The 56,862-nt window shown below is 68.7% G+C and carries 51 protein-coding genes and 2 tRNA genes (1 of these 53 only partly in view); 17 read left to right on the top strand and 36 right to left on the bottom strand.

All coding sequences use genetic code 11. The features are described from left to right. From NC7_RS27185 to NC7_RS27165, 5 genes are all read right to left on the bottom strand, one after another. Positions 1-198, bottom strand: partial view of a hypothetical protein gene (locus tag NC7_RS27185; protein ID WP_084458826.1) — the beginning only. 333 nt of this gene lie to the left of the window's left edge; 198 of the gene's 531 nt are visible here — the first part of the coding sequence; it begins with the start codon at positions 196-198; its stop codon lies beyond the left edge, outside the window. 196 nt (positions 199-394) lie between these two features. Beyond that, entirely contained in the window at positions 395-676 is a 282-nt protein-coding gene (locus NC7_RS27180; protein ID WP_067988491.1) for an acylphosphatase, read from the bottom strand. A gap of 15 nt (positions 677-691) precedes the next feature. Beyond that, entirely contained in the window at positions 692-1,138 is a 447-nt protein-coding gene (locus NC7_RS27175) for an OsmC family protein (RefSeq protein WP_067636773.1), read from the bottom strand. Positions 1,139-1,316: 178 nt separating this feature from the next. Continuing rightward, positions 1,317-1,988 carry a response regulator gene (locus NC7_RS27170; RefSeq protein ID WP_067988487.1) on the bottom strand — a complete coding sequence of 224 codons (672 nt, stop codon included), beginning with the start codon at positions 1,986-1,988 and terminating at the stop codon, positions 1,317-1,319. 112 nt (positions 1,989-2,100) lie between these two features. Continuing rightward, entirely contained in the window at positions 2,101-4,644 is a 2,544-nt protein-coding gene (locus tag NC7_RS27165; protein WP_067988484.1) for a DUF4118 domain-containing protein, read from the bottom strand. A 100-nt stretch (positions 4,645-4,744) separates the two neighbouring features. Between NC7_RS27165 and NC7_RS29395 the strand changes: the two genes are divergently transcribed. Genes NC7_RS29395 through NC7_RS27145 form a run of 5 tightly spaced genes read left to right on the top strand, consistent with a single transcriptional unit; the run spans position 4,745 to position 9,635 of the window. After that, positions 4,745-4,873 (top strand): hypothetical protein, encoded by a 129-nt coding sequence (locus NC7_RS29395; RefSeq protein ID WP_255285069.1) that lies wholly within the window; start codon positions 4,745-4,747, stop codon positions 4,871-4,873. Further along, positions 4,870-4,956, top strand: a complete 87-nt coding sequence (locus NC7_RS30615) for a potassium-transporting ATPase subunit F (protein WP_067449014.1) — start codon at positions 4,870-4,872, stop codon at positions 4,954-4,956. Before NC7_RS29395 ends, NC7_RS30615 begins: the two co-directional genes overlap by 4 nt. Next, positions 4,957-6,627: a potassium-transporting ATPase subunit KdpA gene (gene kdpA, locus NC7_RS27155; protein ID WP_067988479.1), complete on the top strand. Its 1,671-nt coding sequence runs from the start codon at positions 4,957-4,959 to the stop codon at positions 6,625-6,627. Position 6,628: 1 nt separating this feature from the next. Further along, complete coding sequence (kdpB, locus tag NC7_RS27150; protein ID WP_067988476.1) at positions 6,629-8,764, top strand: potassium-transporting ATPase subunit KdpB; 2,136 nt, start codon at positions 6,629-6,631, stop codon at positions 8,762-8,764. 1 nt (position 8,765) lies between these two features. Then, positions 8,766-9,635, top strand: coding sequence for a potassium-transporting ATPase subunit C (locus tag NC7_RS27145; protein ID WP_067988473.1), 870 nt, complete (start codon positions 8,766-8,768; stop codon positions 9,633-9,635). A gap of 46 nt (positions 9,636-9,681) precedes the next feature. Here the strand turns inward: NC7_RS27145 and NC7_RS27140 are convergent, their stop codons facing one another. The 10 genes from NC7_RS27140 to NC7_RS27095 form a co-directional block, all read right to left on the bottom strand. Beyond that, the gene (locus tag NC7_RS27140; protein WP_067988470.1) at positions 9,682-11,820 is read right to left on the bottom strand and encodes an amylo-alpha-1,6-glucosidase; all 2,139 of its coding nucleotides are present in this window, start codon (positions 11,818-11,820) and stop codon (positions 9,682-9,684) included. Continuing rightward, positions 11,817-12,980 carry a glycosyltransferase family 4 protein gene (locus NC7_RS27135; protein ID WP_067988467.1) on the bottom strand — a complete coding sequence of 388 codons (1,164 nt, stop codon included), beginning with the start codon at positions 12,978-12,980 and terminating at the stop codon, positions 11,817-11,819. The genes NC7_RS27140 and NC7_RS27135 overlap by 4 nt, the downstream gene beginning before the upstream one ends. A 372-nt stretch (positions 12,981-13,352) precedes the next feature. Further along, positions 13,353-14,885 carry a substrate-binding domain-containing protein gene (locus NC7_RS27130; protein WP_067988464.1) on the bottom strand — a complete coding sequence of 511 codons (1,533 nt, stop codon included), beginning with the start codon at positions 14,883-14,885 and terminating at the stop codon, positions 13,353-13,355. A gap of 89 nt (positions 14,886-14,974) precedes the next feature. Beyond that, entirely contained in the window at positions 14,975-16,003 is a 1,029-nt protein-coding gene (locus NC7_RS27125) for a PHP domain-containing protein (protein ID WP_067988461.1), read from the bottom strand. Positions 16,004-16,005: 2 nt separating this feature from the next. Beyond that, positions 16,006-16,587: a dihydrofolate reductase family protein gene (locus tag NC7_RS27120; RefSeq protein ID WP_067988556.1), complete on the bottom strand. Its 582-nt coding sequence runs from the start codon at positions 16,585-16,587 to the stop codon at positions 16,006-16,008. A gap of 60 nt (positions 16,588-16,647) precedes the next feature. After that, complete coding sequence (gene mutM, locus NC7_RS27115; RefSeq protein ID WP_067988457.1) at positions 16,648-17,541, bottom strand: bifunctional DNA-formamidopyrimidine glycosylase/DNA-(apurinic or apyrimidinic site) lyase; 894 nt, start codon at positions 17,539-17,541, stop codon at positions 16,648-16,650. A gap of 1 nt (position 17,542) precedes the next feature. Further along, the gene (rnc, locus tag NC7_RS27110; RefSeq protein ID WP_236573759.1) at positions 17,543-18,262 is read right to left on the bottom strand and encodes a ribonuclease III; all 720 of its coding nucleotides are present in this window, start codon (positions 18,260-18,262) and stop codon (positions 17,543-17,545) included. A gap of 22 nt (positions 18,263-18,284) precedes the next feature. Further along, complete coding sequence (gene rpmF, locus NC7_RS27105) at positions 18,285-18,467, bottom strand: 50S ribosomal protein L32 (RefSeq protein WP_067988453.1); 183 nt, start codon at positions 18,465-18,467, stop codon at positions 18,285-18,287. Positions 18,468-18,469: 2 nt separating this feature from the next. Further along, positions 18,470-19,156, bottom strand: a complete 687-nt coding sequence (locus tag NC7_RS27100; RefSeq protein ID WP_067988450.1) for a YceD family protein — start codon at positions 19,154-19,156, stop codon at positions 18,470-18,472. A 76-nt stretch (positions 19,157-19,232) separates the two neighbouring features. Beyond that, a complete protein-coding gene (locus NC7_RS27095; protein ID WP_067988447.1) occupies positions 19,233-20,006 on the bottom strand; it encodes a DivIVA domain-containing protein in 774 nt (257 codons plus the stop codon). 206 nt (positions 20,007-20,212) lie between these two features. Here NC7_RS27095 and NC7_RS27090 point away from each other — a divergent pair, with 206 nt between their 5' ends. Beyond that, entirely contained in the window at positions 20,213-20,728 is a 516-nt protein-coding gene (locus tag NC7_RS27090) for a GtrA family protein (RefSeq protein WP_067988443.1), read from the top strand. Between the two features lie 122 nt (positions 20,729-20,850). On the opposite strand, the gene coaD is transcribed toward NC7_RS27090, so the two are convergent. Genes coaD through NC7_RS27075 form a run of 3 tightly spaced genes read right to left on the bottom strand, consistent with a single transcriptional unit; the run spans position 20,851 to position 25,301 of the window. Continuing rightward, entirely contained in the window at positions 20,851-21,339 is a 489-nt protein-coding gene (gene coaD, locus NC7_RS27085) for a pantetheine-phosphate adenylyltransferase (RefSeq protein ID WP_067988439.1), read from the bottom strand. A gap of 3 nt (positions 21,340-21,342) precedes the next feature. Beyond that, positions 21,343-21,906, bottom strand: a complete 564-nt coding sequence (gene rsmD, locus NC7_RS27080; protein WP_067988436.1) for a 16S rRNA (guanine(966)-N(2))-methyltransferase RsmD — start codon at positions 21,904-21,906, stop codon at positions 21,343-21,345. Next, a complete protein-coding gene (locus NC7_RS27075) occupies positions 21,903-25,301 on the bottom strand; it encodes a pyruvate carboxylase (RefSeq protein WP_067988435.1) in 3,399 nt (1,132 codons plus the stop codon). The genes rsmD and NC7_RS27075 overlap by 4 nt, the downstream gene beginning before the upstream one ends. A 272-nt stretch (positions 25,302-25,573) precedes the next feature. Between NC7_RS27075 and NC7_RS27070 the strand changes: the two genes are divergently transcribed. Then, entirely contained in the window at positions 25,574-26,998 is a 1,425-nt protein-coding gene (locus NC7_RS27070; protein ID WP_084458823.1) for a short-chain fatty acyl-CoA regulator family protein, read from the top strand. Between the two features lie 54 nt (positions 26,999-27,052). Here NC7_RS27070 and recG read toward each other — a convergent pair whose 3' ends face one another. Further along, complete coding sequence (gene recG / locus NC7_RS27065; RefSeq protein WP_067988428.1) at positions 27,053-29,314, bottom strand: ATP-dependent DNA helicase RecG; 2,262 nt, start codon at positions 29,312-29,314, stop codon at positions 27,053-27,055. Between the two features lie 3 nt (positions 29,315-29,317). Beyond that, entirely contained in the window at positions 29,318-31,669 is a 2,352-nt protein-coding gene (locus NC7_RS30660) for a DAK2 domain-containing protein (protein WP_236573760.1), read from the bottom strand. Between the two features lie 251 nt (positions 31,670-31,920). Between NC7_RS30660 and rpmB the strand changes: the two genes are divergently transcribed. The 3 genes from rpmB (at position 31,921) to NC7_RS27045 (ending at position 33,451) form a co-directional block, all read left to right on the top strand. After that, positions 31,921-32,112, top strand: coding sequence for a 50S ribosomal protein L28 (rpmB, locus tag NC7_RS27055; protein ID WP_011210730.1), 192 nt, complete (start codon positions 31,921-31,923; stop codon positions 32,110-32,112). A gap of 81 nt (positions 32,113-32,193) precedes the next feature. Beyond that, positions 32,194-32,685, top strand: coding sequence for a GNAT family N-acetyltransferase (locus tag NC7_RS27050; protein WP_067988425.1), 492 nt, complete (start codon positions 32,194-32,196; stop codon positions 32,683-32,685). Further along, complete coding sequence (locus NC7_RS27045) at positions 32,678-33,451, top strand: enoyl-CoA hydratase/isomerase family protein (protein WP_067988550.1); 774 nt, start codon at positions 32,678-32,680, stop codon at positions 33,449-33,451. The genes NC7_RS27050 and NC7_RS27045 overlap by 8 nt, the downstream gene beginning before the upstream one ends. Position 33,452: 1 nt before the next feature. On the opposite strand, the gene NC7_RS27040 is transcribed toward NC7_RS27045, so the two are convergent. From NC7_RS27040 to NC7_RS27030, 3 genes are read right to left on the bottom strand one after another with little or no spacing between them, the layout of a single operon-like run. Then, entirely contained in the window at positions 33,453-33,704 is a 252-nt protein-coding gene (locus NC7_RS27040) for a hypothetical protein (RefSeq protein WP_067988548.1), read from the bottom strand. Between the two features lie 49 nt (positions 33,705-33,753). Then, a complete protein-coding gene (locus tag NC7_RS27035; protein WP_067493352.1) occupies positions 33,754-34,437 on the bottom strand; it encodes a uracil-DNA glycosylase in 684 nt (227 codons plus the stop codon). Between the two features lie 11 nt (positions 34,438-34,448). Then, positions 34,449-35,426: a thiamine-phosphate kinase gene (locus NC7_RS27030; RefSeq protein WP_236573761.1), complete on the bottom strand. Its 978-nt coding sequence runs from the start codon at positions 35,424-35,426 to the stop codon at positions 34,449-34,451. A gap of 147 nt (positions 35,427-35,573) precedes the next feature. Here NC7_RS27030 and NC7_RS27025 point away from each other — a divergent pair, with 147 nt between their 5' ends. Beyond that, positions 35,574-36,218, top strand: a complete 645-nt coding sequence (locus tag NC7_RS27025) for a DUF3515 domain-containing protein (protein ID WP_067988423.1) — start codon at positions 35,574-35,576, stop codon at positions 36,216-36,218. Positions 36,219-36,351: 133 nt separating this feature from the next. Here the strand turns inward: NC7_RS27025 and NC7_RS27020 are convergent, their stop codons facing one another. The 3 genes from NC7_RS27020 to NC7_RS27010 are packed head-to-tail and all read right to left on the bottom strand — an operon-like array spanning position 36,352 to position 39,775. Continuing rightward, positions 36,352-37,446, bottom strand: coding sequence for a D-alanine--D-alanine ligase family protein (locus NC7_RS27020; protein ID WP_067988541.1), 1,095 nt, complete (start codon positions 37,444-37,446; stop codon positions 36,352-36,354). 44 nt (positions 37,447-37,490) lie between these two features. Beyond that, a complete protein-coding gene (locus NC7_RS27015) occupies positions 37,491-38,486 on the bottom strand; it encodes an NAD(P)H-dependent glycerol-3-phosphate dehydrogenase (protein ID WP_067988420.1) in 996 nt (331 codons plus the stop codon). Positions 38,487-38,527: 41 nt separating this feature from the next. After that, positions 38,528-39,775 carry an IS110 family RNA-guided transposase gene (locus NC7_RS27010; RefSeq protein ID WP_067988418.1) on the bottom strand — a complete coding sequence of 416 codons (1,248 nt, stop codon included), beginning with the start codon at positions 39,773-39,775 and terminating at the stop codon, positions 38,528-38,530. Between the two features lie 555 nt (positions 39,776-40,330). Here NC7_RS27010 and cofC point away from each other — a divergent pair. Genes cofC through NC7_RS26995 form a run of 3 tightly spaced genes read left to right on the top strand, consistent with a single transcriptional unit; the run spans position 40,331 to position 44,181 of the window. Further along, positions 40,331-41,002, top strand: a complete 672-nt coding sequence (cofC, locus tag NC7_RS27005; RefSeq protein ID WP_067988415.1) for a 2-phospho-L-lactate guanylyltransferase — start codon at positions 40,331-40,333, stop codon at positions 41,000-41,002. Positions 41,003-41,062: 60 nt separating this feature from the next. After that, a complete protein-coding gene (locus tag NC7_RS27000) occupies positions 41,063-43,231 on the top strand; it encodes an RNA degradosome polyphosphate kinase (protein WP_067988413.1) in 2,169 nt (722 codons plus the stop codon). 29 nt (positions 43,232-43,260) lie between these two features. Then, complete coding sequence (locus NC7_RS26995) at positions 43,261-44,181, top strand: NUDIX hydrolase (RefSeq protein WP_067988539.1); 921 nt, start codon at positions 43,261-43,263, stop codon at positions 44,179-44,181. A 118-nt stretch (positions 44,182-44,299) separates the two neighbouring features. On the opposite strand, the gene NC7_RS26990 is transcribed toward NC7_RS26995, so the two are convergent. The 3 genes from NC7_RS26990 to leuC form a co-directional block, all read right to left on the bottom strand. Further along, the gene (locus NC7_RS26990) at positions 44,300-44,968 is read right to left on the bottom strand and encodes an HU family DNA-binding protein (RefSeq protein WP_067988410.1); all 669 of its coding nucleotides are present in this window, start codon (positions 44,966-44,968) and stop codon (positions 44,300-44,302) included. 156 nt (positions 44,969-45,124) lie between these two features. Further along, a complete protein-coding gene (gene leuD, locus NC7_RS26985; protein WP_067988408.1) occupies positions 45,125-45,733 on the bottom strand; it encodes a 3-isopropylmalate dehydratase small subunit in 609 nt (202 codons plus the stop codon). Positions 45,734-45,770: 37 nt separating this feature from the next. Then, positions 45,771-47,195: a 3-isopropylmalate dehydratase large subunit gene (gene leuC / locus NC7_RS26980; RefSeq protein WP_067988406.1), complete on the bottom strand. Its 1,425-nt coding sequence runs from the start codon at positions 47,193-47,195 to the stop codon at positions 45,771-45,773. Positions 47,196-47,258: 63 nt separating this feature from the next. On the opposite strand from leuC, the gene NC7_RS26975 reads away from it, so the two are divergent. Then, entirely contained in the window at positions 47,259-47,960 is a 702-nt protein-coding gene (locus NC7_RS26975) for an IclR family transcriptional regulator (protein ID WP_067988404.1), read from the top strand. A gap of 45 nt (positions 47,961-48,005) precedes the next feature. On the opposite strand, the gene NC7_RS26970 is transcribed toward NC7_RS26975, so the two are convergent. The 4 genes from NC7_RS26970 to NC7_RS26955 form a co-directional block, all read right to left on the bottom strand. Then, positions 48,006-48,078, bottom strand: a tRNA-Glu gene (locus tag NC7_RS26970). A 28-nt stretch (positions 48,079-48,106) separates the two neighbouring features. Next, positions 48,107-48,178, bottom strand: a tRNA-Gln gene (locus NC7_RS26965). Positions 48,179-48,366: 188 nt separating this feature from the next. Next, the gene (gene gltX, locus NC7_RS26960; RefSeq protein WP_067988401.1) at positions 48,367-49,842 is read right to left on the bottom strand and encodes a glutamate--tRNA ligase; all 1,476 of its coding nucleotides are present in this window, start codon (positions 49,840-49,842) and stop codon (positions 48,367-48,369) included. 28 nt (positions 49,843-49,870) lie between these two features. After that, entirely contained in the window at positions 49,871-50,644 is a 774-nt protein-coding gene (locus tag NC7_RS26955; RefSeq protein ID WP_067988398.1) for a fumarylacetoacetate hydrolase family protein, read from the bottom strand. A gap of 345 nt (positions 50,645-50,989) precedes the next feature. On the opposite strand from NC7_RS26955, the gene NC7_RS26950 reads away from it, so the two are divergent. Further along, positions 50,990-52,123: an MFS transporter gene (locus tag NC7_RS26950; protein WP_084458828.1), complete on the top strand. Its 1,134-nt coding sequence runs from the start codon at positions 50,990-50,992 to the stop codon at positions 52,121-52,123. 48 nt (positions 52,124-52,171) lie between these two features. Here NC7_RS26950 and NC7_RS26945 read toward each other — a convergent pair whose 3' ends face one another. Then, positions 52,172-52,531: an ArsR/SmtB family transcription factor gene (locus NC7_RS26945; RefSeq protein WP_067493327.1), complete on the bottom strand. Its 360-nt coding sequence runs from the start codon at positions 52,529-52,531 to the stop codon at positions 52,172-52,174. 99 nt (positions 52,532-52,630) lie between these two features. Here NC7_RS26945 and NC7_RS26940 point away from each other — a divergent pair, with 99 nt between their 5' ends. After that, on the top strand, positions 52,631-54,601 hold the full coding sequence (locus NC7_RS26940) for a heavy metal translocating P-type ATPase (protein WP_067988536.1): 1,971 nt from the start codon (positions 52,631-52,633) through the stop codon (positions 54,599-54,601). 145 nt (positions 54,602-54,746) lie between these two features. On the opposite strand, the gene NC7_RS26935 is transcribed toward NC7_RS26940, so the two are convergent. Beyond that, positions 54,747-55,355, bottom strand: coding sequence for a Uma2 family endonuclease (locus NC7_RS26935; RefSeq protein ID WP_084458821.1), 609 nt, complete (start codon positions 55,353-55,355; stop codon positions 54,747-54,749). A gap of 181 nt (positions 55,356-55,536) precedes the next feature. Further along, positions 55,537-56,544: a 3-isopropylmalate dehydrogenase gene (locus NC7_RS26930; protein ID WP_067988393.1), complete on the bottom strand. Its 1,008-nt coding sequence runs from the start codon at positions 56,542-56,544 to the stop codon at positions 55,537-55,539. Positions 56,545-56,862 lie beyond the last annotated feature (318 nt).

Below are 56,862 nucleotides of genomic sequence, written 5' to 3'. Positions count from 1 at the left end.
ACCGCCGACGAGGGCGGCGACACCCACCACGGCGACACCGCCGATCATCACGCGTTTCCTGGTGCGGCGCTTGGTTTCCTCGGCTTCGGCGGCGGCGCGTTCGGCCTGCGCGGCCTGTTTGCGCGCCTTGTCGCGCGCGCGTGCCTCGGCGACCGTCGGCGGGCGCGGCTGGGTGACACCCGGTTCCTGCCTGGCCATCCGGCCCTGGCGTGGTTCCGGTGGTTGCTGGGGTGGCGGTGGCCAGGTGGGCGGTGGCTGTTCCTCGGATCGGTCCGGTGTCCAGCCCGCGCCGGGGTCCGGCGGTGTCCAGGGCGAGGATCCGCCCGGTTGCTCCGGCTGGTCGGGCGGACCAGGGTTGTGTGTGCTCACTGCCGCCTAACCCCCGAAGTCACTTCTACCGCTCCTCGAATCCCGTCATGTCGCCGCGCGCGGGCTCCCAGCTTTCCACAACCAGATCGACCCGACCAGGCGCCTTGCCGGACCGTAGCAGGTCCAGCAACTTCTCGCCCGGGGTTCGTCGGCCCTCGGCCACCACGTGGACCCGCCCGTCGGCGTGGTTGCGCGCGTACCCGGTGAGGCCGAGTTCCAGTGCGCGTGAACGCGTCCACCACCGGAATCCCACGCCCTGCACGTTCCCGTGGACCCAGGCGGACAGGCGGACAGGTGCTTCGGTCACAGCGCTCCTCGCTGGTCAGGCATCGATGTCGAAGTTCAAGGTCACCTTGGTGCCCGCCTTGAGTGTGCGACCGACGGTGCACACCTTGTCGACGGCGCGCTGCACGGTGACCAGCAGGCGTTCACGGGCCTCTTCGTCGAGTTCGGACAGGTCGAGTTCGAACACCTCGTCGAGCTGCGGGTACAGCTCGTTCTCGCGGTCGGCGTCGCCGGAGACCCGGATGGTGGCGTCGAAGTCGTCACCGAGCCGACGCGACAGCGGCAGGTCGGAACTGAGCCCGGTGCACGCGGCCAGGGCGATCTTCAGCAGCTCACCGGGGGTGAAGGCGCCCGGCACACCCTGCGAGGCGATCAGCACCTCGGCGCCACGGTTGCTACGTCCGGTGTAGGCACGCGTACCGGTCCGCTCGACCCACAGTTCGACGGGTGCGGTGGTCACGGGTGCGTTCTGCTCAACTGCCATGTACCTGATCCTGCCAGCCGGCCCCGCCCCCGGAAACTCAGGCTGGTCCGCCGCCCCGAACCTCAGGCCAGACTCAGGTGCACTGCGGCTCGCGTCGGCGGCCAGACGACGTAGTGGGGTCACGGTGGCCCGTTCCCGGCGAGTCACCCATGTGCTCACGAAATCACTGGGCGCGCTGTCATTCGTGGAAGCGGTAGCCCATGCCCGGCTCGGTGAGCAGGTGACGCGGGTGGGCCGGGTCGTCCTCGAGTTTGCGGCGCAACTGGGCGAGGTAGACGCGCAGGTAGTGCGTTTCGGTGGCATACGCCGGACCCCACACCTCGCGCAGAAGTTCCTTGCGGCCCACGAGTTTTCCGCGATGGCGGACCAGCATCTCGAGCATCCCCCATTCGGTGGGGGTCAGGTGGACGGGTGTGTCGTTCTTGGTGACCTGTTTGGCGGCCAGGTCGACGGTGAACGAATCGGTGACCACCACCGGTTCGGCCCCGTCGCCCGCCCCCGCACCGCGTCGGACCGCCGCCCGCAGTCTGGCCAGCAGTTCGTCCATCCCGAACGGCTTGGTGACGTAGTCGTCGGCGCCCGCGTCGAGTGCCTCCACCTTGTCGGCCGAATCGGTGCGTGCCGACAACACGATCACCGGCACCGAAGTCCACCCGCGCAGCCCGGCCAGTACCTCGATCCCGTCCAGATCGGGCAGGCCGAGATCCAGGACGACCACGTGCGGCTGCTTCTCGGCGGCGATGCGCAAGGCGGCGGCGCCGTTGCCCGCGGTGAACACCTCGTACCCGCGCACCGACAGGTTGATCCGCAACGCGCGCACGATCTGCGGTTCGTCGTCGACCACGAGCACGCGGACAGCGGACTGGTTCGCTTCAAGCTCACCGACCGGCCGAGTGCACGCGTCACGACGGCCACTGTTGCCCGACCGCGACACGCCCGGCCCCGATGCGTTGCTCATGTGCTCACTTTCCTCGCGCGTCGCAAGCGGTGTTCGGCGGCGCACCCGAACCGGCCTCGGCGCTCGGACCAGCAGACAGGTCGAGCAGCACTGTCAGCCCACCGCCTGGGGTCGGTTCGGCGTGGACCGTACCGCCCATCGCCTCGATGAAGCCGCGCACCACCGACAGCCCGAGCCCGACGCCGGTCGTGTTGTCGCGGTCGCCCAATCGCTGGAACGGTTCGAACAGGTGGTCCTCCGTTCCCTCGGGCACACCCGGTCCGGTGTCGACGACCGCGACGACGACCCGGTCACCGACGCGGTCGGCGCTCACACGCACGGGGGTGTCTCGTCCGGCGTGGCGCAGCGCGTTGTCGAGCAGGTTCGCCAGGACTCGTTCGAGCAGCCCGCTGTCGGCCGACACCGAGATCTCACCGACCGCCACCGTCACCCGGTTCATCGCCGCGCGCCGCAGCCCTCTCGTACCCATCCCCACGCCGACCAGCGCCCGGTGCACCGCCTCGTCCAGATACACCTGCCGCGTCCGAGGGGTGACCACCCCGACCGCCAGGCGGGACGAATCGAGAAGGTTGCCCACGAGGGCGGTGAGCTGGTCGACGGACTCCTCGATGGCCTCGAGCAGTTCGCCGGTGTCCTCGGGCGAGAACTCCACGTCGTCGCTACGCAGACTCGACACCGCCGCCTTGGCCCCGGCCAGCGGTGTGCGCAGGTCGTGGCTCACCGCCGACAGCAACGCGCGACGCAGCCGGTCGGCTTCCAGGAGCGCGGCCGCTGCCCCCGCCTCTTCGGTGAGGCGCTGCTGACGCACCAAGCCGACGGCCTGGTTCGCCACCGCGTTGAGCACGGGCCGCTCCCCCGGGTCGAGCGGATGTCCGGCCAGCAACAGCAGGCTGGTGCCGTCGCCCGCTTCGATCGCGGTCTGTGCGTCGGCGACCCGATGCGGCGGGTCGGCTCCCACCGAGGCGATCACGTCGTCACCGCAGCGCAGGCACACCGCGCGTTGCCCGTACACCTCGCGGACCTGTTCGAGCAGCCGCGGCAGATCGGCGCCGCGCAGCACCGCCCCGGCGAACAGGGTGAGCAGCTCGGCCTGGCGAGATGCCTTGCGCGCTTGCCTGGTTCGCTTCGCCGCGAGGTCGACGAGCGCCGCCACCGCCACCGCCACGATCAACAGCACGACCACGGTGACGAAGTTGTCCGGTTCGGCGACGGTGAGGCTGTAGCGGGGGGCGGTGAAGAACCAGTTCAGCAGCAGTCCCGACAGCAGAGCCGAGGCGATCGCGGGCAGCACCCCACCGAGCAAGGCGACCGCGACGACCCCGACGAAGAACATCGCGCTGAGCCCGCCGAGTTGCAGATGCCGGTCGAGCACCGCCCAGCAGAGCACGCTCACCAGCGTCGGCACGAGCAGGGCCGCCACCCAGGCGAGCAGGGGTTGCCGTGTCCGCAGCGGATTGCGCCGCACCCCGCGGTTGGCTTCTTCGTGGGTCACCATGTGCACGTCGATCGTGCCCGAACGCTGGACCACGCTCGACCCGATGCCCTCGTCGAGTATCCGCGCCCAGCGCGAGCGTCGCGAGGTGCCGAGCACCAGCTGCGTGGCGTCGACCTCGCGCGCGAATTCCAGCAGCGCGGTCGGCACGTCGTCGCCGGTGACGGTGTGCAGCGACGCACCGAGCGCGGCGGCGAGTTCACGCAGCCGGGCCAGCCGCTGGGCGGACACCCCGGCCAGCCCGTCGCCCCGAACCACGTGCACCACGACGAGTTCCGCGCTGGACTTCGACGCGATCCGTCCGGCGCGCCGAACCACGGTCTCCGATTCGGGACCACCGGTCACCGCGACGACCACGCGTTCGCGCGCCTCCCACAGCTCGGTGATGTCGTGGTCGGCGCGGTACTTCGCCAGCGCCGCGTCGACCTGATCGGCCAACCACAGCAGCGCGAGTTCACGCAGGGCCGTGAGGTTTCCGGGCCGGAAGTAGTTGCGCAGCGCCGCGTCGACCTTGTCGGCGGCGTAGACGTTGCCGTGGGAAAGTCTGCGTCGCAACGCTTCCGGGGTGAGGTCGACCAGTTCCACCTGATCCGCGCCGCGCACAACCGCGTCGGGCACCGTCTCACGCTGTTCGATGCCGGTGATCCGGGCGACCACGTCGTTGAGGCTCTCGAGGTGCTGGACGTTCACCGTGGAGATGACGTCGATCCCCGCCTCGAGAATCTGCTCCACGTCCTGCCAGCGCTTGTCGTGCGCACTACCCGGTGCGTTGGTGTGGGCGAGCTCGTCGACGAGCACCACGGCGGGCTCGCGCGCGAGCACCGCCTCGACATCGAGCTCGGGCAGTTCGGTGCCCCGGTAGCGCACCGGCCTGAGCGGAATCCGCTCGATCCCGTCGAGCAACGCGGCGGTCTTCGCCCGACCGTGGGTCTCCACCACCCCGGCGACCACGTCGCGGCCACGCTCGAGCCGCCGGTGTGCCTCACCGAGCATGGCGTAGGTCTTGCCGACGCCGGGCGCGGCACCCAGGTAGATGCGTAGTCGACCGCGTTTCACAGGTTCATCATGGCGTGCCGCACCGTCAACAACCCGCAAAGGCGGCGCCCGCGGCCGCTAAGGATTCGTAAGGAACGCTCGCGGCGCCCATCCGAGGGCCTTGACTCGGCGAAGCGGCCCACGGTGGGGCGCGAGGAGGTCGGATATGTCTGTGGTGGTGTTCACGGTGCTCACGGTGGCGATCTTCGCCCTGCTGGGCCTGATCCAGCGCGCGGTGGAGAAGCTGTGATCGCGAATCTGGTCGGCCTGGCGCTCGCCGCGGGTGTGGCCGTGTTCATGGTGGCGGCCCTGCTCTTCCCCGAGAGGTTCTAGGTGACCACGACAACAGCGGGGATCGCGTTCCTCGCGGCCCTTGTCCTCGCGCTGGCCCTGGCGCATGTTCCGCTGGGTGACTACATGTACCGGGTGTACAGCGGCGAGCGGCATTCCCGGGCCGAGCGGTTGATCTATCGGGCGATCGGCGCGCATCCCGAGGTCGAGCAGACCTGGCCGGTGTATGCGCGCAGCGTGCTGGCCTTCTCCGCCGTCGGCGTGCTCGGCTTGTTCTTCTTCCAGCTGGTCCAGGGCGCGTTGCCGCTGCACCTGACCGATCCGGGCACCGAGATGACCCCGGCGCTGGCGTGGAACACGGCGGTCAGTTTCGTCACCAACACCAACTGGCAGAACTATTCCGGCGAATCGACCCAGGGGCACCTGGTGCAGATGGCCGGGCTGACCGTGCAGAACTTCGTGTCGGCGGCGGTGGGGATGGCGGTCGCCGTCGCACTGGTGCGAGGTTTCGCGCGCCGCCGCACCGGTGAGCTCGGCAATTTCTGGGTCGATCTGGTGCGCGGCACCGTGCGGATCCTGCTGCCGCTCGCGATCGTCGTCGCGATCGTGCTGGTGGCGGGCGGGGTGATCCAGAACTTCCACCTGCACGACCAGGTCGCGCGGACACTCGGCGGCGCCGGGCAAACGATCACCGGCGGTCCGGTCGCGAGCCAGGAGGCGATCAAGGAACTCGGCACCAACGGTGGCGGTTTCTACAACGCCAATGCCGCGCACCCGTTCGAGAACCCCACCTCGTGGACGAACTTCGTGGAGATCTTCGCGCTGATGCTGATCGCCTTCTCGCTGCCGCGCACCTTCGGGCGCATGGTCGGCAGCACGAAGCAGGGTTACGCGATCGTCGCCGTGATGGGAACCATCGCGCTGGTGAGTGTTTCGTTGCTCGGCATGTTCCAGCTGCGACACCACGGAACCGTGCCGACCGCGGTCGGCGCTTCGATGGAAGGGGTGGAAACCCGCTTCGGCGTGGCCGATTCGGCCGTGTTCGCCGGTGCGACGACCCTCACCTCCACCGGCGCGGTGAATTCCTTCCACGACTCCTACACCAGCCTCGGTGGCCTGGTGACCATGGTGAACATGCAGCTGGGCGAGGTCGCGCCCGGCGGTGTGGGTTCCGGGTTGTACGGCATGCTGATCCTTGCCGTCGTCACGGTGTTCGTCGCGGGACTGATGGTCGGGCGCACACCGGAATACCTCGGCAAGAAGATCACGCCCCGCGAAATCAAGCTCGCCGCCGCGTATTTCCTGGTGAGCCCGCTGATCGTGCTGGTCGGTACGTCGGTCTCGACGGCCCTGCCGGGGCCACGCGACAGCATGCTCAACAGCGGGCCGCACGGCTTGTCCGAAGTGTTGTACGCCTTCACCTCCGCCGCCAACAACAACGGTTCGGCCTTCGCCGGGCTGTCCGGCAACACCACCTGGTTCAACACCGTGCTGGGGCTGGCCATGCTGTTGGGCCGATTCGTGCCGATCATCCTCGTGCTCGCGCTGGCCGGGTCGCTGGCCGCGCAGGGGCACACGCCCGCCTCGGTGGGCACTCTGCCCACCCACCGCCCGCAGTTCGTCGGCCTGGTGATCGGGGTGACGGTGGTCCTGGTGGCACTCACCTTCCTGCCCGCCCTCGCGCTCGGGCCGCTCGCCGAAGGAATTCACTGACATGACCGTTCCCACCCTCGCTTCCCCGGCCGCGCCGCGCACCGAACCGAGCACCGGCGGGGTCCTCGACCCGACGCTGTTGCGCACGGCGCTGCCGGAGGCGATCCGCAAACTCGACCCGCGCACGCTGTGGAAGAACCCGGTCATGCTGATCGTGGAGATCGGCGCGACGTGGTCGACCGTGCTGGCGATCACCGAACCGTCGGTGTTCGCCTGGGCGATCGTCGCCTGGTTGTGGCTCACCGTGCTCTTCGCGAATCTGGCCGAAGCGGTCGCCGAGGGACGCGGCAAGGCCCAGGCGGCGAGCCTGCGACAAGCCAAGACCGACACCGTCGCTCGTCGGCTCACCGACTGGGTACCCGGCGCTCCGATCGTCGAGCACCCGGTCGCCGCACCCGAACTGCGTCGTGGCGACTTCGTGGTGGTGGAGGCGGGTCAGGTGATCCCCGGCGACGGCGACGTGGTCGAGGGCATCGCCTCGGTGGACGAATCCGCGATCACCGGCGAATCCGCCCCGGTGATCCGCGAATCCGGTGGCGACCGTTCGGCGGTCACCGGCGGCACCACCGTGCTCTCGGACCGCATCGTCGTCCGCGTCACCCAGGAGCCCGGCGCCAGCTTCATCGACAAGATGATCGCGCTGGTGGAAGGCGCGAACAGGCAGAAGACGCCCAATGAGCTCGCGCTGAACATCCTGCTCGCCGCACTGACGATCATCTTCGTGTTCGCGGTCGCGACCCTGCAACCGTTGGCGATCTTCGCCAAGTCGAACAACCCGGGCGTGGCCGACACCTCGGCGCTGGACGGCAATGGCATCACCGGCATCGTGCTGGTGTCGCTGCTGGTCTGTCTGATTCCCACCACCATCGGTGCCCTGCTCTCGGCCATCGGCATCGCCGGGATGGACCGGCTGGTGCGGCGCAATGTGCTCGCCGTGTCGGGACGTGCGGTCGAGGCGGCGGGCGATGTGAACACGCTGCTGCTCGACAAGACCGGAACCATCACTCTCGGCAATCGTCGAGCGACCGAATTCGTCCCCGTACCAGGGGTTCTCGACGACGAGCTCGCGGACGCGGCGCAACTGTCGAGCCTGTCCGACGAAACACCGGAGGGCCGCTCGATCGTGACGTTCGCCGAGGAGGTGTTCGACAAGCGTGCACGCACGGCGGGGGAACTACCCGGCGCCACCTGGGTGCAATTCACGGCGCAGACCCGCATGTCGGGAGTCGACCTGGCCGACGGGCGGCAGTTGCGCAAGGGTGCGGCCGGTGCGGTCACCGAATGGGTGCGCGCCCAGGGCGGTTCCGTGCCCACCGAGGTGTCGGCCGTGGTCGACGACATCTCCGCGTCCGGTGGGACGCCCCTGATGGTCGGTGAGGTCGACCGAGGCACCGCCCGCGTGCTCGGCATCGTTCACCTCGCGGACGTGGTCAAACAGGGCATGCGGGAACGCTTCGACGAAATGCGGCAGATGGGCATCCGCACGGTGATGATCACCGGCGACAACCCGTTGACCGCCGCGGCCATCGCGGCCGAAGCGGGCGTCGACGACTTCCTCGCCGAGGCGACCCCGGAGGACAAACTCGCCCTGATCAAGCGGGAACAGGACGGTGGACGGCTGGTCGCGATGACCGGCGACGGCACCAACGACGCCCCCGCCCTGGCCCAGGCCGATGTCGGCGTGGCCATGAACACCGGCACGTCGGCCGCCAAGGAGGCGGGCAACATGGTCGATCTGGATTCGGATCCGACCAAGCTGATCGAGATCGTGGAGATCGGCAAGCAGTTGCTCATCACCCGTGGGGCGCTCACCACCTTCTCGGTCGCCAACGACATCGCCAAGTACTTCGCGATCGTCCCCGCCCTGTTCGTACCGCTGTTCCCCGGCCTGGACGCACTCAACGTCATGCGGTTGGCCAGTCCGCAGTCGGCGATCCTGTCGGCGGTGATCTTCAACGCGCTCGTCATCGTCGCGCTCATCCCGCTGGCTCTGCGCGGCGTCGGCTACCGGCCGAGCAGCGCCTCGGTCCTGTTGCGGCGCAACCTGACCGTCTACGGGCTTGGCGGCGTCGTCGTACCGTTCCTCGGCATCAAAGTCATCGATCTGCTGGTCCAACTCCTCCCCGGGATGTCCTGATATGCGTACTTCGACCTGGTTCCACCAGCACCTGGCTGCCCTGCGTGCCCTGCTGGCACTGACGGCGATCACCGGAATCGTCTACCCCCTGACGGTTTTCACCATCGCCCGGCTGCCCGGTCTGGATCATCTAGCCGACGGATCGCTCATCGAGCGGCAGGGGGTACTGGTCGGCTCGACCTTGATCGGGCAGTCGTTCACCGACGCCGACGGCACCGCCCTCGCGCGGTATTTCCAGAGCCGTCCCTCAGCGGCGGGCGTGGGCTACGACCCACTCGCCACGGCCGCGAGCAATCTCGGCCCGGAGGACATCGTCGACACGGCGGAGCGGCCGAGTCTGCTCACCGCCGTTTGCGGGCGGTCCAAGGAGGTCGGCGACCGTGAAGGGGTCGACGGCCGTCGACAGTTCTGCACGGACAGTGGTGTGGGCGCGGTCCTCTCGGTCCTCGGCCCGCGCGATGCCGACGGTGATGTGTCGCGACCGGAACGGGTGGTCAGTGTCAACGAGCACTGCCCGGCGCGACCTTTCACGTCCACCTTCCGCGGTGTCGCGGTGGAATGCGCGCGGCCCGGCGAGGACTACGCGACCGGTGTGCTCGTTCCCGTCCTCGGTGACGCACCGGCTCACCCGGCGGTGCCCGCCGACGCGGTGACGGCGAGTGGCAGCGGCCTCGATCCGCACATCTCCCCCGAGTACGCCGCGATCCAGGTGGGGCGAGTGTCGCGCACGCGCGGCATCTCCGCCGATCAGGTACGCGCGATCCTCGCCGAGCACACCCACGGTCGCACGCTGGGTTTCCTCGGGGAACCGAGGGTGAATGTCCTCGAGCTCAATCTCGCACTGGACGAACAGTTCCCGCTGTCGAACTGATCGGCAGCGCGCCGGGCACCACCGAGGTGCCCGGCGCATCGCCGTGCTATTCGATCACCAGTTCCCAACCGTCGGGCAGGCTCGCGGTGAGTACCTCGGTGCCACGGACTTCCATGTCGATCGTGTCGGCGCCGAGCCGGAAATCGGCGAAGCGCACGATGCCCCACGATGCGGGGACGCGGGGGCGGACCGTCAGGGTTCTGGTCGGCACGTCCGGGTCGAGACCGACGAAGGAACGGATGAGCAGCAGTGGCGCGGCGCTGGCCCAGGCCTGCGGGGAACACGAGGTGGGGTACGGCACGGGGGCGGCGAAACGGCCACGGGGGAAACCGCAGAACAGCTCGGGCAGGCGGCCGTCGAAAGCCGCCGCCGCGTCGAGCAGTCCGGCCGAGAGTTGGGTGGCCAGTTCGATCGCGCCGGGTACGTGCTGGTACCGCATGAGCCCGGCCACCGCGATGGCCGTGTCGTGCGGCCACACCGAACCGCAGTGGTAGCTCATGGGGTTGTAGGCGCCCATGTTGGAAGCCAGTGTGCGCAGACCGAACCCGGAGTCCATCTCCGGCGCGGACAGGTTCCGGATCAGGATCTCGGCGTGCTCGTCGGTGGCGATCCCCGACCACAGACAGTGCGCCGCGTTGCTGGTGAGCGCGTCGACCTGGCGCTTGTTGCCGTCCAGAGCCACGGCGTACCACCCGCACTGGGGTAGCCAGAACTGCTCCGCGAACTTCGTGCGCAGGGTGGTGGCCCGTTCGCGCATCTTGCGGGCCAGGGGTTCGTCGTCGAAGGCGTCGGCGAGTTCGGCACGCGCCAGCAGCGCCGCGTAGACATACCCCTGCACCTCGCACAGCGCGATCGGGGCCTGCGCGAGCTGACCACTGGCGAAATTGATGCCGTCGAAGCTGTCCTTCCAGCCCTGGTTGATGAGGCCGCGGTCGGTGGCGCGCACATATTCGACGAACCCGTCGTCGTCGCGGTCACCGAAGTCGGTGATCCAGCCGATGGCGGCGTCCGCGGCGGGCAGCAGGGTGGCGATCGACGCCGGATCGGCGCCCCAGCGCAGACATTCGGCGAGCAGCATCACGAACAGCGGTGTGGCGTCGACCGTGCCGTAGTAGATCTGGCCGCCGAGCACCTGCCCGACCGCCGGGCCGCGCCGCATCTCGTGCATGATCCGGCCGGGCTCCTCCTCGACCAGCGGATCCACTGTCTCGCCCTGCAATTCGGCCAGCTGTTGCAGCGTGCCGAGGGCGAGATCGGTTTCCAGGGGCAGCGACATCCAGGCGGTGAGCAACGAGTCGCGGCCGAACAGGGTCATGAACCAGGGCGCGCCCGCCGCCACGAACGGGCGCCCGGTGCCGGAATCGCTGTGGATCTGCAGTGCGCCGAGATCGCTTTCGCTGCGCCGCAGTATCCGGTTGAGCATCAGGGAATCGCTGGTGATGTCGGTGGCCGTCGCCCGCCAGGCCTGGATCTTCTTCACCGGCTCGCTGGCCCGATATCTTTCGCCGACCGAACCCTGCATCGGCGGGCGCTGGGCCGCACCGGCGGGCAGGGCAGCGATCTCGGTCTGCCACCGACCGCCCGCGGGGACGACGATGCGCCAGATCATGGTGCCCGGCAGCACCATCGGCTCCACCGTGGAGGTGAGGGCCAGGCCGCGGGCCAGGTCGGCGCGGTCGTGGAGCAGCAGTTCGCCGTCGGCGGTGGTCATCTCGGCGCGACGGCCGCCCGCACGGCCCTCCTTCACCGAGAACAGGTCGACGAAATCGGCGTCGACGTGTACTTCGAGCACCACCGCGGTGGCTTCGCGGCTCATGTTCTCGAGGGTGATCACCTCGTGCATGCCCTCGGCGACGAGGCGGTCGCGCACCACGAGCAACGTGCTGTCGGCCAGGCCTGCCTGTGGTGGCCTGCGCAGCACGAAACGCGCCGCGAACGCCTCCGGGCTCAACACCGACAGCGGTTCGGGCTTCTTGCCGTCGACCAGCAGTTCCCAGCGCGAGATGACCCGGGCGTCACGGAAGAACAAACCCTGCGGTTTGCCGGGCTCCACATCGCCCAACCGGTCCGAGAGGCAGAAGGTGCCGCCCTCGACCAGGGTCACGTTGCCGCCGTGGCCGCCGAGCCCGGCCGGTTCGCCCGCGTTGAGCGGAGTCGGGCTCGGCTGCGCGTCGCTGTTGCTCATGCGCGCCCGGTGGCCGCCGCGACGGGCGGCATGGCGAAGGCGCTGCCGTACCCGATCGTGGTGCGCGCCAGAATTTCCCGGTACACCTGCTCGTAGCCGCGCCCGAGCGTGTCGGCACCGAAGTTCGCCTCCACGTGCGCCCGGCAGGCGGCCGGGTCGTAGGTGGCGACCTCGTGGATGGCGGCGGGCAGTTCGGCGGGGTCCTCGCAGATACGCGCGGTGACACCGTCGACCAGCACCTCACCCACCGCGCCGCCGCGCAGGGCGACCACCGGTGTGCCACAGACCATTGCCTCGATCATCACCATGCCGAACGGCTCCTCCCAGCGAATGGGGAACAGCAGACACCGAGCTCCGGCCAAGAGTTTACGCTTGGCGGTCGCGTCGGCGAGGCCGAATACATGATCGTCAGGGGTGAGCCGAGGACGCACGTATTCCTCGAAGTAGGCCTTCTCCGGCGCTTCTGAGCACTTGCCCGCCAGGATGAGCGGGATACCGGCCTCGTGGGCGGCGTCGAGGGCCAGGTGCGGGCCCTTGTCCATGGAGAAGCGGCCGAGGAACAGCGCGTAGTTGTCCTTCTCCGGCTGGAAGGGCCACTGATCCGGGCGCAGCGCGTTGTGCACGCGACCGGCCCAGCCCAGATCCGGCGCCAGTTCGCGCTGCCGGTCGCTGATGGCGATCAGCGAGCACTCCTCGCCGAGTTCGCGGTAGTAGCGGTAGCAGTCGTCCTGGACGGGTCCGTGGACGGTCACCACGGTCGGCAGGCCGAGATTGGCGTAGGCGGGGGCGTTGAGCGGTCCGGCGAACGTGTGGTCGTGCACCAGGTCGATGCCTTCGGTGTCGGCCAGTCGTTCGATGGCGCGGCGCACGCGCAGGGCGTGGACCACCTCGGGGAACGGGTCGCCGAGCCGCTCGGGCACGATCCGGTCCCACAGCGGGACGAAATTCGCCTTGGTACCCGGCTCGCCCGCACCGAACAGGGTGACGTGATGGCCACGCTCACACAGCGAATCGACCAATTCGGCGACGACGGCTTCCACCCCGCCGTACGCCTTGGGTGGAACATCGAAATACGGTGGCACGACCATCGCAATTCGCAGTGGGCCACCATTGTGCTCGATCGAATAGAGATCAGAACTGGAGAACCCGGTCGGCGACATTGCCGACATATCTGTACTCATGACCTTCCTTCCAGGGACACAACCTCGCAACACTTGCGCGAACAAGAGATGGCCGCCTCGGCGGGGTGGAGACCGAGAGCTTCACCGCCGTCCATGGGGCATGGTTGGCCTGGCCAGGCGCGGAGCGCACCGCTGGGGTGCCCGCCTGATCAGAGGGGCCGTCAAGGAACGTACCCCGCTACCGGAAAGTAAACCAGCATGTTGCTGGTTTTGTTGTACGCGATTCCCTGCCGCGACAGCAGATTCCACCGTCAGGCCCGGTCTACGGCGTACAGAGAATTGTCACGGTCGAGTCGCGCGGCGAACCATCACAGCGCGAGGGGCACCGAGCGACCGCTCAGCACACCTCGATCACGGTTCACATTCTGGTCGCCTGGCCAATTCCAGGCAGGCGATGCCGCCGAATTCGGCCACGACGAGCCGCCCGTCACCATAGACGAGATAGTCGACGAATTTCGCCGCCAGCGATCCGGCGGGCATGTTGCCGCCCGGATGATCGTGGAAGACGAACTCCACCGAGTAGAACGGGTAACTCCGATCGGCCACATGGGTTTTGGTCGCGGGCCGACCGTCGATGGTCACCGCCCGCGGCCCCGCGCCGACGGTCGTCGCCTCGAGATAACCCACCGCACCCGGCGTCGCCGCGACGACCTCGGCCATCTCCGCGGTCGAGCCGACCTCGCAGTGCACCAGTCGCGCTCTGCCCGCGCAGAATTCGGGGTGATAGAGCGGGCGCTGCCAGCCCAGCAACCGAGCCTCCAGCGCGAACCGCGAGCCCGACCCGTGCTGGCGATCCACCACCACGACAGGCAGATCCGGGCCACCGAGCGTCTTCCAGTTGTCGATCTCGCCGCGGAACAGACGCTGGATCTGCGCGGTCGACAGGTCGGTGATGCCGAGGTCCGGGTGGGTGACGACGGCGAACGGCGCCACCGCGAACGGAGTTTCGAACAGGTCGGGGAAGGTGTCGCGTTTGGGGCCCTCGCCGATCGCGACGGTGTTCGGCGCAGGCTCCGGCTTGTCCAGGACCCGCAGGCCGTCGCTGGTACCGGCGAAGTCGAAGGTGAAGTCGGCACCGGCGCAGTGTGTTTCGTAGTTCTTCGCGACCTCGCGGACCATCTTCTCCATGGCGGTGGAGCCGACGAGGGTGAGGTTGCCGTCGGCGCAGTAGCTCGGTGGTGGATCGGTGCGCGTCAGGGCGATACCGAGCTGGACCAGGACGACGATCAGCAGGAACACACTGAGCCCGATCAGGGCCCACGGTCGGGAGCTGCTGCGGGTCGGCTCGGCGTTGCCGCCGCGCAGCCCCGACAGTGTCGTCTTCCCGAACTTGTCGAGGTTGTACTTGTTGTTCAGGACCGCGAGGATCTTGTAGTGATCGGCGCGGTCGAGCGGCACCTTCGGCAGGTCGACGATGCCTCTGAGGTCGGCGCCTTCGCCCTCGTTGCGGCGGGCGATGCCCGAGTCGGGCCCGAGGTTGTCGGCGTGGACACCCTCGAGCTCCGTCACCGCGATCGCGATCACCTCCCGCCCGGGAAACGTCAGGCGCAGGCCCGTTCTGGGGTGATCGAGGGTGTAGTCGTCCTTGACGATGGGCAACGACCCGATGTTCTCGATGCGGACCAGCGCCAGCGACAGTTTGCGCAGATCCCAGGAGCGATCGCTGGCCGGTGCCGAGGTCTGCAGGTTGCGTAGGGCACCGGTGACATCGGCGTCGTCGGGCGAACTCACCTCGGGAAATTGGATCTGGCCGGTGACCGGGGTGTCCATCTGCACCCGGAACCCGATGCGTTTGCGACCGACGAACACGAACTGCCGGAGGAAGGCCGCGACCGCGACCACCACGCCGAGCAGCGACAACACGATCTCGATCGGAAAATTCACCGGTTCCCCCAGGCACCACTCGTCCGACTCGAGTTGTACCAGAGCCGAACCCGCCGACCGGCCGATGCCATCAGCTGTTGGGCAAACCTTCACCCACCGGATTCCGCCGTCCAGGCGAGCAGGTCCGCCAGCGGCCACGCGTTCACGACCCGATCGGCTGTCACCCCGTGCGCGACGGCCCGTTCGCATCCGTAACCCTGCCAGGACAATTGGCCGGGTGCGTGCGCGTCGGTATCGATGCTGAAGTGGCAGCCGACGTCGCGCGCGAGGTCGATCAGGCGCCCGGGCGGGTCGCGGCGTTCGGGGCGGCTGTTGATCTCCACGGCGGTGCCGTACCTGCGGCAGGCCTCGAAGACGAGTTCGGCGTCGAAACTGGATTCGGGGCGGGTGCCGCGCCCGCCTTCCACGAGTCGGCCGGTGCAGTGGCCGAGCACGTCGACATTCGGGTCGGCGACGGCGTAGACCATGCGTTCGGTCATGGTGGCGCTGTCGTCGCGCAGGTGCGAGTGCACGCTGGCGACCACGATGTCGAGCCGTTCGAGTAGGTCGGCGCGCTGGTCGAGGGTGCCGTCGTCGAGGATGTCCACCTCGATGCCGGTGAGGATGCGGAACGGGGCGAGTTCGTCGTTGAGTTCCGCGATCACGTCGAGTTGGCGCAGCAGCCGTTCGGCCGACAACCCGTTGGCGACCTTCAGTCGCGGTGAGTGATCGGTGAGCGCGCAGTACTCGTGGCCGAGTGCCGCTGCCATGCGCATCATCTCGCCGATCGGACTGCCGCCGTCGGACCAGTCGGAGTGGGTGTGCAGATCCCCGCGCAGCACGGCGCGGAGGGGTTCGCCCGCCGGACCGATGGGTGCGGCGGCGGCGCGCAGGTCGGCCAGATAGGTGGGAATCTCACCGGCACACGCCTGTTCGATGACCGTCGCCGTCTTGGGTCCGATCCCCGGCAGGTCCTGCCAGCTGTGTTCGGCCGCGCGCGAGGACCTTTCGGTTTCGGTCAGCCCCTCGACCACGTCGGCGGCCCGACGGTAGGCCTTCACCCGGTGGGTCTGGGCGCGCGATCGTTCGAGCCAGAAGGCGACCTCGCGCAGGGCGGCGACCGGATCGAGACCCGTCACGGCTACCTGATCCGGCCGTACTTGAGGAAGGCGACACCGTCGGCGTACACCCGGCTGGTGATCACCCGGAACCGTTCGGGTTCGGGCAGTTTCATGCCGCCACCGAACAGCGGCCTGCCGGTGCCGAGCAGCACCGGGCACACCTTGAGGAACACCTGGTCGATCTCGGGCAGCAGAGTCTGCGCGAGTTCGCCCCCTCCGCAGAGCCAGATGCCGAGGCCCGCTTGTTTCTTGAGATCGCGCACCGCGGCGATCGGATCGCCCGAGATCACCTCGACACCGGGAGCGGGCGGTTCGGGCATGGTCGTCGACACCACGAGCTGGCGCAGATGTTCGTACGGACTCGCCGTGCCGGTGCGCACCCCGAAGTCGTGGGTCTTGCGCCCCATCACGACGGTGTCGAAGTAGATGTTGCCCGGCGCGACCCCGCGCGCCTCACGCACCTTGGTCGGCAGCGTCTCCGGGTACTGGGAGATGATCGAGGGCAGATGATCACCGCCAACCGGGAAGAAATTCACCGACCCGTCCTCGGCGGCGATGAAGCCGTCGATCGTCGATGCCACGAAATACGTCAGCTTGCGCATACCGTCCTCCTGGGACCCCACCTGCGGCAGATCTGTCAGGGCAACGGTATCGCGCCGCGATCAGCGTCGACGCGGCTTCCGCTGACACGTCGGACAGGAAAACGAGGACCGATTCATGAACTGCTCACGGATCAGCAGGGCACCGCACCGGTCGCACGGTTCGTTCTCGCGCCCGTAGGCGGCCAGCGATCGGGAGAAGTACCCGGATTCACCGTTCACGTTCACATACAGCGCGTCGAAGGAGGTGCCGCCGACGGCCAGCGCCTCGGTCATCACGGCGGTGACGGCGTCGAGCAGGGTGCGCAGCGCGGGCCGGGTGAGGGTGGCGGCGATGCGGGTGCCGTGCAGTCCGGCCCGCCACAGGGCCTCGTCGGCGTAGATGTTGCCGATGCCCGACACCACGGTCTGATCCAGCAGCACCCGTTTGATCTCGGTGTTCTTGGCGCGGATCGCGGCGACGACGGCTTCGCGATCGAAACGCGGGTCGAGCGGGTCGCGGGCGATGTGGGCGACGGTGTCGGGGACGACGCTGCCGTCGACCTCCACGAGTCCGGCCAGCGACCAGCCGCCGAAGGTGCGCTGATCGACGAACCGCAATTCGGCGCCGTCATCGAGAACCGCCCGGATATGGGCATGTTTCTCGACGGGCGCCGCGGCGGGCTGAACCAACATCTGACCGCTCATCCCCAAATGCACGACCAGGGCCAGATCCAGTCCGGTTGCGGAGGCGCCGGTACCGAGCGGGGTCGCGTCGAAGGTGAGCCAGAGATATTTGCCGCGCCGATGCGCAGCCTCGATGCGCAGCCCGGTGAGCTGCGCCGACAGATCGGCCGGACCCGCCACATGCCTGCGCACCGCACGCGGATGGGTGACGGTCACGCCCTCGAGCACCCGGCCGACGGCGTGCTCGGCCAGACCGCGCCGCACCACCTCGACTTCGGGAAGTTCGGGCACGTCAGGCTTGGGCGGCTTCGTCCGAGGCGGCGGCCTGTTCGGTGAGCGCCTTGTAGGCGGCACCGGCGGCCTTCTGCTCGGCTTCCTTCTTGGACCGCCCGACGCCCGAACCGTACGGATTCCCGGCGATCACCGTCGTCGCGGTGAACTCCTTGTTGTGGTCCGGGCCGGTCGAGGTGATCTCGTAGGCGGGTACGCCGAGACCGCGTTCGGCGGTGAGTTCCTGCAGGCTGGTCTTCCAGTCGAGGCCCGCGCCCATGCGGGGACCGCGCTCGAGGAGATCGGCGAACAGGCGAAGCACCACGCCGCGCGCGACGTCGATGCCGTGCTCGAGGTGCACCGCACCGAGCAGCGACTCCATACCGTCGGCGAGGATGCTCGGCTTGTCCCGGCCGCCGGTGAGCTCTTCGCCCTTGCCGAGCAGCAGGTATTGACCGAGTCCACCGTCGCCGAGGCCACGCGCCACTTCGGCGAGCGCGTGCATGTTCACCACACTGGCGCGCAGCTTCGCGAGCTCACCCTCGGACTTGTCCGGGTGCTCGGTGTAGAGGCGTTCGGTGATGCTCAGGCCGAGCACCGAGTCGCCGAGGAATTCCAGGCGCTCGTTGGTCGGTAGTCCACCGTTCTCGTACGCGTACGACCGGTGCGTCAGCGCGAGGCGCAGCAGCTCCGGTCGTACGTCGACACCGAGGGCGGCGAGGAGACTGGCGTGGTCGGTCACGTCGCTACGTGTGATCGGACGATCAGACAGCAGCGGTGACCTGGCGGCCCTTGTAGGTACCGCAGGACGGGCACGCGATGTGCGGGAGGGTCTTCTCACCGCAGGCACGGTTCGGGCAGGTGACCAGGGTCGGCGCGGCGGCCTTCCACTGGCTGCGCCGCGACCGGGTGTTGGAACGGGACATCCGGCGCTTGGGAACAGCCACGGCTACTTCTCCTCTTGGTTTTCGCTGACCACACGGGCGTCGTCTGCCCCGGGAGCGGATCGGTCTTGGTGGGTGGAACCCTCGGCGGGATCGCCGGTGCCGGGCTCCTCGGTGGCGAACGACGCCAACTTGGCCCAGCGGGGATCCAGTATCTCATGCCCATGATCGGGACCGGCAATCGCCATCCGCACACCGCATTCGGGGCACAGGCCCGCACAGTCCGGCGTGCACAGCGGCTGCAGCGGAAGCTCCAGCCCGATGGCGTCGAGGATCACCGGCTCGAGGTCGATGAGGTCGTCTTCCATGCGGTAGACCTCGTCGTCCTCGGTCGTCTGCTCGGTGGTGCTGTCCGGATACGCGAACAGTTCCGTCAGACGAACCTCCACCCGGTCCTCGAACGGTTCGAGGCAGCGCGAGCACTCCCCCACCGTCGGCCCGGACACCGTGCCGGTGACCAGCACACCCTCCGAGACGGCCTGCAGCTGCAGGTCGAGTTCCACCTCGGCGTCGGCCGGGATGGCGATCAGGTCGAGACCCATCCGCTCGTGCTCGGTGGCCGTGCGCCGCACCTCCCGCATGGTTCCCGGCCGACGGCCGAGATTGCGGACATCCAGCACGAAACCCGCGTCGGACACAGGACCGTTGCTGGTCTTGTGCGGACGCGAAGGCGAACCGGAACGGGCGGACATCACAGACTCACTTCTGCTGAGGGGATCGTGGGCAACCACTCAACAGTACGGCAGGACCCCGCCCGAACTCAAAACGTCACCGACGGTGCTCGGCGGCGTATTCGGGATACTCGGGCGACGAGGCGCCGCGCATGTGCCTGCGGCCCCGGGTGACCGTGCGCCGGGTGGTGGTGAGCGTCTCCTCGAGTGCGGCGAGTTTGCCGTCGAATTCGGCCATCCGCTGATCGACGTATTCGTCGCATTCGGCGCGGATCCGGTCGGACTCGGCCTGCGCCTCGTCGATCAGGCGCGCGGACTCGGCGTGCGCGGCCCGCACCACCTCGGTCTGCGACACCAGCCGGGCCTGTTCGGCCTCACCGTCGGCGACCGAGCGTTCGTAGGAGGCCTTGCCCGCCTCGATGGCGCGGTCGGCGTCGATCTGGGCGCGGCCGGTGAGCTCGTCGTACTCGGCATTGCCGTCGGCGACGACCTGGTCGGCCTCGGCCTGGGCGGCGGCGACGAGACGGTCGGCGTGCGCGGTGGCCTCGGCGACCATGCGGTCGGCGTGGGCCTTGGCGTCGGCCAGGATGCGATCGGCCTCGGCGCGGGCGTCCTCGACGGTGGTGCGGGCCTGCTCGTTGGCCGAGGTGATGGTGGTCTCGGCGCCCGCCCGCGCGTCACCGACGATCTTGTCGCGGTGATCGAGCACGTCCTGGGCGTCGTCGAGTTCGCCGGGCAGGGCGTCGCGCACGTCGTCGAGGAGTTCGAGGACATCGCCCCTCGGCACGATGCAGCTGCGGGTCGGCGGGATGCCGCGTGCCTCCTCGACGATCGCGACGAGCTCGTCGAGTGCTTCGAATACGCGATACATGCTCACTACCCTCCTGCGGACTCACGGCGAACGACTACCGCCGTGCCCAGTGTGCCCGCGATCGGCCGGTGTGCCGAATGTCGGCGCGGTGTGTCGCGACAGTGTCCGAGATCGCACACATATCAAGTGGAGTGCGGCCCTCCACTTCGCTACGATCTAGGGGCACGACAAAGCTGTCGACGCCTGTACCGCGATCGGAGTCGATCATGACCGTCCTGGAAACACCGAAGTATCCGGTGACGAGCGTGTTCACACCCTGGTTCGCCCCGTACCCGACGACGCTGCCCGCCGCGCCCGCGGCCCGCCCCCGGCTCGACCGCGCCCTCGAGTACCTGCGCGGCGACCGCGCTTTCCCCCAGCTCATCCGCTTCGCCCTGGTCGGCGGCGCCAGCAACATCGCCTACGTGTTGCTGTTCTTCACGATGATCGGCACGGGCCCACTGGTGGCCAATGTGGTCGGCTCGATCGTGAGCACCGTGATCGCCAACGAACTGCACCGTCAGCTCACCTTCCACGCCGCCGATCGCGTCGGCTGGTTCACCGCGCAGTGGGAAGGCGGTGGGCTGGCCCTGCTCGGGCTGGTCATCACGACGGCGAGCCTCGGCGCGCTCGGCGTCTGGGCTCCCGGCCTCGGCGATGTCGCCCAGGCGCTGGCCGTGCTCACCATCACCGCCGCCGTCGGCGGCCTCCGCTTCCTGGCACTCAGAGGCTTCGTCTTCTAGCTGTTGCGCCTCTCCGGGAATTCGAGCCGGACTCAGGCGGAGGCGACGGTGCGTCGGCGGCCAGACCGAGGTGGTCGGTCGCCGTAGCCCGCCCCCGATGAGTTACCCATCTGCTCGCGAGTTCAGTTCTTGCGTTCCGCAATGCGGTCGAGGAGGCGCTTGTGGACGGCCGGGGGGAGCATGTCGGTGACGTCGCCGCCGTAGGCCGCCACTTCCTTCACCAGGGAACTGGACAGGAAGCTCAGGGACGGGTTGGTGGCGATGAAGAAGGTGTCGACGCCCGCCAGTTTGTGGTTCATCTGGGCCATCTGCAGTTCGTAGCCGAAGTCGCCCGCATCGCGCAGACCCTTGACGATCGCGCTGACGCCCTCCTGCTTGGCGAAATCCACCAGCAGCCCTTGCCACGAGGCGACGCGGACGTTGGGCAGGTGCGCCACCGATTCGCGCAGCAGTTCCATGCGCTCCTCGACGGTGAACATGCCCTGCTTCTTGGGGTTCACCATCACGGTGACGATCACCTCGTCGAATTGCGCGGCGGCGCGGGTGAACACGTCGAGGTGACCGTTGGTGACCGGGTCGAAGGAACCGGGGCACAGTGCTGCAGCAGCCATGACTCAGACGCTAGCACCGTATTCGGCGAGCTCGATCCTGGTCTCCCCGTATTTACGTGCCTTCAGCACCGAATACCCTGCGGGCCAAGTGATTTCGGGCGAACGGATCGATCGTTCCACCACTACCAGCGCCTCGGGCGCGAGCCAGCCGTGCTCGGCGAGGGCACGCAGGTCGGCGGTGACGTCGTCGGTGCTCACGTCGTAGGGCGGGTCGGAGAACACCACGTCGTACGCCACGGGAGCAGGACGCGCCAGGACCGAGGCCACGCTGCCGAGCCGCAGTTCGGCGCCGGGCAGGTTCAGCTCGGCGATATTGGCGCGCACCACCGCACCCGCCTTGCGATCGGCCTCGATCAGTAGCGCCTGGGACGCGCCGCGCGAGAGGGCTTCCAGCCCGAGCGCGCCCGATCCGGCGTACAGGTCGAGCACCCGTGCGCCGTCGAGATCGAGGCGGGCGTCGATCGCGCTGAACAGCGCCTCGCGCACCCGGTCGGAGGTGGGCCGGGTACCGGCGGGCGGCACCGCGAGGCGCCGCCCACCGGCCACACCGGCGATGATGCGGGTCATTCCGACTCGCGCGCGGCCAGCTCGATCAGCAGATCCCCACCTTCGACCTGCTGCACCTTGGCGGTGGCGATGCGCCCGACCACACCGGCGCGCGGCGCGGTGATGGCGGCCTCCATCTTCATGGCCTCGATGGTGCCGATGGTGTCGCCCGCGCTGATCGTGTCGCCCTCGGTGACGGCCAGGGTGACCACGCCCGCGAACGGCGCCGCGATGTGGCCCGGGTTGTTCTTGTCGGCCTTCTCCGCGGCGGGCACCTCGGAGGCGACCGACCGGTCGCGCACCGCGATCGGGCGCAGTTGCCCGTTCATGATGCACATGACCGTGCGCATGCCCTTCTCGTCCGGCTCGGAGATGGCTTCCAGCCCGATGAGCAGGGTGACACCCTTCTCCAGCTGCACCCGGTGTTCCTCGCCACGGCGCAGACCGTAGAAGAACTGGTTCTCCGACAGGCCGGTGGTGTCGCCGTACTTGTCGCGGTGGGCCAGGAACTCGGCGGTGGGGCCGGGGAACAGCAGCCGGTTCAGGGTGGCGCGACGCTCGTCGGACGAGCCGTCGAGTGCCTTCTGGTCGGCCGCGCTCAGCGGGGTCTCCGGCTTGGGTTCGTTGCGACCGGCCAGCGCCTTGCTGCGGAACGGTTCGGGCCAGCCACCGGCCGGTTCGCCGAGTTCACCGCGCAGGAAGCCGATGACCGAGTCCGGGATGTCGTAGCGGCCGGGGTCGGCGGCGAAGTCCTCGATGTCGACGCCGGAACCGACCAGGGCCAGCGCCAGGTCGCCGACGACCTTCGACGACGGGGTCACCTTGATGAGACGACCGAGCAGCCGGTCCGCCGCCGCGTACTTGGCCTCGACCTCCTCGAACCGATCACCGAGCCCGAGCGCGATCGCCTGCTGACGCAGGTTCGACAGCTGCCCACCGGGAATCTCGTGGGTGTACACCCGCCCGGTCGGCGCGGGCAGGCCCGACTCGAACGGCGCGTACACCTTGCGCAGCGCCTCCCAGTACGGCTCGAGATCGCACACATTGCGCAGGTTGAGCCCGGTATCGCGCTCGGTGTGCGCGGCCGCGGCCACGATCGCCGACAGCGCGGGCTGGGACGTGGTGCCCGCCATCGCCGCGCTCGCGCCGTCGACGGCGTCGGCACCGGCCTGCCAGGCGGCCAGGTAGGTGGCGAGCTGACCGCCGGGAGTGTCGTGGGTGTGCACGTGCACGGGCAGATCGAAATTGCTGCGCAGCGCGGTCACCAGCTTCGCGGCCGCCGGTGCGCGCAGCAGACCGGCCATGTCCTTGATCGCGAGCACGTGGGCGCCCGCGTCGACGATCTGCTCGGCCAGCTTCAGGTAGTAGTCGAGCGTGTAGAGCTGCTCGTCGGGGTCGAGCAGGTCACCGGTGTAGGACAGGGCGACCTCGGCGATCGCGGTGCCGGTCTCGCGGACCGCGTCGATGGCCGGGCGCATCTGGTCGACATTGTTGAGCGCGTCGAAGATGCGGAAGATATCGATGCCCGTGGTGGCGGCCTCGGACACGAACGCCCGCGTCACCTGCTCGGGGTACGGCGTGTAACCGACGGTGTTGCGACCGCGCAGCAGCATCTGCAGACAGATGTTCGGCACCGCCTCACGCAACGCGGCCAGCCGCTCCCACGGGTCCTCGTGCAGGAAGCGCAGCGCCACATCGTAGGTCGCGCCGCCCCACGCCTCGATCGACAGCAGCTCGGGGGTGAGCCGGGCGACGTGACCGGCCACACCGAGCAGACCGTTGGTGCGCACCCGGGTGGCCAGCAGCGACTGATGCGCGTCACGGAAGGTGGTGTCGGTGACGCCGAGCGCTTTCTGCTCCCGCAGCGCCTTCGCGAAACCCTCCGGGCCGAGGGCGAGCAGTCGCTGCCGCGACCCGTCCGGCGGCGGCACGGTCAGGTCGACGGCGGGCAGCTTGTCGTACGGGTACACCGTGGTGGGGCGTTCGCCGTTGGGCTTGTTGACGGTGACGTCGGCCAAATAGTTCAGGATCTTGGTGCCACGGTCGGCCGACCCACGTGAGGTGAGCAGTTCGGGCCGCTCGTCGATGAACGAGGTGGTGACCCGGCCCGCCTGGAAATCGGGGTCGTCGAGCACCGCCAGCAGGAACGGGATGTTGGTCGTCACACCACGGATGCGGAACTCGGCCAGCGCGCGACGGGCTCGCGCGGCCGCCGCGGGCAGGTCACGGCCACGGCAGGTGAGCTTGACCAGCATGGAGTCGAAGTAGGCGCCGATCTCCGCGCCCAGGTTCGCGCCACCGTCGAGCCGGATGCCCGCGCCGCCGGGCGTGCGGTAGGCGGTGATGCGCCCGGTGTCGGGGCGGAAGCCGTTGGCCGGGTCCTCGGTGGTGATGCGACACTGCAGCGCGGCGCCGCGAATCGCCACCTTGTCCTGGCTCAGCCCCAGGTCGGCGAGTGTTTCCCCGGCCGCGATGCGCAGCTGCGACTGCACCAGGTCGACATCGGTGATCTCCTCGGTGACCGTGTGCTCCACCTGGATGCGCGGGTTCATCTCGATGAACACGTGGTTGCCGCGCTCGTCGAGGAGGAATTCGACGGTGCCCGCGTTGCTGTAGCCGATCTGCCTGGCGAAGGCGACGGCGTCGGCACAGATCCGTTCCCGCAGCTCCGGGTCGAGATTCGGGGCGGGCGCCAGTTCGATCACCTTCTGGTGGCGGCGCTGCAGCGAACAGTCCCGCTCGAACAGGTGCATCACATTGCCGTGCTGGTCGGCCAGGATCTGCACCTCGATGTGGCGCGGGTTCACCACCGCCTGCTCGAGGAACACCGTCGGATCGCCGAAGGCCGACTCGGCTTCCCGCGAGGCGGCCTCGATCGACTCCCGCAGCTGCTCCGGCGCGGCGACCCGGCGCATGCCGCGCCCGCCGCCACCGGCAACGGCCTTGACGAAGATCGGGTACTCGAGCTGCTCCGACGCCGCCAGCAGCGCGTCGATGTCGGCGCTGGGTTCGCTCGATTTCAGGACCGGCAGACCGGCGGCCTTGGCCGCTTCGATAGCGGTGGCCTTGTTGCCCGCCATCTCCAGCACCTGCGCCGAGGGGCCGATGAAGGTGATGCCCTCGCGAGCACAGGCCGCCGCGAGGTCGGGGTTCTCCGACAGAAAACCGTAGCCGGGGTAGATGGCGTCGGCGCCCGCGCTCTTGGCGGCGTCGATGATCGCCTCGATCGACAGGTACGCCCGGACGGGGTGCCCCTCCTCGCCGATCTGGTAGGACTCGGCAGCCTTCAGCCGGTGGACGGAATTGCGATCCTCGTGCGGGAAGACCGCGACCGTTCCGATGCCGAGCTCGTAGGCCGCGCGGAAGGCGCGGATGGCGATCTCGCCGCGATTGGCGACCAAGACTTTCGAGAACATTGGACCACGGTACCCGGCCGGACCCACCCCTCCGGCACGGAAGGTGGGTTCGCAGCAATCTTCACCGCCGACCCCGCCCACCTGCGAACCGACGGTTACGCGGCTGTCACATCTCACCGCTCGCCGCCGCCGTCGGTGCGCTCGGCGCCCGCGATCGCTTCGCATGTTACGCACGAGTAATCCTCGGTAGAATCCCTTGCGGGACTGCACTTCTCCCAGGCCATTCCCCACTTTCAGCGAACATTGCGAACGGGCGGCGCTAGGATCCTGACGTGCGGAAGATGTACGCGGGGGCCAGACTTCGACGGCTACGCGAAGAACGACGGATGACCCAGGCCGCGCTGGCCAAATCGCTCGATCTCTCGCCGAGTTACCTCAACCAGCTCGAGCGGGACCAGCGACCGCTCACCATTCCCGTTCTGTTGAAACTGAATTCGACCTTCGACCTGGACGTGCAGTTCTTCGCCGCCGACTCCGACGCGCGGCTGGTCTCGGACCTGCACGAGGTGCTCGTCGAGGCGGCGGGCGGCGGCGACACCGCACCGATCACCGAGGTGGAGGAGCTGGCGACCCGCCTGCCGGAGGTGGCGCGGATCGTCATCGCCATGCACCGCCGCCTGCGCGCGGCCACCGACCAACTCGATCTGCTGTCCTCCCGCGTCGACACCCCGACCGGGGCCCCCGGCACCCCACTGCCCTACGAGGACGTGCGGGACTTCTTCTACGACCATCGCAACCACATCGCCACCCTCGACCACGCCGCCGAGCAGTTGTTCGAGGAGTCCGGGCTGAGCATCGGTTCGTTGGACCGGCAGTTGGCGCGGATCGCCGAGGAACGCGCGGGGGTCACCGTGCTCGTGCGGGGCGACGGCGCCGACCCCGCCATTCCCAAACGCCACTACGACCCGGACACCCGCACCCTCACCCTGGCCCGGCGGCTGCGGCCCGGGCAGCGCGCGTTCCAGATCGCCTCCACCCTCGGCCTGCTGCTCTACGGCCGCGAGATCGACAATGTGCTCGCCGAGTCCCGGGCCCTGGCCGGGGAGTCGCGCACGCTGGCGCGGGTGGGGCTGGCCAACTACTTCGCCGGGGCGCTGATCCTGCCCTACGGGCGGTTCCTGCGCTCGGCCGAGGAACTGCGCTACGACGTGGACCTGCTCGGATTGCGATTCGAGGTGGGCTTCGAGACGGTCTGCCACCGGCTGGCGACCCTGCAACGGCAGGGTCAGCGTGGGGTGCCGTTCTTCCTCGTCCGAACCGACCGAGCGGGCAACATCTCGAAACGCCAGTCAGCCACCGCTTTTCACTTCTCCCGCGTGGGTGGGAACTGCCCGCTGTGGGTCACCCACGAGGCTTTCGCCCAGCCCGGGCGGATCCTCACCCAGATCGCGGAGATGCCCGACGGGCGGCGCTACCTGTGGATCGCGCGCACCACGCCGACCACGGCACAGGGGTACGGGACAGCGGCGAAGAACTTCGTCGTCGCGCTCGGGTGCGACATCGAGTACGCCGATCGGCTGGTGTACTCGCAGGGGATGCAGGTCGACGACCCCCATATCGCGGTGCCGATCGGCGCCGGGTGCAAGGTGTGCGAGCGACCAGCCTGCCCGCAGCGGGCGTTTCCGCAGATCGGACGGCCGTTGGCGGTCGCCGAACACACCGCGACCGATCTGCCGTATCCGCGATTGCCGCGCTGAGCTCAGCCGGACGCGGCCGCCGATGCCCCGGACGATCGGTCGCGTCCGCCGACCTCATGACTTGGCGAGGTACTCCAGGCGTTCGCCGTCGACGGCGGCGTTCATCATCCCGGCCAGGCCGGGGTGTTTCACCAGCCCGGGATCTTCGGCGACCACCCGGCGGGCCAGGTCCTGGGCGGCGGTGATGACTTCGAGGTCGTCGAGCAGCGACAGCAGGCGCAGCGAACGCGCGGTGCCGGACTGGGCCGAGCCGAGTACGTCACCCTCGCGGCGCTGACGCAGGTCGAGTACCGACAGCTCGAAGCCGTCGGTGGTGGCGGCGACCGCTTCGAGCCGGGCCATCGCGGTGCCGCCCGGCGCGGCATCGGTGACCAGCAGGCACAGACCGGGGTGCTTGCCTCGGCCGATGCGCCCGCGCAGCTGGTGCAGCTGGCTCACCCCGAAGCGGTCGGCGTCGACGATCACCATCACGGTGGCGTTCGGGACATCGACACCGACCTCGACGACCGTGGTGCACACCAGCACATCGATCGCGCCGTCGTTGAACTGGCGCATCACGTGGTCCTTCTCGTCGGACGGCAACCGCCCGTGCAGCAGCCCTACGCGCACGCCCGCGAGCGGCCCGGTACTCAGCGTCTCGTACATGTCGACCGCGGCCTGGGTGGTCGGGCCCTCCTTCTCCTCGGCCTTCTTGCCCTTGGCCGGTGGTGCGTCGGGATCCTCGCCGATGCGCGAGCACACGACATAGGCTTGTCTGCCCTGGCCGACCTCCTCCACGATGCGTTCCCACGCCCGCTCGACCCAGGCCGGATGCAGTTTGCGCGCCACGACTTTCGACGTGATCGGCGAACGCCCCTTGGGCAGCTGGGTGAGTGTGGAGGTTTCGAGATCGCCCAGGGTCGTCATCGCGATGGTGCGCGGGATGGGGGTGGCGGTCATGACCAGCAGGTGCGGGCTCACCCCGTCTTTCGCCTTGGCGCGCAGCGCGTCTCGCTGCTCCACACCGAAGCGGTGTTGTTCGTCGACCACCACGAGACCGAGGTCGAAGAACTCGACCGCGTCCTGGATGAGGGCGTGGGTGCCGATGACGATGCCCGCCTCACCGGTCACCGCGTCGAGCAGCGCGGACTTCTTCGCCGCGGCCGACATGGAGCCGGTGAGCAGCACCACCTTGGTCGAGTGCTCGGCCGCGCCGAGTTCGCCTGCGGTACCGAGGTCGCCGAGCATCGCCCGCAACGACCGATAATGCTGTGCGGCGAGAACTTCCGTCGGTGCGAGCAGGGCGCACTGGCGGCCCGCGTCGACCGCCTGGAGCATGGCGTGCAGGGCGACGATCGTCTTGCCCGAACCCACCTCGCCCTGCAACAGGCGATGCATCGGGCGGGTACGCGACAGGTCCTCGGAGATCTCGTCGATCACCTGCCGCTGGCCTTCGGTGAGCTCGAAGGGCAGTCGTTCGTCGAAGTCGGCGGCGATGCCGTCGGTGCGTGGCGGGCAGGCGGGCGCGGTGCGGCCCTCCACCTCGTGCCTGCGTTCGGCCAGCACCAGTTGCAGTGCCAGCGCTTCGTCGAAACGTAAACGGTCCCTTGCCCGCTCGATGTCGAGTTTGTGTTCGGGCAGATGGATCAGGCGCAGCGCGTCCGACACCTCGAGCAGGTTGCGTTCGGCACGCAGGTCCGCCGGGAGCGGGTCGTCGATCGGGTCCAGCTGGTCGAGGACCTGACGGATACAGGCGAGCAGATCCCAGCTCTGCACCTTCGCTGTCGCCGGATACACGGGGACGAACTCGCGCTCGAAGAAGGAGGCATCCACGCCCCCAGCACCTTTGGCGCTCTGGGCGAGTCCGCGCAACGCGCCGCTGCCGCGCACCGACGTGAGCTGTTCCACGCCCGCCTCGGCCTTGTCGGGCAGGATCAGGTAATCGGGGTGCGAGAGGTTCCAACGGTCGGGGCGCCACCAGTGCACGGTGCCCGACATCATCGCCCGCACACCGTCTTTCACCAGATAGCGCACCTTGTCGCCGTTGAAGAAGGTGGCCTCGATCGGACGGGTGGCGCCGGTGTCGAGCTGCACCTTCAGCAGCGAGCCGCGACGGTTCTTCATCGGCCGCAGTTCGGTTTTCGTGATCCGGCCGATCACCGTGATGTGGGCGCCCTCCTCCGGTTCCTCCTCCGTCAGCGGCTGCCCCTGGGTGGCGTAGCGCGCCGGGTAGTGGCGCAGCAGGTCTTCGACGGTGGTCATGTCGAAGGCTTCGGCCAGGCGGTCGGCGGCCTTCACGCCGAGTACGTGGTCGAGCCGGTCGCTCAGTGTCGTCATCGTCTACTCGACCCCAATCTGCACCAGATCCGCTTGCTGCCCACCGGAATACACCACCACATCGACACCGGGGAATCCGGCGCGCACGTGATCGGCGAGAATCCGGCCCAGTTCGTGCCCGGCGCCCGCGCCCATCAGCAGGGTCACCAATTCCCCACCGAGACCGAGCATCCGGTCGAGCAGGATGCGTCCCGCGCCGACCACGTCCGGGTCGATCACCACCACATCCTCGCCGACCAGCCCCAAACCGTCACCGGGAGAACAGGTCCCGACCATCGTGAGCGCCCGCACGCGCGCCGCACGCAGCGCACCCCACCGGGTGGTCGCGGCGGCCTCGGACATGGCGAACGCGTCGTCGACGGCGATCCGTCCCCGATCGTGTACCGCGAGTGCGGCCAGACCCTGCACCATCGAGGCGCTCGGCAACAGCAGCACGTCGCGCGACCCGTCACGCGCGGCGACACCGACGGCGACCAGTTCCTGGGCGGGCAGCGCGCCATTGGGCAACACAAGCACCTCGCGATGCGGCATGCCCCGGATCGCCCGCAACAGGGTGTCGGCGTCGAACGCCTCGTCCTCGCGCAGCACCACCGCGCCCGCGTCTTCGAACAGCTCCGCCGCTTCGGCACCGGCCACGACGGCGACGACCCCTCGGTCAGCGAGCGCATCGGTGGAAGGGGTGGTTCGCCCCGCCGAACTCGGATCGATCGGAGCCGAGGTGCCACCGCGATGGGTGAGGTCGGCGTCTTGCGTGACGTCGCCACCTTGCGACGAGAATCGACCACTCGACGGAACTGCCCCGGTCGGGGAATCCGGCAGCGCGCCGTCGGCAGACACAGCGCCGGACGGATCCTCGGTGATCCCGGGTACGGCCGGTGTGGGCGAACCCGCGGCGCCACCACCTTGCGACACCACACGGCGGGCGGCCGACCCCGCGTGGTGGCCGACACCGTTGTGCGCGGTGACAGCGAAGCTCTCGATCCGGATGGCACTCAGGGCCCCGACCGCGAGCCCCGCCTCGATCGCCGCGCCCGCGTCACGGCAGTGCACATGCGCCGACCAGGTGGCGTCACCGTCGCCGACCACGACGACGGAATCGCCGAGCACCGCCAACCGCTCACGCAGCAGCCCCGCGCCCGTGTCGTCGGTGCCGGAGATCACATACATGACTTCGAAATGCGGGTCGGCGCCGCGGCCGCGGTCCTCGTCGTCGCGGAGACCGTCGCGGTCCGCGCGCACCCCGCCACGGCCACGCGGTGACTCGTCCTTGTCGGTGCTCGAACCGTCATCAACCCTGCGCGGCTCATCGCAGCGCTCGAGCGCCTTGTCGTGGTCACCGCACACCCGGGCGCGTTCACCGAGGTCGAACCCACCGAGTAACGCATCGGCATCGTGACGGGCATCCGTCCCGCCTCGGTGCGCGCCGAGCGACCCTGGCAGCTGCCCACCACCGCGTCCGCGCTCGGAGGTGCTGATCGATTGCCCGTGCCGACGCTCAACCGTCGGGGCCGGTGTCGGTCCGTCCGCTCGCTCACGGGCGTAGGTATGGCGTTCGGGAGCCGCACCACACACCACGGCGACCAGGCAGTCCAGCAGTACCAGCAGACCGCGTGCACCGGCGTCGACCACGCCAGCGGCGCGCAGCACGCCGAGTTGGGCGGGCGTCTCGTTCAGCGCACGTGCTGCGCCGTCCGCCGCTGACTTCGCCACCCACTCCAGCGAGGAATCATCGCACTCATCGGCGGCGACGGCAGCCCGATCGAGCACCGTCAGGATCGTGCCCTCCACCGGCGCGCTCAAGCCCTGTCGCACCAGCACCGCCGCTCGCCGCAGCGCCACCCGCAACCGCTGCCCGGTCAACGGCCCGTCGACGGCGGCCTCGGCGATCCCGCGCAGCACCTGCGACAGGATGATCCCCGAGTTCCCCCGCGCTCCGGCCGTGGCGCCCCGGGCCAATGCCTTCGCCACCGCCCCGGCGCGACCGTCATCGTGTCCGGCCAGCATCGGCGGACCCGGCTCCGGTGCTCGTCCGTCAGGCCACGGTTCATCGCCCGATCGCGACGCAGGCAGTAGGTGATCACGCGACACCGCGGGCGCGGACCCGGTCGGCCCCGCCTGCGCATCTCGGTCTGCCACCGCGGCGGCGAGGGCGGCCCGCATAGTGGCCAGCAGGTTGGTCCCGGTGTCGGAATCGGCGATGGGGAAGACATTGAGAGCGTCGATCTCGGATCGGCGGGTCTCGAGGCCCGCGCAGCAGGATTCGGCCCACGACAGCAGCGCGGCGCCGTCGAGCGCCTCGGGCACCTGCGACACCGTCACCTCGTTCCCCGTCGGCCGTGCTCGCCCGCCGAGCATCGCTGCCAGGTTAGCGCCAGCGACCGACAGCACTACCCTGACCTCGGGCGCACTCGGCGTACGTGCCGTCGCGGAGGACACCCGGTTTGGAAGTTCCCGGCCGGGCCCGCTACGCTTGCAGGGTTGCCTCGTGCGGCCTCGACAGGTCTGCGCTGGCCGATGCAAGTCGGCAAGGCATTTGACGACATCAGTTTCCGGTTCAGCGGGCACCCGTGCGCGCTGACCGCATATGACATGAAGGAGCTCGCGACATGGCTGCCGTTTGCGACGTCTGCGCCAAGGGCCCCGGTTTCGGGAAGTCGGTCTCGCACTCGCACCGGCGCACCAACCGTCGCTGGAACCCGAACATCCAGACCGTGCGTGCGCAGGTTGCCCCTGGCAACACCCGCCGGATGAACGTGTGCACCTCCTGCCTGAAGGCGGGCAAGGTCGTCCGCGGCTGATTTCCGGCCCGTACATTCTGCCGACAGTGCCCCGGCACCCCTCGTGGGTGGTCCGGGGTTTTGTCGTCGAACGGGTGATTCGTGGTTGAGTGGCGGATCGTCCCGGCCACGGCCGACCGGGTCACCGCGCTCGCGGCCTGCCATATCGCCAGCTGGCGTGAGGCTTACGGCTCGCTGGTCCCCGCCCCGCTGCTCGCCGCCTTCGATCTCGACAGTTCGGCCAGCACCTGGGAACGGCGCCGCCGCGACGATCGGTACCGGCTGGTCGTCGCGCATCACGACGACGAGTTGATCGGATTCGCCGCCGCGTCGCGCCAGCCCGTCGGCAGCGAACTGGAAGCACTGTATGTGCGCAGCGCCTGGCACGGCACCGGGGTGGCCGACGAACTGCTCGCCACCGCCGTCCCCGAACCATCGTGCGCCCTGTGGGTGCTGGCGGACTATCCGCGCGCCCACGCCTTCTACCGCAGGCACGGCTTCACCGACACCGGTCGGCGCCGTATCGACCCGTTCACGCTGCTGCCCGAACAACGCTGGCGGCGTGGCCCTCGCTACTGTGACGGGCATGAGTAGCGAACCGGTCGTCATCGACGGCGTACTGCACCTGACCATCGCGACCGCGGCCGCGGGCACGTCCCTCGATTTCGACCTGATCGACGCGGGCACCGCCGCCCTCGGGTCGCTCGATGCCGAAATCGGCGCGGTACTGGTCACCGGCGCGGGAGCCAACTTCTGTGCGGGCGGCAACGTTCGCCACTTCGCCGACGCCGAGGACCGAGGCGCCTTCCTGCACGACCTCGCCACTCGACTGCACGACTTCGTGCGTGCCCTCGCCGATGCCCCCGTGCCCGTCGTCGCGGCCGTGCACGGCTGGGCTGCCGGTGCGGGCATGAGCCTGGTGTGCGCGGCCGACATCGCCATCGGCGGTCCGTCGACCAAACTGCGACCCGCCTACCCCGGCATCGGCCTCACCCCCGACGGCGGGATGTCGTGGACGCTGCCCCGCATCGTCGGCGTGAGCCGGGCCCGCGAGATCCTGTTGACCGACGCCGTGATCGGCGCCGAGCAGGCCCAACAGCTCGGCCTGCTCAGTCGGCTCGTCGCCGACGACGAGGTCCGCACCGAGGCCCTGCGCGTGGCCACCGGCTTCACCACCGGCCCCCGCGCCGCGTACACGGCCATGAAAAAGCTGCTGGCCCAGTCGCCGTCGGCGACATTGGACCAGCAGCTCGACGCGGAACGCGACAGCATCGCCGCCGCCGCGAACACCAGCACCGGACGAGAAGGCGTCGACGCCTTCGTCGCCAAGCGAAAGCCGGACTATCGCAAAGTCGACTGACTCAGCAGGCGGCGCCCAACGCGCTGAAGGTGTTCTGCAGAATGCAGGTGATCTTGGCGTTGACGCCCGCGGAGATGGTCGAGGTGCCGGTGGAGGTCCATTCCTCGCCGACCGGGCTGGTCGCCACCGGGGTCGCCTGCTCGTTGTAGGGCTCGAGCTGCAGGCCCGCGGCCGAGGCCGAGCCCGCACCCGCGGTGACGGCGGCGGCGACGGCGGCGGTCGCCAGTGCGGCGCGAACGGTTGTGATGTGCATCCGATTGTGCTCCTTCATCATCTTCTTCTCGTGCGGGCGGCACCCCGGGTCAGGGCAACCGCCAGTCGACAGGATCGGCGCCGAGTTCGTCGAGCAGTTCGTTGACCCGGGAGAAGGGCCGCGACCCGAAGAACCCGCGCGAGGCGGACAGCGGTGAGGGATGTGCCGATTCGATGTAGGGGACCTCGGCGGCGACCAGGGTCGGCTTCAGCGAGCCCGCGTCCCGGCCCCACAGCACGGCGACGAGCGGTTCGTCGCGGTCGACGAGCGCGCGAATCGCCTGCTCGGTCACCGCTTCCCAGCCCTTGCCGCGATGCGAGGCAGGGGTGCCCGGGGTGACGGTGAGCACCCGGTTCAGCAGCAGCACACCCTGATCCGACCACGGGCTCAGGTCGCCGCACTTGGGCGTATCGAAGCCGAGATCCTTGGTGTACTCGGCGAAGATGTTGGACAGGCTGCGCGGGATCGGCGAAACATCCGGCGCGACAGAGAAACTCAGCCCCATCGCATGCCCGGGAGTCGGGTACGGATCCTGGCCGACGATCAGCACGCGCACCGCGTCGAACGGCCGCCGGAACGCGCGCAGCACGTTCTCCCCGGCGGGTAGATATCCGCGTCCGGCGGCGTTCTCCGCGCGCAGGAACTCACCCATCTCGCTGATGCGGTCGGCGACCGGTTCCAGGGCCCGGGCCCAGCCCGGGTCGATGATCTCCGACAGTGGTTTGGCACCCATGACCGCACAACCTATCGTTTGCCGGGCTCGGCCGCGGCGCCTGCCCCACGGAACGATTCCCAGCCGGTGACACCGGTGGGCCGTGCACCGTCGACGGTGACGCCGCTGCCTGCGACAACGACCCCGATGGGCCGCCAGCCCGGCGGCAGCGCCGTCGCGGACGACCAGGTGCCGACGAAGGCATGGTCCTCACCCCCGGCCAGAATCCATTGCCCGGCATCGGCTTCGAGCCGGGCGGCGACAGCGTCGAGGTCGGGGTCGGTGAGGGCGGCGGCATGGACGTCGATCGCGACATCAGAAGCGGCGGCGAGGTGGCCGAGGTCGGCGAGCAGACCGTCGGAGACATCGGTGAGGGCGTTGGGGATGTGGACACCGAACACGTCGACCACCTCGGCGTAGGGCGGCTGCGGAACCCGATGCGCCGCAAGCGCACGCGCGAACCCCGGATCGGAAAGCTCTGCCCCGCTGGACAATACGGCCAGCCCGGCCGCCGACCAGCCGAGCTCGCCCGCCACCGCGACGATGTCGCCCTCGACCGCACCGGAGCGGGTGATCGCGCTCTGGCCCCCGAGATCACCGAAGGCCGTCACCGAGATCACCAGCTGATCGCTGTGCACCAGGTCCCCGCCCGCGACGGAACCGCCCGCGCGCGCCGCCTCGATCCACAAACCGTCGGCGATGCCCTCGACGACCCGGACCGGGGTGTCGGCCGGACAACCGAGCGCCACGACGAAACCGGTGGGACGCGCCCCCATCGCCACCACGTCGGCGGCGTTCTGCGCGATGGCCTTGCGACCGATATCGGTCGGCGACGACCAGTCGAGCCGGAAATGCCTGCCCTCGACGAGCATGTCGGTACTCACCACGAACCGTCCGTCGGGCGCGGCGAGCAGCGCGGCGTCGTCGCCGGGACCGAGCAGCACCTGCGCGCCCTGCTCACGACCGGCGTTGATCCGGTCGATCACGGCGAATTCACCCAGCTCACGCACCGTCCGCGCCCGGCTGTCCTCGCTGATGACCGACTCCTTCCCGCTGTGCTCCCGACCGACGAAATCGCCACGACGGTACCCTTTCGGAGGCGATCGGGCACCACCGACGGTGCGCGGCGCAGGCGACGAGGAAAGGACCACGCGGCTATGGCGGAATCGTCGGACCCGACAGCGGACGATCGCGACGAGGCGACCGCGCCCGAGGACACCGCTGAACCGTCAGCCCTCCGCGAAACCTCTCCAGGAACGGAATCGGCCGCCGACAGCCAGTACTCCCCCGCACTGATCGCGACCGCTGTCGCCCTGCCCATCGTGCTGATCGTCGGCGTGCTCGTGGCCGCCTTCCTGATCCTGCGCGCCCCCATCGAACGCGAACCGCTCGCCCTGGGGTCCGTCCCGGCACCCGCCGCCGAAGGCCCCGCCTGCGCGGCGCTGATGCCCGCCCTGCCCGCCGACCTGGGTGACTACACCAAGTCCACCCTCCGCGAACCGGCGCCGCTGGCCACCCGCGCCTGGCAACTGCCCGAGGGCGGCGAACCGATCGTGCTGCGCTGCGGACTCGACCGACCGCTCGAATTCAACCGCGCCTCACCACTGCAGGAGGTCGACGGGGTCACGTGGTTCCAGATCCGCGACGACGCCGCCGCGGTCGGGACCTGGTTCGCCGTCGACCGCGAGACCTACATCGCCCTGACGATCCCCGACGGGTCGGGCACCGCCGCCGTCCAAACGGTCTCCGACACCATCGCCGCCACCCTCCCACCCCAGCCGATCAAACCCGGCGAGCTGTAGTTTTGGCGGCTGGCGCCGCGGGATTTTCGGCCCTGCTGGCCTCGAATCCGAGGGGCGATACTTCGGCTTCGCCGTTACGTCTCGCCCCTCGGATTCGAGGCGGCCGAAAATCCGTGGTTGTTCCGCCGACGGGTCAGCGCAGGCCGGTGCCTCGGGCTACGGCGGTTTCGATGAGGGTGGACACCAGGGTGGGGTAGTCGATACCGGTCGCTTCCCACATGCGGGGGTATTGGGAGATGGGGGTGAATCCGGGCATGGTGTTGATCTCGTTGATGACGGGGCCGTCGGCGGTGAGGAAGAAGTCGACTCGGGCCAGGCCCTGGCAGTCCAGGGCGCGGAAGGCACGCACCGACAGGGCGCGGATCTCGTCGGCGACGTCGTCGTCGAGTTTGGCGGGCACGTCGAATTCGCACACGTCGTCGAGGTATTTGGTGGCGAAGTCGTAGAACTCGGGGGCGGCCGCGTCGGCGTCGGGCATGCGGATCTCGGAGACCACGCTGCCGCGCACCTCACCGTCGGCGAACTCGAGGACACCGCACTCGACTTCGCGCCCGACGATGCCCGCCTCGACGATCACCTTGGGATCGTGGGCGCGGGCGGTGGCGACGGCGTCGTCGAGGGCCGACCAGTCGGTGATCTTGGTGATGCCGATCGACGAACCGCCGCGCGCGGGTTTCACGAAGGCGGGCAGGCCGATCCGGTCACGTTCCTCGGGGGTCAAGGTCTTGATGCCGGGGCGCAGCACCACCTGCACACCGACCGGAAGCGATTCGGCGGCCAGGAGTTTCTTGGTGAACTCCTTGTCCATCCCGGCGGCGCTGGCCAGCACTCCGGCGCCCACATACGGCACTCCGGCCAGTTCGAGCATGCCCTGTAACGTGCCGTCCTCGCCGAACGGGCCGTGCAGGATGGGGAAGACCACGTCGACGCTGCCGAGCGCGGCGGTCGGATCGTCCAGGGCGACGAGCGCACCGGCCCGGCCGGGGTCGGCGGCCAGGGTGAGCGCGGTACCCGCGGCATCGACGGCGGGCAGTTCACCGTGGCTGAGCGTGAGTTCGCCGATGCCCTCGGCAAGCACCCAGCTGCCGGTGCTGGTGATGCCGATGGGTACCACCTCGTAGCGGCGCGGATCGAGGTTACGCAGGACGCTGCTCGCCGACACACACGAGACGGCGTGCTCGCTGCTGCGCCCGCCGAACACCACAGCTACCCTGATCCGTTCCGTCATGAACGTCACCGTAGTAGGTTCGGCGCGCCACGGCGGCATCGGCCTTACTCGGGTTTGATCCGCCTGCCGAGCAGGCTGCCGACGGCCTCGTTCACCGAAAGGCCCTCGTGGCACACCCTGTGCACCGCGTCGGTCAACGGCATCTCCACCTGGTGCTCGGCCGCCAGCGCCCGCACGGATGTGCACGACTTCACACCTTCGGCGACCTGGCCATTGGTCGCCTCCTGCGCGGCCTGCATCGACCCGCCCTGTCCGAGTACATAGCCGAAGGACCGGTTGCGCGACAGCGGCGAGGTGCAGGTGGCGACGAGGTCACCCACGCCCGCGAGCCCGGCCAGCGTCACCGGTTGCGCGCCGAGCGCCACCCCGAGCCGCATCACCTCGGCCAGGCCACGGGTGATGAGGCTGGCCACGGAGTTGTCACCGAGTCCCATGCCCGAGGCGATGCCGCAGGCCAGGGCGATGACGTTCTTGCAGGCACCACCGATCTCGCAGCCGACCACGTCGGTATTGGTGTAGGGCCGGAAATAGCCGGTGGCGCAAGCGTGTTGGGCCTGCTGTGCGCGTTCGGTGTCGGTGCAGGCGATCACGGTGGCGGCGGGCTGACGTTCGACGATCTCGTGGGCGAGATTGGGCCCCGACAGCACCGCGACGCGGCTCTGATCGGCGCCGGTCACCTCGGCGATCACCTGACTCATCCGCAGCAGTGTGCCGGTCTCGATGCCCTTGGCCAGGCTCATCAGCGTGGCGTCGGCGCCGATGTCGTCTTTCCAGTGGCCGAGATTGGCCCGCAGGGATTGCGAGGGCACCGCGAGCACCACCAGATCGGCACCGCCGAGCGCGAGCCGATGGTCGTGGGTCGCTCGCACCGGCGGCAGCTGCACCCCCGGCAGGTAGAACGGATTCTGATGCTCGGTGTCGAGCGCGCGGGCCACTTCCTCGCGCCTGGCCCAGATCGTCACCTCGGTGCCCGCCTCGGCCAACACCTTCGCGAATGCCGTACCCCACGACCCAGCACCCATAACCGCAGCCCTCGTCATCAGCCCAATATGCCATGCAAGACCTCCGATGCTTCTAAGTGTCAAGCTGCGAGGGGTTCCGGTGTGGGTGTGGCGGGTTGTCCGAAGGCTTTGACGGGGTCGAATTCCTGGCGGTGCTGGAGGCAGTAGTAGAGCTGGCCGAGCATTTTGTTCACCAGGTGCCGCAGTGCGGCGGAGTGGCGGTCGCCGTGGGCGCGGCGGTGTAGGTAGTGCTCTCGGGTGGGACCGGGGTGAGCGGCGGCGGAGAATCCCCAAACCCAGCCGGCGGCGGCGAGGCGGTCGTTCTTGATCCGGCGGAAGGTGATCGAGATGCTGCGTCCGGATGCGCGGGTGACGGGTGCGGTTCCGGCGTAGGCCTTCAACGCCCGCGCGTTGGCGAACCGGGTGCGGTCGTCGCCGATCTCGGCGAGAACGCGGGCGCCGGTGAGGTCTGCCAGGCCGGGGAAGCTGGTGACGATCGCGTGATCGGGGTGTTTGCGGAATTCCTCGGTGGCGGCCTGTTCCAGGTCCTCGGCGCCGAGGCAGGCCGCGTCGAGGGCGGCGAGCAGAGCGAGGGCTTGGCGGCCCATGGCCTTCTCGACGAGCTCGGGTTGGCGCAGGCCGGGGCGGCGCAGCTTGTCCACGATGTCGTCGGCCAGGGCTTCTATGCCGCGTTTGCGACCAGCCCGCCGGAGGGCGGCCGCGATGCGGGTCCGGGTCAGTCTTGCCGCGGCTGCGGGGGTCGGGGCGATGGCCAGGATCGCGCGGACCTCGGGTTTGGCGAGGTTGGTGGCGGATTTGTCGGCGAAGGCGGCCAGGAACCCCGGGTGGAACTCGCGCAGCAGTGAGCGCAGCTCGTTGCTGGCTTTGGTGCGCCGCCAAACGGCGTCCTGTTGGGCGCGGGCGAGCACGGCGATGGCTTGGGCGAGTTCGGTGTCGGCGGGGATCGGTCGGTGCATGTGGGCATCGACGCGCAAGATGTTGGCCAGGGTCATCGCGTCGGCGTGGTCGGACTTCGACCGTGCCATGGTGTGGCGTTCGCGGTAGCGGGCGACGGCCATCGGGTTGATCGCATAGACCTTGCGCCCGGTGGCGCGGATCGCGGCGACCATGAGCCCGCGCGGAGTTTCGATCGCGACGGGGATCGGGTCGGTGGCGGTGTCGCCGGCCGCGGTGAGTAGCTCGGTCAGGGCGGTGAATCCGGCCGGATCGTCGCCGATCCGTTTCTTCGCGATCAGGGTGCCGTCCTGGTCGACGACGGCGACGTCGTGATGCCCCTCGGCCCAATCGATCCCGCAGTAGCGACTCATGTGCCCTCCAGGTGTTTGGTTGTTTTGTGCAGGTCACAAGACCCAGGCAGGAACGCGCGACGCCCTACTTACGAGCCTCTGTGGGCTGGCCTCCGATGAGTTGTTCGCGCTCCCAGCGCACCCACACGACACCGGTCTTCGGCAGAGCTCGAGGCTCACGTAATGCGAGGTGTTCGTCTCGTGTGGGCGGGCTCGGACCACGATCAATGAAACGCCCGAAAGTGGCTGAGCAACAGCGGAACCGGTTGCTCAGCCACCACATTGCTGCCGGGCGCTCACGGTCTTCGATAAGGCCTTACGGGCCGGATGGGAACAGGGAGTCACCTGGCGGCAAAACTGGACTGGTTCGGACAAGGCGGGATACACGATTCCTACGGTGAGGGGTCGTGCTCCCAGGGACACCCGATGCTTTATCCACCCTGGCCGAACACGCAACGATCAGCACCCGGCACGGCTAGCGCACGGCCTTGCATGAGACCTCGATGGTCTGGATCGAAACAGGCGTCCAGCGGTGCGGAATCCGATCGTTACCCGCTAAGTAGTAGGATCGAGACCATGCACACCGTGCACGCCGTGATGGCGGTCAAGCACCGGGATCTGGCCAAGAGCCGGTTGTCGGCCGCGCTCAGCGCCGACCAACGCGCCCGGCTGGTGCTGGCCATGTTCGCCGACACCGTCGAGGCGGCCGCCGCCGTGTCCGCGATCGGCTCGCTGACCGTCGTCACCCCGGATCCCCTCGTCGCCACGCGCGCCCGCGAACTCGGCGCGCACGCCCTGGCCGAACCGCCCGCCCACGCGGACCCGCTCAACACCGCCCTGACCGCCGCGGCGAACGATGTCCGCCGCCGCTACGGCGCGGTCCGGCTGCTCGCCCTACAGGCGGACCTGCCCGCCCTTCGCCCCGCCGAACTCGCCGACTTCCTGACCGTGGCGCCTGCTTCGCGCGCGCTGGTGACCGATCACACGGGTACCGGCACCTCCGCATTGCTGGCGGGCGCCGCACCGGACCCGCTGGCGCCGCGCTTCGGACCCGATTCGGCCCGCGCCCACCGCGAACACGGCGCCGTCGCGGTCCTCGGTCACTGGCCGGGACTGCGCTGCGACGTCGACACTCCCGACGACCTGGACACCGTCCAGGCCCTCGGCGTCGGCACCGCCACCGCGAGCGCCCTGTGGGAGTTCGGGATCACCACGCGCGGCGGTGAGCCGGTCCGCACAGTGTGCTAGCCGGTCGCCACCCCAGGAGTTCACCTGATGTCATGCTGCGAACCACTCGGTTCGTAGGGGATGATCGATGACGTGAGCGACACGGAAACCATCAAGTCCCTGCCCCCGATTTCCCCGCCACCTGCGGCCGCCATCGCCTCGGGCCCCGACGGCAGTTCGCAGCGATTGCCACGCGATCGCTACCTCAACCGGGAACTCAGCTGGCTCGACTTCAATGCCCGGGTGCTCGCGCTCGCCGAGGACGCTTCCCTGCCGTTGCTGGAGCGCGCGAAGTTCCTCGCGATCTTCGCCTCCAACCTCGACGAGTTCTACATGGTCCGGGTCGCCGGGCTCAAACGCCGTGCCGAGACAGGGCTCTCGGTGCGTTCGGCCGACGGCCGCTCACCGTCGGAACAGCTCGAGATGATCTCCGCCCGCGCGCAGGAACTCGCCGAGCGGCACGCGAAGGTGTTCATCGATTCGGTGAATCCGGCGCTGGCCGAGGCGGGCATCGACATCATCGGCTGGTCGGGCCTCGACGACGCCGAACGGCAACGCCTTTCGAGCTACTTCACCGATCAGGTCTTCCCGGTCCTCACACCGCTGGCCGTCGACCCGGCCCACCCCTTCCCCTACATCTCCGGCCTGAGCCTCAATCTCGCCGTGACGGTGAAGGACGCGGGCACCGGTGGCGAACACTTCGCCCGTGTGAAGGTGCCCGACAACGTCGACCGGTTCGTGCGCGTGCGCCGCACCGGCGCCCCCTCGGCGATCGCGGCGTTCCTGCCGATGGAAGAGCTCATCGCCGCTCACCTCGATCTGCTGTTTCCCGGCCTGACCGTGGTGGAGACCCATTCGTTCCGGATCACCCGCAACGCCGACTTCGAGGTCGACGAGGACCGCGACGAGGACCTGCTCCAAGCGATGGAACGCGAACTCGCACGGCGCCGTTTCGGCAAGCCGGTGCGACTCGAGGTCTCCGACGACATGACCGAGCACATGCTGGAGTTGCTACTACGTGAGTTGGAGGTCGACCCCGCCGATGTGATCCAGGTGCCCGGCCTGCTCGACCTGTCGTGCCTGTGGCAGGTCTACGGCGTGGACCGGCCCGAACTCAAGGACGCGCCCTACGTCCCGGCCACCCCCGCCGCGTTCGGTGAGCGTGAGACCCCACGCAATGTCTTCAGCGCGCTGCGCGAGGGCGACGTGCTGGTGCACCACCCCTACGACTCGTTCTCCACCAGCGTGCAGCGTTTCATCGAGCAGGCCGCCGCCGACCCGCAGGTGCTGGCCATCAAGCAGACCCTGTACCGCACCTCCGGTGACTCCCCCATCATCAACGCCCTGATCGAGGCCGCCGAGGCGGGCAAACAGGTGGTGGCCCTGGTGGAGATCAAGGCCCGCTTCGACGAGCAGGCCAACATCAAATGGGCACGCGCGCTGGAACAGGCGGGCGTGCACGTGGTCTACGGCCTGGTCGGCCTCAAGACCCACTGCAAGACGTGCCTGGTGGTGCGGCGCGAGGGGTCGACCATCCGCCGTTACTGCCACATCGGCACCGGCAACTACAACCCCAAGACCGCACGCCTGTACGAAGACGTCGGCTTGTTCACGGCGGCACCGGAGATCGGCGCCGACCTGACCGATCTGTTCAACTCGCTCACCGGGTACTCCCGCAAGGAGGACTACCGCAATCTGATGGTCGCCCCGCTCGGTGTCCGGGCTGGCATCATCGAGCGGATCGACCGCGAGATCGAACTCGCGCGTGAGGGTTTCGACGCCCGCATTCGGCTCAAGGCCAACGCCATCGTGGACGAGCAGATCATCGACGCCCTCTACCGCGCCTCCCAGGCGGGAGTCCCGGTACAGATCGTCGTGCGCGGCATCTGCGGCCTGCGCGCGGGCGTACCGGGCCTGAGCGAGAACATCGAGGTGCGCTCGATTCTCGGTCGCTTCCTCGAACACTCGCGGGTACTGCAGTTCCAGGCCCAGGAGCAGACCTGGATCGGCAGCGCCGACATGATGCACCGCAATCTGGACCGCCGGGTGGAGGTCATGGTGCAGGTGAAGGATCCGCGCCTGACCGAACAGCTCGGCACGGTCTTCGACTCCGCGCTCGACCCGCGCACCCGCTGCTGGGTACTGCTGCCCGACGGCTCCTGGCAGGCGAGCCCGATCGACGCCGACGCCGACCAGGTGCGCGATCACCAGGAATTCCTCATGCGGTTGCGTCGCCCCGAACAGCCGTGAGCAAGCACGCACAGGAGAAGCCCGAACCGATGCGCGATCCGCGGGTCCGGCCCAATATTCATGCCGCGGGCGCGGTTCTGTGGCGGGCAGGCGCCGCCGGGCCGGAGATCGCGGTGATCCACCGGCCCAAGTACGGCGACTGGTCCCTGCCGAAGGGCAAGCTCGATCCCGGCGAGAGCCAGGTGGTCGCGGCCGTGCGCGAGGTCGGCGAGGAGACCGGCCTGCCGTGCACACTCGGGCGTTATCTCGGCCGGGTCACCTATCCCATCCCGGGGCACCGGCAGCTCAAGCGGGTGGACTACTGGGCCGCCGAGGCGGCCGAAGGCGAGTTCACGGTGAACTCCGAAGTCGACCAGCTGCGCTGGATTCCGCTCGACGACGTGATGGACGAGCTGTCGTACCCGATGGACCGCCAGATCGTGCGCGTCTTCGCCCGTCATCCTCCGAAGACCAGCACCGTGCTGCTCGTCCGGCACGCCAAGGCGGGCAAGCGCGCCGAGTTCGCCGGACCCGACGATCAGCGACCGCTCGAGCCCGCCGGACGACGGCAGGCGCAGGCGCTCGTGCCGAATCTGCTGGCGTTCGGCGCATCCCGGATCCATTCGGCCGATCCACTGCGCTGTATCCAAACCGTTACCCCGTTGGCGGACCAGCTGAACGCCGAAATCAATTGCGAGCCAATGTTTTCCGAGCAAGGTTACGATTCAGCGAAAGATGCGGCGCGGCAACGATTTCTGTCGTTGGTAACAGAACGGGGTGTGCCCGTGGTCTGCAGTCAGGGCGGGGTGATTCCCGATCTGACACAGTGGTTGGCGCAACGGGACGGCCTCGCCTTGCCGCCCGCGCGTAATCGCAAGGGCAGCGTCTGGGCATTGTCGTTCATCGGGGACCGATTAGTCGCGGCGAACCATATGGATCGTGCGTTGTCTACGGGAATCGTCACCGCCTGAACAAAAGTTACTCCACACAGCCGAAACGGCCCCGGAAATTCCGGGGCCGTTCTCGGTCCAGTGGTGGGTGATGCGGCTTTACGTGCACATTCCCCGACCTGATCCCGCTGCGGCAGGATCAACGAGCACGACGGGCGGCAGTCTTCTTGGCAGCAGTCTTCTTGGCAGGAGCCTTCTTGGCAGCGGTGGTCTTCTTGGCCGCCGTGGTCTTGGCGGCGGTGGTCTTGGCAGCGGTCTTGGCGGCGGTGGCCTTGGTCGCAGTCTTCTTGGCCGGGGCCTTCTTTGCCGCCGTGGTCTTCTTGGCGGCGGTGGCCTTGGCCGCCGTCGTCTTCTTGGCGGCAGGAGCCTTGGTCGCGGCCTTGCGGGCCGTGGTCTTGGCCGGGCCCTTCGACGGCGTCGCCTTCTTGGCGGCGGTCTTCTTGGCCGCGGTCTTCTTGGCCGCCGCCTTCTTCGCCGCCACGGGCGCGTTCACACCACGCTTCACGGCGGGCCCGGAGGCGGCCAGCTTCTGCTTACCCGCGATCACCGCTTTGAACTGAGCGCCCGGCCGGAAGGCGGGCACCGAAGTCGCCTTCACCTTCACGGTTTCACCGGTACGCGGGTTACGGGCGACCCGGGGAGCACGCTTGCGCTGTTCGAACACACCGAATCCGGTGATGGTGACGCTTTGACCTTTGTGCACGGCGCGAACGATGGTGTCGACCACGTTCTCGACAGCCGCAGTAGCCGTGCGCCTGTCCGTACCCAACTTTTCGGTCAGAACGTCGATCAGTTCCGCCTTGTTCATTGAATCCTCCGCAGACTAATGGCCCGTCGTCGGACCGACTAGGTACCACGGTAAACCCAGTTTGAGCAAGAGTCTATGTGCCACGCCAAAATTCATGTGGTTTAGCACACGTCCAGCTACCGCTCCCCGGGAAGCGCCCCTAAGCGCCCCAGCCGATTACGCCTGCGAAATAGGCTCCGGCAGCGTCACGGGTTTCCATGACGGCCTTCTCTTTTCGAAGTCGGTGATCGCGTCGCCTTGCCGCAGCGTGAGGCCGATGTCGTCCAAACCCTCCAGCAGACGCCAGCGGGTGTAGTCGTCAATATCGAACGGCAACACGATGGTTCCCGCCGTGACGGTGCGCGCCGACAGATCGACAACCAATTCGAGGCCGGGTTGTTCCTCGATCAGCTTCCAGAGCATTTCGACATCGTTCTGTGACATCTGCGCGGCCAGCAGACCGCCCTTGCCCGCATTCCCCCGGAAGATGTCGGCGAAACGCGACGAGATCACCACTCGAAAGCCGTAGTCCGACAGCGCCCACACCGCGTGCTCACGCGAGGAACCGGTGCCGAAATCCGGCCCGGCCACCAGAACGCTGCCGCTGCGGTACGGCTCGATGTTGAGAATGAACTCCGGATCGGCGCGCCAACCAGCGAACAGACCGTCCTCGAAACCGGTACGGGTCACACGCTTCAGGTAAACGGCGGGGATGATCTGATCGGTGTCGACATTGGACCGGCGCAGCGGTACCCCGATGCCTTTGTGAACAGTGAAGGCTTCCATAACGATTCTCCTTCGATCGTGGTGGTTCGGGGGCCGCTCAGGCCAGGTCGGCGGGCGAGGACAGGGTGCCGCGCACCGCCGTGGCGGCGGCGACCAGCGGCGAGACCAGGTGGGTACGCCCGCCCTTGCCCTGCCTGCCTTCGAAATTGCGGTTGGACGTGGAGGCGCAGCGCTGACCGGGCTCCAACTGATCCGGATTCATACCGAGGCACATCGAGCAGCCCGCCTGGCGCCATTCCGCACCGGCCGCGGTGAAAATCTCGCCGAGTCCTTCTTTTTCCGCCTGGGCGCGCACCCGCATCGAGCCGGGTACCACCAGCATTCGCACACCGTCGGCGACGTGGCGGCCCTTCAAAACATCGGCGACGGCGCGCAGATCCTCGATCCGGCCATTGGTGCAGGAACCGACGAAAACGGTGTCGACGCTCACCTCGCGCAGCGGCATTCCCGGCGTCAGGTCCATGTAGCGCAAGGCCTTCTCGGCGGCTTCACGCTCGGTCTCGTCGGCGATCCGGGCCGGGTCGGGCACGTTCGCGCCGAGCGGCAGGCCCTGACCGGGGTTGGTGCCCCAGGTGACGAACGGGGTCAGCTGGTTCGCGTCGATGTGCACCTCGGCGTCGAAAACCGCGTCCTCGTCGGTCTTCAGCGCGTCCCAGGCGGCCACGGCGGCGTCCCAGTCGGCACCCTGCGGCGCGTGCGGGCGGCCCTTCAGGAATTCGTAGGTCACCTCGTCGGGGGCGATCATGCCCGCGCGGGCACCCGCCTCGATCGACATGTTGCAGATCGTCATCCGCGCTTCCATCGACAGCTTGCGAATGGCCTCGCCGCGATATTCGAGCACATAGCCCTGTCCGCCGCCGGTGCCGATTTCGGCGATCACGGCCAAGATCAGGTCCTTGCTGGTTACGCCCGGCGCCAATTCGCCGTCGACGGTGATGGCCATGGTCTTGAACGGGCGCAGCGACAGCGTCTGGGTGGCCAGCACGTGTTCGACCTCGCTGGTGCCGATTCCCATGGCCAGCGCGCCGAACGCGCCGTGGGTGGAGGTGTGGCTGTCGCCGCACACCACGGTCATGCCGGGCTGGGTCAGGCCGAGCTGCGGGCCGACCACGTGCACGATGCCCTGTTCGGTGTCGCCCATCGGGTGCAGGCGCACGCCGAATTCGGCGCAGTTGCGGCGCAGCGTCTCCACCTGGATGCGCGAGATCGGGTCAGCGATCGGCTTGTCGATGTCGACGGTCGGGACGTTGTGGTCCTCGGTGGCGATGGTGAGATCGGGCCTGCGCACCGGGCGACCGGCCGCGCGCAGCCCGTCGAAGGCCTGTGGGCTGGTGACCTCGTGCACGAGGTGCAGATCGATGTAGATCAGGTCGGGTTCGCGGGAAGTACCGTCACCGCCGCCGGGGACGACGACGTGCTGTTCCCACACCTTCTCGGCCAGTGTGCGGGCGCGCTCGGCCATTGCTTGATCACCTTTCGACGGGCATACTTGGAATCTCAAGATATGAGACGTTAGTATCGTTCTATGAGACAGCATAGCGGTATCGGTGTTCTCGACAAAGCCGTGGCGGTGCTCTACGCCGTCGCCGACGAGCCATGCGGCCTCAACGACCTGTGCACCCGAACCGGCCTGCCCCGCGCCACCGCGCACCGGTTGGCGGTCGGCCTGGAGACGCATCGATTGCTCGCGCGCGACGCCAATGGGCTGTGGCGGCCGGGGCCCGCGCTCGGTGAGTTGTCGGCGGGAGCCGCCGATCCGCTCGTGGAGGCCGCCGGAGCCATTCTGCCCCGGCTGCGCGAGATCACCGGCGAGAGTGTCCAGCTGTACTGCCGCGACGGCAACGCGCGCGTGTGCGTGGCCGCGCTGGAGCCGCCCGTCGGCCTGCGCGACACGGTGCCCGTCGGTTCCCGACTACCGCTCACCGCGGGCTCGGCGGCCAAGGTGCTGCTGGCGTGGGCCGACCCGGAGCTGCAGCGCACCGTCCTGGCCGACGCCGTCTTCGGTGAGCGGGCGCTGGCCGAGGTCCGCAGGCGGGGGTGGGCCCAGAGCGCGGCAGAGCGGGCGCAGGGCGTGGCGAGTGTGTCGGCGCCGGTGCGTGATGCTTCGGGGGTGCTCGTGGCGGCGGTGTCGGTGTCGGGCCCGATCGACCGGATGGGTCGTCGGCCGGGCGCGCGCTGGGCGGCCGACCTCGTGGCGGCGGCGGAGGCCCTGCACAAGCGACTGTGAATGCGAGAAGGCCCCCGGTCGGATTCGACCGGGGGCCTTTCTCGGTAGCCCCGACGGGATTCGAACCCGCGCTACCGCCTTGAGAGGGCGGCGTCCTAGGCCGCTAGACGACGGGGCCAGGACGATCTCACCGAAGTGAAACCTAGCTGGGGTACCAGGACTCGAACCTAGAATGGCTGAACCAGAATCAGCTGTGTTGCCAATTACACCATACCCCAAGGATGGAAACGCCCGGCCCTGCGCTCACCGAGTGGTTGTCGGTGTTGCGAGGCCGTGTTCCGTGGCGAGAAGAAGATTACCAAACAGCAGGGGGTAAACTACAAATCGCCTGTTCAACGGCCAGTTTTGGGCTGTTTCCCGCGGTCCGGCCGGTGCGACGCGAAGCCGCACCGGCCGGACCGAACGACTACTGCGCGGCGGGCTGCCACCCGCGCGCGGCCCGCAGTCGGTCGAGCGAGACCTCACGGCCGAGCAGTTCCATCGATTCGTAGAGCGGCGGACTGATGTGCGAGCCCGTCACGGCGACGCGCACGGGTGCGAAGGCCTTGCGCGGCTTGAGCCCCAGATCGTCGATCAGCGCCTTCTTCAGGGCCTCTTCCAGGGCCGATGTGGTCCATTCGGCCAGCGGTTCCACCGCGGCGATGGCGGCGTCGAGCACCTGGTCGGCCTCGGCACCGAGGTTCTTCGTCCCCGCGGCCTGGTCGATCGCGAACTCTTCCGGCGCCACGAAAAGGAATTTCAGCAGGTCCCAGGCATCGCCGAGCACCACGATGCGGGTCTGCACGAGTTCGGCGGCGACCAGGAAGGTCTTCTCGTCGATTTCGGCTCCGATATGACCCTGCGCGGTCAGGAACTCCCGCAAACGGTGACCGAAATCACCGGACTCGAGCAGACGTATCTGTTCGGCATTGATCGCGTCGGCCTTCTTCTGGTCGAAACGGGCCGGATTGGAATTCACGGTGGAAATATCGAAAGCCGCGACCATTTCCGCCATGGAGAACACGTCGCGGTCTTCGGCGATACTCCAGCCGAGCAGTGCGAGATAATTCAGCAAACCCTCGGGAACGAATCCCCGATCGCGGTGCAGGAACAGATTCGATTCCGGGTCGCGCTTGGACAGCTTCTTGTTGCCCTGACCCATCACGAACGGCAGGTGACCGAACTCCGGGGTGAAGTCGGCGACACCGATACGCTGCAGCGCGGCGTACAGGGCGAGCTGGCGCGGAGTCGACGAGAGCAGGTCCTCACCGCGCAGCACATGGGTGATCTTCATCAGCGCGTCGTCGACCGGATTCACCAGCGTATACAGCGGGTCGCCATTTCCACGGGTGAGCGCGAAATCGGGGACCGTGCCCGCTTTGAAGGTCGTTTCCCCACGAACAAGATCATTCCAGCCGAGGTCCTCGTCGGGCATGCGCAAACGCACCACGGCGGGCCTGCCCTCGGCTTTGTAGGCGGCGATCTGCTCGGGCGTGAGATCACGATCGAAATTGTCGTAGCCGAGTTTCGGGTCACGACCGGCCGCGCGATGACGGGCCTCGACCTCCTCGGGCGTGGAGAACGCCTCGTAGGCCTCCCCCGCCGCGAGCAGCTTGCGCACCACCTCGAGGTGCTGATCGCGGCGCAGCGACTGCCGGTACGGTTCGTACGGCCCGCCGACCTCGGGGCCCTCGTCCCAGGTGAGCCCGAGCCAACGCAGCGCGTCGAGCAGTGCGCGGTAGGAATCCTCGGAATCGCGTGCGGCATCGGTGTCTTCGATGCGGAACACGAAGCTGCCGCCGTGATGGCGGGCGAATGCCCAGTTGAACAGTGCCGTGCGGATCAGGCCTACGTGCGGCGTGCCGGTCGGCGACGGGCAGAAACGGACCCGTACTTGTGTCATGACTCTCTTCTCCGCGCTTGCTGGGGGATCAGCGCTTGGTGGCAACAGGATTGGTGAGGGTGCCGATGCCCTCGACGGTGACCGACACGTTCTGCCCGGCGGCCAGCGGGCCGACGCCTTCCGGTGTGCCGGTGAGGATCACGTCGCCGGGCAGCAGCGTCATCACCGAGCTGATCCACTCGATGATCTTCGGGATGTCGTGCAGGAACAGCGACGTGCGGCTGCGCTGGACGACCTCACCGTCCAACTCGGTGGTGATCTCCAGATCGCTTGGGTCGATGGCGGTTTCGATCCACGGGCCGAGCGGGCAGAAGGTGTCGTACCCCTTGGCGCGCGTCCACTGCCCGTCGTGGCGCTGCTGGTCACGGGCGGTGACGTCGTTGGCGACGGTGTAGCCGAGGATCACCTCGGCGGCCTTGGCGGCGGGCACGTCCTTGCACGGGCGCCCGATCACCACGGCCAGCTCGCCCTCGTAGTCGACCTGAGAAGAGCTGGGCGGCAGGATGATCGGCGCGTTCGGGCCGACGATCGAGGTGTTCGGCTTGATGAAGATCACCGGGTCCTTCGGTGCCTCACCGCCCATTTCGGCCGCGTGGGCGGCGTAGTTCTTGCCGATGCAGATCACCTTGCTGGCCAGGATCGGCGCCAGCAGGCGGATGTCGGCCAGCGGCCAGCTCCGCCCGGTGAACGTCGGCGTGCCGAACGGGTGTTCGGCGATCTCCTTGGCGACGGCACCGCTTCCGTCGCCGTCGATGCTGACGAACGCGACTCCATCGGGACTGGCAACTCGACCTAAGCGCATGCCGGGAGTCTATCGAGACGCGCCCACCTGCCCGAACGCGCCCGTGACCGCCCTGCCACACCGGGGCGGGCGTGCGGGCGAACTCACCTTCGTGTGTTTTCGAACCCACTGCCCCCGTTCGTGATTCGCATTACGCACGCGCCCGACCGGATGTGATCTGTCAGACACCGATGCCGAAGGCCGGAATGCGGGGTCATCGGTGTAGCGTGATCCTCGATGTTCATAACATGAGACATCGATCTCAAATAATGAGATGCAATCGTGCAATTCAGCGAGGTGAGGATCGTGACGAAGGTGCGGCAGGCCGCCGAGGCACCCCAGATCGGCAACGGCAGGCGCTGGCTGATGCTCGCCCTCGGCGTACTCGCGCAGACGTCGAGTTCCACCTTCGTGCACGGCACCCCCTTCCTGCTGCCCGCGCTCACCGCCCGGGGGGATTCGCTGGCGGCCGCGGGCGCGCTGGTCGCCCTGCCGACCGTCGGCCTGGTGTGCACGCTGATCGCCTGGGGTTATGTGGTCGACCGCATCGGTGAGCGGATCGTGTTGGTCACGGGCACGACGCTGATGTTCGCCGCCGGTGTCGGTGCGGCCCTGGTCGAGGATCCGATCACCTTCGGCGTGCTGCTGTTCCTCGGCGGTGTCGGCGCGGCCAGCTCCAACGGGGCGAGCGGGCGGGTGATCGTCGGCTGGTTCCCGCCGGACCGGCGCGGGTTGGCCATGGGTATCCGCCAGACCGCCCAACCCCTCGGCGTCGGCCTGGCCGCGCTGGCCATTCCGTGGGTCGCGGACCGGTACGGCATCGCCGCCGCCCTGCTGGTGCCCGCGCTGCTGGCCGGGGCGGGGGCGATCGGCTGCCTGACCGGCATCGTCGATCCGCCGCGTCCGCCCGCGAAGGCCGCCGACCGTGCCAACCCGTACCGCGGCGACTCCACGCTGTGGCGCATCCACGCCGTGTCCATCCTGCTGGTCTTCCCGCAGGCGACGCTGTGGACATTCGGCTTGATGTGGTTGCACCGCGACCTGGGCTGGTCGCTGGCGGCGGCGGGCGCGCTGATGACGGTCACCCAATTCCTCGGCGCCGCTGGACGAATCGGTGCGGGTGCGTGGTCGGATCGGGTCGGCAACCGGCTCGGCCCGCTGCGTCAGGTCGCGATCGCCGCGGTGTCGGCGATGGCCGCGCTGGCGGTGACCGCCTGGACCGGGTGGTGGTGGATCGCGGTGCCGCTGATGGTCGCGGCGTCGGTGATCTCGGTGTCGGACAACGGGTTGGCGTTCACCGCGGTCGCCGAGATCGCCGGACCGTTCTGGAGTGGGCGCGGTCTCGGCATTCAGAACACGGGGCAGAACCTCGTCATCGCGGTCATCCCACCGGCGTTCGGCGCGTTGATCACGGTCAGCGGGTATCCGGCCGCCTATGCGGTCGCGGCGGTCGCGGCATTGGCCGCGGTGCCGTTGGTGCCGAGGGGAACCGGAAGGTAGCCAACGACTATCGGCCCGAGGTTGTGTACGCCTCGGGCCGGTGGCGCGTCAGGCGGTGCCGGAGCGATCCGACAGGCCCAAACGCAGGTGCTCGCTGTGGTAGACGGCTTCGTCGAGGAGCTGGGCGACATGGTTGTCGTGCAGGCTGTAGACGATGCTGCGACCGGCGCGCGTGCCGATGACCAGGCCGAGGTTGCGCAGCAGGCGCAGCTGATGCGACACGGCCGACTGCTCCATACCGACGGCCTCGGCCAGTTCGGTGACCGGGCGCGGTCCCTGTCGTAGTTCCGACAGGATCAGCAGCCTGCTCGGGGTGGCGAGGGCCTGCAGGGTGGTGGCCACGTGCGCGGCGGTATCGGCGTCCAGCCGGGTGGTCGGCCGGTCGCGGCCCTCCACACCGTGTCCCATGGGCAGGAGTCTAACCGAACCGTTGAGATGAAAACCTATTCATATGTTCTGTTATTCTCGGGTTGTTCCGATCCCCCGTCTCATGGAGGTTCCGTGGCCATGCCCACCGCCGTCGCGGCACGTCCCGGCGCCGCCACCGCCCCGCGCTCGCGACGGACACGACTGTTCGAGATCGCCGAAATCCGGTGGGCGGCAGCCTCACTCGCACTGTTCCTGACCGGTCTGACCGCGCAGTTAACCGGTGCGCCGTCGTGGTCGTGGTGGGCGCTGTATCTTGCCTGCGCCGTCACCGGCGGCTGGGAGCCCGCCCTCGGCGGGTTACAGGCGTTGCGGGAGAAGACGCTCGACGTCGACCTCCTGATGGTCGTCGCGGCGATCGGCGCCATATCGATCGGCCAGGTGACCGACGGCGCGCTGCTCATCGTCATCTTCGCGACTTCCGGTGCGATGGAGGCGCTGGCCACCGCGCGGACCGAGGACTCCGTGCGCGGGTTGCTCGACCTGACCCCCGACACCGCCGTCGTTCTGCGCGACGGCGACGAACAGACCGTCGACGCCTCGGATCTCGTGATCGGCGACGTGGTGCTGGTTCGGCCCGGTGACCGCATCGCGGCCGACGGCACCGTGGTGGCCGGGTCGAGCGAGGTCGACCAGGCCACCATCACCGGTGAACCGCTCCCCGTCGACCGCACCGTCGGCGACGAGGTCTTCGCGGGCACCCTCAACGGCACCGGCACGCTGCGGGTCCGGGTGGATAGGCGAGCAGGTGACTGGGTGGTGGCCAGGATCGCCGGTCTGGTCGAGGAGGCCGTGCGCACCAAGGCGGGCACCCAGCTGTTCATCGAGAAGATCGAACAGCGCTATTCGATCGGCATGGTCGCCGCGACGATCGCCGTGTTCGTCGTCCCCCTGCTGTGGGGCGAACCGGTCCGCGAATCCCTGCTGCGCGCCATGACGTTCATGATCGTCGCCTCGCCGTGTGCCGTCGTCCTGGCGACGATGCCGCCGCTGCTGGCCGCCATCGCCACCGCGGGCCGCCACGGTGTGCTGGTGAAGTCGGCGGCCGTGATGGAACAGCTCGGGACCACCACTCGCGTCGCCTTCGACAAGACCGGCACGCTCACCCGTGGCACGCCCGAACTCGCCGAGATCCACGTGCCGACCGGGATCGCGCTCACCGAGGACGCGGTCCTGCGGCTGGCCGCGGCGGCCGAGCACGGCAGCGAACATCCGTTGGCCGAGGCCATCGTGCGCGCGGCTCGTCAGCGTGGCCTTGGTCTCCCCGAGGCTGTGGACTTCATGTCCGAACCGGGGCGTGGTGTGTGCGCCACCGTCGACGGACATTCGATCCGAATCGGCTCGCCCACTGTGCTCCTCGCGTCCGGCCAGGACGACACGGCCGACGGTCGAGCTGTCGCCGCGGCGGTCACGAGTCAGCAGTCGCGCGGCCATACCGCCGTGGTCGTCGTGTGCGACGGCTCCCCCGTCGCGGTCCTCGGCATCGCCGATCGCGACCGCCCGGAATCGGCTGCCACGGTTGCCGCGCTCACCGCATCGACCGGCGCCCCACCGGTGCTGCTCACCGGTGACAGCCGCCCCACCGCGAGCCACCTCGCCGCCCGCGTCGGGATCACCGACCTGCGCACAGATCTGCTGCCCGAGGACAAGGTCACCGCCATCCGGACCATGCAGTCCGGCGGCGAACGCGTCACGATGGTCGGCGACGGCATCAACGACGCCCCTGCCCTGGCGACCGCCCACGTCGGAATCGCCATGGGCTCCACCGCGTCCGACCTCACGCTGCAGACCGCCGACGCCGTGGTGGTCCGCGACGACCTCACCACCGTTCCCACCGTCATCGCCCTGTCCCGCCGAGCCCGCCGCCTCGTCGTCGCCAACCTCGCCATCGCCGCCACCTTCATCGCGGTCCTGGTCACCTGGGACCTCGTCGGCCACCTCCCCCTCCCCCTCGGCGTCGCGGGCCACGAAGGATCAACGGTGATCGTCGCCCTCAACGGCCTACGCCTACTGAGCTCCTCCGCCTGGCGCCGGGCCGAATCCGGCAGGTGACCTCACCACACGTTCATGCTCGGGTAAACCATGAACAGTGCTGTGCGCCAAGTCGTACCGCGATTGCATGATCGCGGACAAGCACCCCTGGCCGGGGCGTGATCGCCGGATGACGCGGGTGTCCATCAGCGGCCGTCGGACCAGTTCAGAATTCGATCAGCCGCTCGGGATCGAACATGATTCGGACCCCGCCGTCCCGCAACAGTTCTGCCTCGAACACTGTTCCGGACGCCACAGGTGGTTCGCTGAAATACGTCCCGGCATCGGGGTCGAATCGCAGGCGCAGAATCCGGATGCTGGGTCGATGCTCCACGATCCAGTACTCCGGGATGCCGAGGGCCGCATACTCACGCACCTTTCGAACCCGATCGGTGCGCTCGCTGCTACTACCCGGCGACACCACCTCGACAGCGAGCAGGACGTCGAGTCCCGGAAGCACCTTCGGTATCTCGTCCACGATCACCGCCCGCGCGACATCACGGGGGACGACAAGAACATCCGGCTTGCGCACTCCGGAGGGCGTGCTGATCTCCCACTCCCCGCCGTCGAACACCATGTGAGAGTCGTCCGGCAGCGCGTCGCGCAATATCCTCGCCAACCGGTGAGCGATCCAGTTGTGCCGAGCCCCCGCAGCCACCTCGACCAACCACCCGTCCTCGAGTTCGAACCCTTTGCCGTCCTCCGGCAGGTCGTGGAGATCGAGAACAGTGTAGGGGCCGTACCCACTGTCATCGGCAGCGCGATCCACGGTCATCTCGCCTCCAGATCTGTGGCCGTTCACCCGACATCCGCGGACACCGCCTCATTCGACATGCGCAGGTGAGCCAAGTCTAGTCATTTTGCTCGGCGCACACACCATCGTCTCGGCCGGTGCAATGTCGAGAAAGGGCCCGCACCAGCGATTGCCGGTGCGGGCCCTTTCGGGTGGGGCGTCCTCAGAGAGTAGCGGCGATGCGGTCGCCGATCTCCACGGTGGAGGCCGTGCCGGTGCGCGAGGCCAGGTCCTTGGCGACGGCGGATTCGATGCGGGCGGCGGCTTCGGTGTTGCCCAGGTGGGTGAGCAGCAGGGAGACCGAGAGAATGGCGGCGGTCGGGTCGGCCTTGGACTGGCCCGCGATGTCGGGGGCGCTGCCGTGGACCGGCTCGAACATCGACGGGTTGGTGCCCGAGGCGTCGATGTTGCCGGAGGCGGCCAGGCCGATGCCACCGCTCACCGCGGCGGCGAGGTCGGTGATGATGTCGCCGAACAGGTTGTCGGTGACGATCACGTCGAAGCGACCCGGATCGTTGACCATGTGGATGGTCGCCGCGTCGATGTGCTGGTAGGCGGTCCGCACCTCGGGGAATTCGGTGGCGACCTCGTCGACGGTGCGCTGCCACAGCGAACCGGCGAAGGTGAGCACATTGTTCTTGTGCACCAGCGTGAGGTGCTTGCGGCGGGCCTGCGCGGCCGCGAAGGCGTAGCGAACCACGCGCTCGATACCGAAGCGAGTGTTGTTGGAAACCTCGGTCGCCACCTCGTGCGGGGTGCCGACGCGGATCGCGCCACCGGTCCCGGTGTAGGGACCCTCGGTACCCTCACGCACGACCACGAAGTCGATGTCCGGGTTGCCGCTGAGCGGGCTGGTGACGCCAGGGAACAGCTTCGACGGCCGCAGGTTCACGTGATGGTCCAACGCGAAGCGGGTCTTCAGCAGCAGCCCACGCTCGAGCACACCGCTCGGCACCGACGGATCGCCGATGGCACCGAGCAGGATCGCGTCGTGCTGCTTCAGCTCGGGCAACACCGACTCCGGCAGGATCTCCCCGGTCCGGTGGTAACGGGCGGCACCGAGGTCGTACTCGGTCTTCTCCACACCCGGCGACACCACGTCGAGCACCTTGAGCGCCTCGGCGATGACCTCGGGACCGATGCCGTCACCGGCGATAACTGCAAGTTTCACGAACCACTCCGTTCAAAGAAGAGCGTGCCGCCACCGCCACGCTACAAACCGCCCGCTCGGCCCACCCGAGACGCACAACCAGTCATACGCCACCACTCGAGTCGGCCACCTGCCGCACTCCCGGCCGTAACGCCGGTCGAGTCCGCCGCCTACCGCACTGCAGGCCACGCGGCACCCAGTCGAGCCCGCCATGACCGCACTCCCAACCCCATGGCACGACTCGAGTTCGGCACCTACCGCACTCCGAGCCACGCGGCACCACCGGAGCCGGCCACCTACCGCACTCCCAGCCATACCACACCACTGGAGTCGGCCACC

It is taken from the genome of Nocardia caishijiensis NBRC 108228 (genome assembly GCF_001612825.1).
GTDB lineage: Bacteria > Actinomycetota > Actinomycetes > Mycobacteriales > Mycobacteriaceae > Nocardia > Nocardia caishijiensis.
The sequence above is the reverse complement of the archived record's forward strand: the minus strand, read 5'-3'. Positions and strand labels throughout refer to the sequence as shown.

What these genes read in the sequence shown, in the direction of transcription:
- NC7_RS27095 (WP_067988447.1), bottom strand. Translation starts at nt 20,006, where the DNA reads ATGTATCGCGTATTCGAAGCACTCGACGAGCTCGTCGCGATCGTCGAG.
- gltX (WP_067988401.1), bottom strand. Translation starts at nt 49,842, where the DNA reads ATGACACAAGTACGGGTCCGTTTCTGCCCGTCGCCGACCGGCACGCCG.
- NC7_RS27010 (WP_067988418.1), bottom strand. Translation starts at nt 39,775, where the DNA reads ATGAGTCGCTACTGCGGGATCGATTGGGCCGAGGGGCATCACGACGTC.
- NC7_RS27000 (WP_067988413.1), top strand. Translation starts at nt 41,063, where the DNA reads ATGATCGATGACGTGAGCGACACGGAAACCATCAAGTCCCTGCCCCCG.
- leuC (WP_067988406.1), bottom strand. Translation starts at nt 47,195, where the DNA reads ATGGCCGAGCGCGCCCGCACACTGGCCGAGAAGGTGTGGGAACAGCAC.
- NC7_RS26935 (WP_084458821.1), bottom strand. Translation starts at nt 55,355, where the DNA reads ATGACCGTGGATCGCGCTGCCGATGACAGTGGGTACGGCCCCTACACT.
- NC7_RS26955 (WP_067988398.1), bottom strand. Translation starts at nt 50,644, where the DNA reads ATGCGCTTAGGTCGAGTTGCCAGTCCCGATGGAGTCGCGTTCGTCAGC.
- NC7_RS26990 (WP_067988410.1), bottom strand. Translation starts at nt 44,968, where the DNA reads ATGAACAAGGCGGAACTGATCGACGTTCTGACCGAAAAGTTGGGTACG.
- NC7_RS27090 (WP_067988443.1), top strand. Translation starts at nt 20,213, where the DNA reads ATGACCGTCCTGGAAACACCGAAGTATCCGGTGACGAGCGTGTTCACA.
- NC7_RS27025 (WP_067988423.1), top strand. Translation starts at nt 35,574, where the DNA reads ATGGCGGAATCGTCGGACCCGACAGCGGACGATCGCGACGAGGCGACC.
- NC7_RS27045 (WP_067988550.1), top strand. Translation starts at nt 32,678, where the DNA reads ATGAGTAGCGAACCGGTCGTCATCGACGGCGTACTGCACCTGACCATC.
- NC7_RS27015 (WP_067988420.1), bottom strand. Translation starts at nt 38,486, where the DNA reads ATGACGAGGGCTGCGGTTATGGGTGCTGGGTCGTGGGGTACGGCATTC.
- NC7_RS27120 (WP_067988556.1), bottom strand. Translation starts at nt 16,587, where the DNA reads ATGCGCAAGCTGACGTATTTCGTGGCATCGACGATCGACGGCTTCATC.
- NC7_RS27020 (WP_067988541.1), bottom strand. Translation starts at nt 37,446, where the DNA reads ATGACGGAACGGATCAGGGTAGCTGTGGTGTTCGGCGGGCGCAGCAGC.
- cofC (WP_067988415.1), top strand. Translation starts at nt 40,331, where the DNA reads ATGCACACCGTGCACGCCGTGATGGCGGTCAAGCACCGGGATCTGGCC.
- NC7_RS26940 (WP_067988536.1), top strand. Translation starts at nt 52,631, where the DNA reads ATGCCCACCGCCGTCGCGGCACGTCCCGGCGCCGCCACCGCCCCGCGC.
- NC7_RS30660 (WP_236573760.1), bottom strand. Translation starts at nt 31,669, where the DNA reads ATGCTCGGCGGGCGAGCACGGCCGACGGGGAACGAGGTGACGGTGTCG.
- kdpB (WP_067988476.1), top strand. Translation starts at nt 6,629, where the DNA reads ATGACCGTTCCCACCCTCGCTTCCCCGGCCGCGCCGCGCACCGAACCG.
- NC7_RS27175 (WP_067636773.1), bottom strand. Translation starts at nt 1,138, where the DNA reads ATGGCAGTTGAGCAGAACGCACCCGTGACCACCGCACCCGTCGAACTG.
- NC7_RS26995 (WP_067988539.1), top strand. Translation starts at nt 43,261, where the DNA reads ATGCGCGATCCGCGGGTCCGGCCCAATATTCATGCCGCGGGCGCGGTT.
- coaD (WP_067988439.1), bottom strand. Translation starts at nt 21,339, where the DNA reads ATGGCTGCTGCAGCACTGTGCCCCGGTTCCTTCGACCCGGTCACCAAC.
- NC7_RS27145 (WP_067988473.1), top strand. Translation starts at nt 8,766, where the DNA reads ATGCGTACTTCGACCTGGTTCCACCAGCACCTGGCTGCCCTGCGTGCC.
- NC7_RS27135 (WP_067988467.1), bottom strand. Translation starts at nt 12,980, where the DNA reads ATGTCGCCGACCGGGTTCTCCAGTTCTGATCTCTATTCGATCGAGCAC.
- NC7_RS27100 (WP_067988450.1), bottom strand. Translation starts at nt 19,156, where the DNA reads ATGTCCGCCCGTTCCGGTTCGCCTTCGCGTCCGCACAAGACCAGCAAC.
- leuD (WP_067988408.1), bottom strand. Translation starts at nt 45,733, where the DNA reads ATGGAAGCCTTCACTGTTCACAAAGGCATCGGGGTACCGCTGCGCCGG.
- NC7_RS27075 (WP_067988435.1), bottom strand. Translation starts at nt 25,301, where the DNA reads ATGTTCTCGAAAGTCTTGGTCGCCAATCGCGGCGAGATCGCCATCCGC.
- NC7_RS27040 (WP_067988548.1), bottom strand. Translation starts at nt 33,704, where the DNA reads ATGCACATCACAACCGTTCGCGCCGCACTGGCGACCGCCGCCGTCGCC.
- rpmB (WP_011210730.1), top strand. Translation starts at nt 31,921, where the DNA reads ATGGCTGCCGTTTGCGACGTCTGCGCCAAGGGCCCCGGTTTCGGGAAG.
- recG (WP_067988428.1), bottom strand. Translation starts at nt 29,314, where the DNA reads ATGACGACACTGAGCGACCGGCTCGACCACGTACTCGGCGTGAAGGCC.
- rsmD (WP_067988436.1), bottom strand. Translation starts at nt 21,906, where the DNA reads ATGACCCGCATCATCGCCGGTGTGGCCGGTGGGCGGCGCCTCGCGGTG.
- NC7_RS26975 (WP_067988404.1), top strand. Translation starts at nt 47,259, where the DNA reads ATGAGACAGCATAGCGGTATCGGTGTTCTCGACAAAGCCGTGGCGGTG.
- NC7_RS27140 (WP_067988470.1), bottom strand. Translation starts at nt 11,820, where the DNA reads ATGAGCAACAGCGACGCGCAGCCGAGCCCGACTCCGCTCAACGCGGGC.
- NC7_RS27035 (WP_067493352.1), bottom strand. Translation starts at nt 34,437, where the DNA reads ATGGGTGCCAAACCACTGTCGGAGATCATCGACCCGGGCTGGGCCCGG.
- NC7_RS26950 (WP_084458828.1), top strand. Translation starts at nt 50,990, where the DNA reads ATGCTCGCCCTCGGCGTACTCGCGCAGACGTCGAGTTCCACCTTCGTG.
- NC7_RS26945 (WP_067493327.1), bottom strand. Translation starts at nt 52,531, where the DNA reads ATGGGACACGGTGTGGAGGGCCGCGACCGGCCGACCACCCGGCTGGAC.